The organism is Flavobacterium caeni (genome assembly GCF_900101895.1).
In the GTDB taxonomy this organism is placed as follows: domain Bacteria; phylum Bacteroidota; class Bacteroidia; order Flavobacteriales; family Flavobacteriaceae; genus Flavobacterium; species Flavobacterium caeni.
On the sequence record NZ_FMVF01000010.1, the window covers coordinates 65390 to 123060 of the forward strand.

At 49.9% G+C, this 57671-nt stretch carries 41 protein-coding genes and 2 pseudogenes (1 of these 43 cut by a window edge); 18 read left to right on the top strand and 25 right to left on the bottom strand.

The genetic code is table 11. The features are described 5' to 3' along the window. From BLP55_RS17020 to BLP55_RS11065, 6 genes and pseudogenes are all read right to left on the bottom strand, one after another. A pseudogene (locus BLP55_RS17020) lies at positions 1-1547 on the bottom strand (hypothetical protein); the annotation flags it as partial. Positions 1548-1786: 239 nt separating this feature from the next. Continuing rightward, positions 1787-2917 (bottom strand): hypothetical protein, encoded by a 1131-nt coding sequence (locus BLP55_RS11045; RefSeq protein WP_091143747.1) that lies wholly within the window; start codon positions 2915-2917, stop codon positions 1787-1789. Positions 2918-3092: 175 nt separating this feature from the next. Then, a complete protein-coding gene (locus BLP55_RS11050) occupies positions 3093-3839 on the bottom strand; it encodes a LytR/AlgR family response regulator transcription factor (RefSeq protein ID WP_091143750.1) in 747 nt (248 codons plus the stop codon). Positions 3840-3843: 4 nt separating this feature from the next. Continuing rightward, positions 3844-5640, bottom strand: a complete 1797-nt coding sequence (locus BLP55_RS11055) for a tetratricopeptide repeat-containing sensor histidine kinase (RefSeq protein WP_170826849.1) — start codon at positions 5638-5640, stop codon at positions 3844-3846. 310 nt (positions 5641-5950) lie between these two features. Continuing rightward, positions 5951-7870: a T9SS type A sorting domain-containing protein gene (locus tag BLP55_RS11060; protein WP_170826850.1), complete on the bottom strand. Its 1920-nt coding sequence runs from the start codon at positions 7868-7870 to the stop codon at positions 5951-5953. Positions 7871-8021: 151 nt separating this feature from the next. After that, positions 8022-8663, bottom strand: coding sequence for a 4'-phosphopantetheinyl transferase family protein (locus BLP55_RS11065; RefSeq protein WP_091143760.1), 642 nt, complete (start codon positions 8661-8663; stop codon positions 8022-8024). Positions 8664-8907: 244 nt separating this feature from the next. On the opposite strand from BLP55_RS11065, the gene ahcY reads away from it, so the two are divergent. From ahcY to BLP55_RS11085, 4 genes are all read left to right on the top strand, one after another. After that, positions 8908-10224, top strand: coding sequence for an adenosylhomocysteinase (gene ahcY, locus BLP55_RS11070; protein WP_091143765.1), 1317 nt, complete (start codon positions 8908-8910; stop codon positions 10222-10224). A gap of 93 nt (positions 10225-10317) precedes the next feature. Then, positions 10318-10722 carry a hypothetical protein gene (locus BLP55_RS11075; protein WP_091143767.1) on the top strand — a complete coding sequence of 135 codons (405 nt, stop codon included), beginning with the start codon at positions 10318-10320 and terminating at the stop codon, positions 10720-10722. A 480-nt stretch (positions 10723-11202) separates the two neighbouring features. Beyond that, a complete protein-coding gene (locus BLP55_RS11080; RefSeq protein ID WP_091143771.1) occupies positions 11203-13206 on the top strand; it encodes an endo-beta-N-acetylglucosaminidase in 2004 nt (667 codons plus the stop codon). Between the two features lie 78 nt (positions 13207-13284). Next, positions 13285-13809, top strand: coding sequence for a ferritin (locus tag BLP55_RS11085; RefSeq protein ID WP_091143774.1), 525 nt, complete (start codon positions 13285-13287; stop codon positions 13807-13809). A 682-nt stretch (positions 13810-14491) separates the two neighbouring features. Here BLP55_RS11085 and rpmA read toward each other — a convergent pair. Continuing rightward, complete coding sequence (rpmA, locus tag BLP55_RS11090; protein ID WP_091143777.1) at positions 14492-14752, bottom strand: 50S ribosomal protein L27; 261 nt, start codon at positions 14750-14752, stop codon at positions 14492-14494. 256 nt (positions 14753-15008) lie between these two features. Further along, a pseudogene (rplU, locus tag BLP55_RS17455) lies at positions 15009-15368 on the bottom strand (50S ribosomal protein L21); the annotation flags it as partial. A gap of 625 nt (positions 15369-15993) precedes the next feature. Between rplU and BLP55_RS11100 the strand changes: the two are divergent. Together BLP55_RS11100 and BLP55_RS11105 are read left to right on the top strand one after the other, a co-directional pair. After that, a complete protein-coding gene (locus tag BLP55_RS11100; protein WP_091143784.1) occupies positions 15994-17319 on the top strand; it encodes a M16 family metallopeptidase in 1326 nt (441 codons plus the stop codon). Positions 17320-17321: 2 nt separating this feature from the next. After that, entirely contained in the window at positions 17322-19361 is a 2040-nt protein-coding gene (locus tag BLP55_RS11105) for a M16 family metallopeptidase (RefSeq protein WP_244503457.1), read from the top strand. 50 nt (positions 19362-19411) lie between these two features. Here the strand turns inward: BLP55_RS11105 and BLP55_RS11110 are convergent, their stop codons facing one another. After that, complete coding sequence (locus tag BLP55_RS11110) at positions 19412-20278, bottom strand: DMT family transporter (RefSeq protein WP_091143787.1); 867 nt, start codon at positions 20276-20278, stop codon at positions 19412-19414. 109 nt (positions 20279-20387) lie between these two features. Here BLP55_RS11110 and BLP55_RS11115 point away from each other — a divergent pair, with 109 nt between their 5' ends. After that, positions 20388-20936, top strand: a complete 549-nt coding sequence (locus tag BLP55_RS11115) for a heavy-metal-associated domain-containing protein (RefSeq protein WP_091143790.1) — start codon at positions 20388-20390, stop codon at positions 20934-20936. Between the two features lie 416 nt (positions 20937-21352). Here the strand turns inward: BLP55_RS11115 and gldD are convergent, their stop codons facing one another. The 4 genes from gldD to mutY are packed head-to-tail and all read right to left on the bottom strand — an operon-like array spanning position 21353 to position 24723. Then, a complete protein-coding gene (gene gldD, locus BLP55_RS11120) occupies positions 21353-21925 on the bottom strand; it encodes a gliding motility lipoprotein GldD (RefSeq protein ID WP_091143794.1) in 573 nt (190 codons plus the stop codon). After that, positions 21922-23211: a gliding motility-associated protein GldE gene (locus BLP55_RS11125; protein ID WP_091143797.1), complete on the bottom strand. Its 1290-nt coding sequence runs from the start codon at positions 23209-23211 to the stop codon at positions 21922-21924. The genes gldD and BLP55_RS11125 overlap by 4 nt, the downstream gene beginning before the upstream one ends. Positions 23212-23234: 23 nt before the next feature. Next, complete coding sequence (locus BLP55_RS11130; protein WP_091143801.1) at positions 23235-23651, bottom strand: single-stranded DNA-binding protein; 417 nt, start codon at positions 23649-23651, stop codon at positions 23235-23237. Positions 23652-23697: 46 nt separating this feature from the next. After that, the gene (mutY, locus tag BLP55_RS11135; RefSeq protein WP_091143806.1) at positions 23698-24723 is read right to left on the bottom strand and encodes an A/G-specific adenine glycosylase; all 1026 of its coding nucleotides are present in this window, start codon (positions 24721-24723) and stop codon (positions 23698-23700) included. 127 nt (positions 24724-24850) lie between these two features. Here mutY and BLP55_RS11140 point away from each other — a divergent pair, with 127 nt between their 5' ends. Beyond that, positions 24851-25141 (top strand): HU family DNA-binding protein, encoded by a 291-nt coding sequence (locus BLP55_RS11140; RefSeq protein ID WP_091143810.1) that lies wholly within the window; start codon positions 24851-24853, stop codon positions 25139-25141. A 406-nt stretch (positions 25142-25547) separates the two neighbouring features. Continuing rightward, complete coding sequence (locus BLP55_RS11145; protein ID WP_091143814.1) at positions 25548-27095, top strand: Rne/Rng family ribonuclease; 1548 nt, start codon at positions 25548-25550, stop codon at positions 27093-27095. Positions 27096-27294: 199 nt separating this feature from the next. Here the strand turns inward: BLP55_RS11145 and pbpC are convergent, their stop codons facing one another. The 3 genes from pbpC to BLP55_RS11160 all read right to left on the bottom strand — a co-directional run bounded on the left by pbpC (position 27295) and on the right by BLP55_RS11160 (position 35757). Further along, positions 27295-29667 carry a penicillin-binding protein 1C gene (pbpC, locus tag BLP55_RS11150; protein WP_091143817.1) on the bottom strand — a complete coding sequence of 791 codons (2373 nt, stop codon included), beginning with the start codon at positions 29665-29667 and terminating at the stop codon, positions 27295-27297. Continuing rightward, positions 29664-35156 (bottom strand): alpha-2-macroglobulin family protein, encoded by a 5493-nt coding sequence (locus BLP55_RS11155; protein WP_091143820.1) that lies wholly within the window; start codon positions 35154-35156, stop codon positions 29664-29666. The genes pbpC and BLP55_RS11155 overlap by 4 nt, the downstream gene beginning before the upstream one ends. A gap of 157 nt (positions 35157-35313) precedes the next feature. Further along, positions 35314-35757 carry a nucleoside deaminase gene (locus BLP55_RS11160; RefSeq protein WP_091143923.1) on the bottom strand — a complete coding sequence of 148 codons (444 nt, stop codon included), beginning with the start codon at positions 35755-35757 and terminating at the stop codon, positions 35314-35316. A 38-nt stretch (positions 35758-35795) separates the two neighbouring features. Between BLP55_RS11160 and BLP55_RS11165 the strand changes: the two genes are divergently transcribed. Next, positions 35796-37565, top strand: coding sequence for a 1-deoxy-D-xylulose-5-phosphate synthase (locus BLP55_RS11165; protein WP_091143824.1), 1770 nt, complete (start codon positions 35796-35798; stop codon positions 37563-37565). Between the two features lie 36 nt (positions 37566-37601). Beyond that, a complete protein-coding gene (locus BLP55_RS11170) occupies positions 37602-38573 on the top strand; it encodes a DUF3078 domain-containing protein (RefSeq protein ID WP_091143827.1) in 972 nt (323 codons plus the stop codon). 65 nt (positions 38574-38638) lie between these two features. On the opposite strand, the gene BLP55_RS11175 is transcribed toward BLP55_RS11170, so the two are convergent. From BLP55_RS11175 to BLP55_RS11195, 5 genes are all read right to left on the bottom strand, one after another. Beyond that, a complete protein-coding gene (locus tag BLP55_RS11175) occupies positions 38639-41341 on the bottom strand; it encodes a M36 family metallopeptidase (protein WP_170826851.1) in 2703 nt (900 codons plus the stop codon). 75 nt (positions 41342-41416) lie between these two features. Further along, a complete protein-coding gene (gene dgt / locus BLP55_RS11180) occupies positions 41417-42760 on the bottom strand; it encodes a dGTP triphosphohydrolase (RefSeq protein ID WP_091143926.1) in 1344 nt (447 codons plus the stop codon). Between the two features lie 320 nt (positions 42761-43080). Further along, a complete protein-coding gene (locus tag BLP55_RS11185; RefSeq protein ID WP_091143834.1) occupies positions 43081-45540 on the bottom strand; it encodes a ribonucleoside-diphosphate reductase subunit alpha in 2460 nt (819 codons plus the stop codon). A gap of 241 nt (positions 45541-45781) precedes the next feature. Next, a complete protein-coding gene (locus BLP55_RS11190) occupies positions 45782-46771 on the bottom strand; it encodes a ribonucleotide-diphosphate reductase subunit beta (protein WP_091143838.1) in 990 nt (329 codons plus the stop codon). A 283-nt stretch (positions 46772-47054) separates the two neighbouring features. Beyond that, entirely contained in the window at positions 47055-47645 is a 591-nt protein-coding gene (locus tag BLP55_RS11195; RefSeq protein ID WP_091143841.1) for a DUF3109 family protein, read from the bottom strand. A 129-nt stretch (positions 47646-47774) separates the two neighbouring features. Between BLP55_RS11195 and BLP55_RS11200 the strand changes: the two genes are divergently transcribed. The 3 genes from BLP55_RS11200 to BLP55_RS11210 are packed head-to-tail and all read left to right on the top strand — an operon-like array spanning position 47775 to position 49203. Beyond that, positions 47775-48350 carry a MarC family protein gene (locus tag BLP55_RS11200; protein ID WP_091143845.1) on the top strand — a complete coding sequence of 192 codons (576 nt, stop codon included), beginning with the start codon at positions 47775-47777 and terminating at the stop codon, positions 48348-48350. A 42-nt stretch (positions 48351-48392) separates the two neighbouring features. Beyond that, the gene (locus tag BLP55_RS11205; protein WP_091143850.1) at positions 48393-48593 is read left to right on the top strand and encodes a hypothetical protein; all 201 of its coding nucleotides are present in this window, start codon (positions 48393-48395) and stop codon (positions 48591-48593) included. 1 nt (position 48594) lies between these two features. Then, positions 48595-49203, top strand: coding sequence for an FAD-dependent oxidoreductase (locus tag BLP55_RS11210; protein WP_091143854.1), 609 nt, complete (start codon positions 48595-48597; stop codon positions 49201-49203). Between the two features lie 3 nt (positions 49204-49206). Here BLP55_RS11210 and BLP55_RS11215 read toward each other — a convergent pair whose 3' ends face one another. Genes BLP55_RS11215 through BLP55_RS11225 form a run of 3 tightly spaced genes read right to left on the bottom strand, consistent with a single transcriptional unit; the run spans position 49207 to position 51796 of the window. Then, complete coding sequence (locus BLP55_RS11215; protein WP_091143857.1) at positions 49207-50781, bottom strand: S41 family peptidase; 1575 nt, start codon at positions 50779-50781, stop codon at positions 49207-49209. Beyond that, a complete protein-coding gene (locus BLP55_RS11220; RefSeq protein WP_091143930.1) occupies positions 50781-51206 on the bottom strand; it encodes a deoxycytidylate deaminase in 426 nt (141 codons plus the stop codon). The genes BLP55_RS11215 and BLP55_RS11220 overlap by 1 nt, the downstream gene beginning before the upstream one ends. A gap of 11 nt (positions 51207-51217) precedes the next feature. Beyond that, positions 51218-51796 (bottom strand): HupE/UreJ family protein, encoded by a 579-nt coding sequence (locus tag BLP55_RS11225; protein ID WP_091143860.1) that lies wholly within the window; start codon positions 51794-51796, stop codon positions 51218-51220. A gap of 167 nt (positions 51797-51963) precedes the next feature. On the opposite strand from BLP55_RS11225, the gene BLP55_RS11230 reads away from it, so the two are divergent. Then, positions 51964-52395: a tellurite resistance TerB family protein gene (locus BLP55_RS11230; protein ID WP_091143864.1), complete on the top strand. Its 432-nt coding sequence runs from the start codon at positions 51964-51966 to the stop codon at positions 52393-52395. Positions 52396-52557: 162 nt separating this feature from the next. Here BLP55_RS11230 and fbp read toward each other — a convergent pair whose 3' ends face one another. After that, positions 52558-53565: a class 1 fructose-bisphosphatase gene (fbp, locus tag BLP55_RS11235; protein ID WP_091143868.1), complete on the bottom strand. Its 1008-nt coding sequence runs from the start codon at positions 53563-53565 to the stop codon at positions 52558-52560. A gap of 286 nt (positions 53566-53851) precedes the next feature. On the opposite strand from fbp, the gene BLP55_RS11240 reads away from it, so the two are divergent. The 3 genes from BLP55_RS11240 to BLP55_RS11250 all read left to right on the top strand — a co-directional run. Then, positions 53852-54328 (top strand): GNAT family N-acetyltransferase, encoded by a 477-nt coding sequence (locus BLP55_RS11240; RefSeq protein WP_091143933.1) that lies wholly within the window; start codon positions 53852-53854, stop codon positions 54326-54328. A gap of 77 nt (positions 54329-54405) precedes the next feature. Further along, positions 54406-55674, top strand: a complete 1269-nt coding sequence (locus tag BLP55_RS11245) for an aspartate kinase (protein ID WP_091143871.1) — start codon at positions 54406-54408, stop codon at positions 55672-55674. Positions 55675-55881: 207 nt separating this feature from the next. Next, positions 55882-57671, top strand: the 5' portion of a protein-coding gene (locus BLP55_RS11250; protein ID WP_091143875.1) for a T9SS-dependent choice-of-anchor J family protein. The gene runs 7 nt beyond the window's last position; only the first 1790 of its 1797 coding nucleotides appear in the window; it begins with the start codon at positions 55882-55884; the stop codon falls past the right edge of the window.

Consider the following 57671-nt stretch of genomic DNA (forward strand, 5'->3'; position numbering starts at 1 on the left):
GCCCAGGTAAATGTTTCGCAAGCCGATTCGGTCACCGTCGATGTTGTGGGCTGGTTCACGGTCACGTTCAGGTTGGCCGTTGTGGCATGCTGACCTTGGTCGGGCGTGAAGGTATAGGTTCCCGATGTCGTATTGTCGATGACCGCTGGTGACCAAGTACCCGAGATCCCGTTGTTTGAAGCTGCCGCCAAAGCCGGAGCCGTATCGCCTGCACAAATCGGAGCGATCGCATCGAATACCGGAACGGCCAATGGCGCCATCGATTGGTTGCTGTATTTGAGAATGATCGCGTTCTGCAAATTGTTACCGCCGATGAAAATCGAACTAAAATCGGCCGAAGCGTAAAACTGCGTAATGTTGTTGCGGTTGGCTGCCGTATTCGGGTGGTCGATGTCGTGCAGGATGTAACCGTTGTTGCCAAAAGTCGTGTCGAGCGTACCGTTTGACAGGAACCGCGCCATGACCAGATACGGAAATTGGTTCGCTTGTCCGGCTGTGGTCGTAACGGCCATACCCGCCAATAAAATCTTCCCGTCAGGTTGGACCAGGATTTTCCTGAAATCGGCTTTGGTCGTCGCATCGATGTCGAGTGAAACCACGAGCGTGCCCGCTGTCCCGAAAGAATTGGCGTTGCCGCCCGTCGGGGTAAATTTCTTGATGCTGGCGTAAGGTACCGCATTCGAGCCAAAATTGGTTTGTCCGCCGAGCATGTAGGTGTTGTTGTCCTGGTCGAAGGCCAAATCGTATTTCCATCCGTAGAACGACTCGTAGCTGTGCTGCAGTCTGATCGGTTGGCCTGTTGGCGCCACGATGGCGGCCGTCGTCTTGCGGTTGGATACAAACGACGACGAACTTTCGTAATACGCCGAATAGCCATAAATCACGGCATTCCCGTCGGGCCGTACCTTAATCCCGCTCGAAAATTCTTCGGTGTAATACCCAATCGAGGTTTGGCTGATGTTGATGCCCAAGGAATGTGAATTGAAGTTGTAGCTGCTGTCGTGCGTGCCGTCGGTGTTGTAGCGTCTGATGTAATAGTTGTTGTAGCTGCCGTAGGCCGTGCTCGAGTTGCCGCCGATAAAGATTTTACCGTCGGGCGATTTTTCAGAATAAATGTTTCCTTTGATGTCGGTGCCCACATTGAGGAAAACCCAACCTTGTCCGCCAGTGCCTAAAGTGGCATCGACCGTGCCGTCAAAATTGTAGCGCCCCATTGCGTAGTTGTCGTAGGTGCCTTTAGAAATCAATGTAATCTGGTTGTTTTCGACCGTAAAACTTTGATAATTGGTATAGCTCTGGACGATGTTGATCGCGCCGTCCACACCAAAAGTCGCATCGGGCAATCCGTTGGCGGTGAGTCGGTGGAACTTGCCGTTGTGGATGTAGATGGTCGTGCCATCGGGCTGTACGCGACGGTCGAGCGTCACGCCGTTGTCGGTGTTGAGCAAGACATAACCGTTGGTCCCAAAAGTGGTGTCGGCCGCGCCGTCCTGCGCAAAAATCAACTGTGAAAAAAGCGCGCAAAGCGCCAGGGTAATTCTTTTCATTTTTATCAACTTGTATTTTTCCTACTCATGGAGCTTTTCAGATTCCGCTACGCTACAATTAAGAGCGATTTGTTTTGTAAATGCTTTCCGAATAATTAGCGTGCAAACTTACAATGTTTGTATCTACAAATGTTTGCTTTTGCGTTAAGTTATCAACAGGTTTTGTAAGCGTCTTCGTTCAAACGCAAATGCTGAAAAATGATCCCGAACTCCTAAAAGCCCGGGACCAACCAACTAAATTATTTCACGAGTTTCATCCAGAAGTAGTCGTTCCAGCCCTCGATCAAACGGGTCGGATCGGTATTCTTGCTGCGGTCTTGCTCAGGAATTTGAACGATGCGCTTGTCTTTGACGTCAAAGTGGTATTGACGCGGCTTGGCTTCGCCTTCTACCGTCACCTCGACTTTGTAGGCGCCATCGGCAAGGGTCGCAAACTTGAGCGTTTCGTTGGGTTTGTCGACGAGTTTGAACGCGCATTGGTTGTCGCCCCATTCGGCTTGTCGGACCTGCGCGGCGTTCGGCCCGTTGCCGTAATGTTTCGCATAAGGCTTGCCGTCTTTGAGCAAACTGACGCTCCACTTGACTTTTTTGGTCGTGTTTTTGGCGTTGGCCGGATCGGGTTTGAATTCCTCGTGCGTGAGGTAAAAGCCAAAGAGCAGGTTGCCCGTATCGGCGTAGTTCATGTAGGCAAAGTTGTTCCATGGCCCGCGCGCCACATACATTTCGTTGGTCCCGGAATAGGTGTCGTTATTGGTCAGTTTGGCCACCTCGAAATCGAACGAGTAATACGTTTTGTCGCCTGCTACAAAATCCAGACGGTAATTGCCCGCGCCCCATTGCTTGAGGTCGATGTTGGTGTCGCCCACCCATTCGCCGTTCACTTTGTAGCGTGACGTAGGCGCGTTGTATTTGATTTTTTTGCCTTCGTCGAATTGCTGTCCGCCATCGTACTCAAAATACGTGATGAACTGGTCGCCTTTAAAGACTTTGACCTTGAGGTATTCTTCCTGGTCATAAATAGGGTCTACCTTGGCACCGCCCGCCTTGGTATTGGGTACAAAGGTTGCGGTGTAGTTTTCCAGACGCGTGCCACCGGTCAAAAAAACCTGTGTGCCGTAAAGCAACGAGCTGAACGTGACCGCCGGCGTTTGGTTGTACTGTCCCCAGTTGAGTTTGGCGCCGCTGCCCAATCCGCCTACCATTTTGCCTTTGGTCGCTTTTCCTACGACGCCCGTGGCCTTGACAACGTCGTTGGCCGTGCTCGCCTGGTCGGCGGCTTTTGAAAGTTTCCTGAGCAATTGTGCATTCGCCGATCCTATGCAGCAGAGTGCCAATGACGCTGCCATGATCGCATTTTTCATTTTTTTCATTTTTCTTGTTTAGGTTAATTTTTGCACGCCGAGTTGGTGGCGAACGTGCGTTGATGTTTGATTCGGAAGCGAAAGTAGCGCAAAAGCAAACGCCCGTTTTGACCAATGAACATGCGTTGGCCGCCACGGTAAATTCGTCGGGGTTGGATGGAAATTCGTTTTCGGGAAAAAAGGCCTACAGGTTCTCGAGCAAAATCAGGAATTCTTCCTTTTTACGCACCGACAACGGAACCACGTGTGCATTCTTCATCACGATGCGGTTGCCGCCCTCGGCCTTGACAAAATGATCAAAATAGGCCATGTTGATCAAATGCGATTGGTGCGTCCTGAAGAATTGGAACGGCACGAGCATGGTCTCATATTCCTTGAGGTTGGTCGAGACCACGAGTTGCGGCGCATTGACAAAATGAAAGGTGGTGTAGTTTTTATCGGATTCGCAGTGCACAATGTCCTGGATGTTCACCGAATAAATCCGATCGGCGGTCTTGAGCACGAGTTTTTGCAGGTTCTTGGGCCGTTCGAGGTTGGCGAACAGGTTGTTGAGTTTGAGCTCGACAAGGTCGTTGCCTATCGAGTCCTGCGCTTTTTGCACGGCCTCGACCAATTCGTCGGCCTGGAGCGGTTTGAGCAAATAATCGATGGCCGAAAAGCGAAACGCGCGGATCGCAAAATCTTCATAACCCGTGATAAAAATCACCTTGAAATCAAACGGACGCATTTTTTGGAGCAAATCGAACCCGGTACCGTCGGGCATCTCGACGTCGAGAAAAACCAAATCGGGCGACAATTTGTCGATGAGCCCAATACCCGACGCTACCGAATCGGCCTCGCCCACAATGACCACATTGGCGCAATGCGCCCTGATGATCCCGATGTTTTTCTTTCGGATCGCTTCGATATCGTCTATGACAACGGCTCGCATGGTTTTAGTTTTCGTAAATGTATGGGATTTCGAAACGCACTTTGGCACCCACGACGCTGGTTCCGTCCATGACGTTGTCGGTTTGTACGACAAAGTCCTTGTTCTTGGTGTAGTTCACCAACCGTTCCTTGGTGATGGTCATGGCCAGCGATTTGTGGTTGGTTTGCTTCTGTTGGCCGTCGAAACCCTTGCCGTTGTCGAGCACTTCGAACAACAGTTTGTTTTGCTCGAGGTAGAATCGGATGTTGACCATGCCGCCTTGGGCCTTGTTGTTGAGCCCGTGCTTGATCGCGTTTTCGATAAACGGCTGGGTAAGCATGGGCGGTAAAAACAGCGATTCCTGTTCGATGGCCTCTTCTACGGCTATCGTGTAATCGAATTTGTTGTCGTAAAGCAATTGCTGGATGGCCATGTAGTTCTTGATCATCTGGACTTCGTCGAAAAGCGAAATGTAGTTCTCGTTCGAGTGTTCGAGAATCTGGCGCGTGAGCGTCGAGAATTTGCTCAGGTAATCGACGGCCGAATCGGGTTTGTTTGCATAAATCAACCCCTGGATGTTCTCGATCGAATTAAAAATAAAATGCGGATTCATTTGCGTAATCAGCAATTTTTGCTTGATGTGGTTGCGTTCGAGCGCCGCGATGGCCTGCTTTTGTTTGTTGTTGCGGTAATAGAACCATCCGCCCAAAACGAGCAACAGCAAAGCCCCCGAAAGTGCGATGAGCCACGCATTCTTACGCGACTGTTCTTTCTCGGCATTGGCTTTTTGCAACGCGTTTTGTTTTTGGAGCAGTTTGTTTTTACTGACGACCTCGTTGGTTTGGTATTGTACCGACAAATCTTCGAGCGCCTCCATCTTGTCGCGGTTCATGATCGAATCGGAATAGGTCACGTACAGCTCATGGTATTCATAAGCCTTTTTGTAATCCTTTTTGAGTTTGTACAACGCGCTGAAATCCATATAAAGGATCCGCAAATCGTCGAGCGTATTGGTCACCTTGGCCAGTTCGAGCGCCTCCTTGAGGTATTTCTCGGCCAGGTCGTATTGCCCCGTCTCGATATAAAGTTCGCCCACCAACGTCCTGGTCGTCAAATCGATGACCATCATGCCCGGCCCGAGTTGTTCGGTAAGTTCCAGCGTTTTCAGATAGTAGTCGAGCGCCATTTTGTTGTTGCCCATTTCGTTGTAACAACGTGCGATATTGCCGTAAAGGTGTGGCAACCGGAAGATGTCGATCGGGATTTCGGGGGCGGTGTGTTCGGCCTCCGAGAACAACTTGAGCGCCGTCGGGTATTCCTTTTTGTCGACGTAGATCTTGGCGAGCTCGCTGAGCGCATCACGCAGTTGCGGGATGTTGTTGATTTTCCTGAAAATGGCGATGGCCGTCTTGAACGACTCCTCACTTTTGGCGTGGTCTGGTTTTAACGAATAACAACGTCCTATTTGCAAATAGCTGCGCCCGATAAAAAGACTGTCCTTCATTTTGAGCGAGGTTTTGAGCGCATTCGACGCATCGGAAAAAGCCGCTACATAATCGGCGGTTTGGTTGTGGAACGCCGAGGCAAAAAGGAATGTTTCGGCCAGGTATTTGTCGAGTTTGTTTTGCTTGGTGAACGCGATGTTTTTCTTGATGAACAGTTCGGCGTTCTCGGCGTCGCTGAGCCGCATATAGCTCACCGCTTTTCGCCAATAGGCTATCGCAATACCTTTGGCGTACTTTCTTTTTTGCGAATAGGCGATCACCGAGTCCATGCTCTTGATGAAATACTCGGGATCATTTTGCGCGTTCGCCCTGCCCAAAATCTCACTTACATAACTGGAGTCTTTGGGATTCGAAGCTTGGCTAAAAATGGGTTCGCAAACAAATAGAAGAACCGCAACTAAAAAAAACGTTCGGAAAAATTTTAGGGGCATGTGGCATTGTGCATTATGCGTCAAAAATAGACAATAAAACGCAAAGTTTGGTTTGTTCGGATATCCAAAACACAAAATAGTTGGATTTTCGCCACAACCCCGATCAAAAGACACGGACAACCGAACAAGGCCACAAATGGGCAAAAAAAATCCCAAACTCGTTTTAGAATTTGGGATTGAGGATAGTGTGCGTTTGCTATTTGAGCATCAACTTCTTGGAATAAGATGCTTCTCCAATGCCAACATTGAGAATGTACACCCCTTTTGGAAAACCCGATAGGTCGATGGTCTTGCTGTTTGTTTGGTGCAATATCACCCTACCGGACAAATCGACCACTTTTAAATCGATGTCGTTTGTCTCGGCGTGGGTCGCTACATGAAACTGTCCGTTCGATGGATTCGGATACACCACAACCGCGCTGGCATCAGACGTGAAACTGCCCGTTTCCAAAAGCCCTGAATTCAAAAACACTTTCCAGTAACGGCTGCTTCCGGTGCCAAAAGCGATGGCTTGGTTCGAAAACTGTTCGAATTCTACGGTTTGGGCCGTGACCACCAAGTCGGGTTTGTTATCGTTGTTCATGTCGAGGACGCTCCAGGTTTGATCGCCTAAATTCCCGCCGGCCGAATCGGCCAGTGCGTCGTAGCCGTAGTCGATCGTAGAATAGGTATGACCTCCTTGCGGAATAGGCCAATTGGCCGATGTCGTGGCGAATCCGGTGCCGTTGTTCAAAAACACTTTCCAATAGCGGTTGCTTCCGGTGCCGAATGCAGTGGCTTGGTCCGAGAAACCGGCATAGGCCTTGCGCTCTGCGGTGACCACCAAGTCGGGTTTGTTGTCGCTGTTCATGTCGAGGACACTCCAGGTTTGGTCGCCGATGGTACCTTCGGCCGAAGCGGCCAGCGCATCGTACCCGTAGTTGATCGTCGAATAGGTGTGCCCGCCCTGCGGGATGGTCCAATTGGTCGAAGTGGCATTGAAACCGCTGCCGGTGTTCAAAAACACTTTCCAATAACGATTGCTTCCGGTGCCGAATGCAGTGGCCTGGTCCGAGAAACCGGCATATGCCTTACGCTCTGCGGTGACCACCAGATCGGGTTTGTTGTCGTTGTTCATATCGAGAACACTCCAGGTCTGGTCTCCAATCGTGCCTTCGGCCGAAGCCGCAAGGGCGTCGTAGCCGTAATTGATTGTCGAATAGGTGTGTCCGCCCTGCGGAATAGGCCAATTGGTCGATGTCGTGGCGAATCCGCTGCCGTTGTTCAAATAGACTTTCCAATAACGGTTGCTTCCGCTGCCGAAAGCGATGGCTTGGTCCGAAAACTGTTCGAATTCGACCTTTTGGGCCGTGACCACCAGGTCGGGTTTGCCGTCTCCGTTCATATCCGAAACGCTCCAGGTTTGGTCTCCTAAAGAGCTGCCTGCCGAATCGGCCAGCGCGTCGAAGCCGTAATTGATCGTCGAATAAGTATGTCCGCCCTGTGGGATCGTCCAGTTGGTGGGCGTGGTATTGAAACCGCTTCCGGTGTTCCAATACACCTTCCAGTAACGGTTGCTTCCGGTACCGAAAGCGATGGCTTGGTTCGAAAACTGTTCGAATTCTACCGTTTCGGCGGTTACCACCAAATCGGGTTTGTTGTCGTTGTTCAAGTCGATGACGCTCCAGGTTTGGTCGCCTACCTGCCCTTCTGGCATGCCATACAACGCATCATAGCCGTAATTGATGGTCGAATACGTGTGGCCACCTTGTGGAATGGGCCAATTGATGGAGGTAGCGCTGAATCCGTTTCCGCTGTTCAGGTATACTTTCCAATAGCGGTTGCTTCCGCTGCCGAAAGCGATGGCTTGGTTAGAAAACTGTTCGAATTCTACGGTTTGGGCGGTGACCACCAAATCTGGTCTGCCGTCGCCGTTCATGTCCATGACGCTCCAGGTTTGGTCGCCTAAAATCCCGCCAGCCGAATCGCCGAGCGCATCGAAGCCATAATTGATCGTCGAATAGGTATGGCCTCCTTGCGGGATTGGCCAAGTGGTTGGTGTACTGCCGAAACCTTGGGAAAACAAATGGCCTATCGAAAGACAGGTAATCAAAGACAAAGTAATTTTTAATTTCATGTGGATTATGTGAATTAATGTGCAAATCATCGGGTGTATTAAACCGGCCCAAAAGTAAGGGAAAATTGAAAAAGAATGCTAAAGAATGTACAAGCGTCCCATTGCAAAGGATATTCGTCGCTGTTGAGCGGAAAAACGTTGGGCAAGAATCTTATGGCTTGGTGTTTTCGACCACATAGACCAACGTAAAGTTTTCGATTTCCTCGAAGCAGACCGAAAAATCAGCGGTGGTTTGGTTGAAACTCAAAATCGCATTTGCCTTTTGGTCATTGATTTCAAACGGCAACAAAGCGATATGGTCCTTAAAACTGATCCCGATTTCGTTGCGGACTTTAAAAATGGCTTCCTTGGTGCCCCAAATCACGGTAAGCTTTTGGATGTAATCGTCGGATTCGCGATTGAGATAGGTTTCTTCGAGCGGCGCCGTGAATTTGTCGGCGATGATCTTGATTTTTTCGCGTTGTTTTTCCATGTCGATGCCAATGTTTTGGTCGCTCAGTACAATGGCCGAAAATTCGTGCGAATGGGTAATGGAAATGTGGCGGCCGTCGTGCAGGTGCGGCTTGCCGGTTTGGTCGTAGTACAAATCGAAATCCGAATAGCCGACGTGCTGCAAGAGTTTGCGCACGCTCAAAAAGCCGCGGCGGTGCAGTTCCGATTTCATGCCCTGGAGCCGCAATTGGTTTTTTTCGTTGAGTGTAACTTGCGACAGCAGGTCGGACTCGCGCTCGGTGATTTTCCAGATGTGGATTTGCGTATGTGGGTCGTGGTGTATCGTGCGGTATAATGGCATGGACGTGCGGTTTGCGGAGGCCCTAGCCCCGATTGAAGTGTAAATCCTTTTTTGCCTTTCTTTAAGGCAGAAAAGATTGCAACGAAAAGCGGGAAATAGCTCCTAAAAAACAATCAAATACATCCGTTTGGCTTTCAAAAAGTTAGACGAGCGAATGTTTCATAAATTTCGGCAAACCCGTTTGATTTCAAAACGAAATCCGTAAATTTGCGCCAAATTTTTGACTAAATACAAATATACGATAATGAGTACAACGACAATGCCTTTCGTGGCGTACAAAGTAAAAGACATTTCCCTGGCGGCTTGGGGAAGAAAAGAAATTGAGCTTGCTGAAGCTGAAATGCCAGGACTCATGGCGCTTCGCGCAGAATATGGCGCGTCGCAACCATTGAAAGGCGCACGCATCGCGGGTTGTTTGCACATGACGATCCAGACTGCGGTTTTGATCGAGACTTTGATTGCTTTGGGCGCCGAGGTGACTTGGTCTTCTTGCAACATTTTCTCTACGCAAGACCAGGCTGCTGCTGCGATTGCCGCGGCTGGGATTCAAGTGTATGCTTGGAAAGGTTTGGATGAGGAATCATTCGACTGGTGTATCGAGCAGACGTTGTTTTTTGGCGAAGACAGAAAACCACTCAACATGATCTTGGACGACGGCGGCGATTTGACGAACATGGTTTTTGACCGTTACCCGGAATTGGTTCCTGGCATCAAAGGATTGTCGGAAGAAACCACGACTGGTGTTCACCGTTTGTACGAAAGAATGAAAAACGGCACTTTGGTGATGCCCGCAATCAACGTCAACGATTCGGTAACCAAGTCGAAATTCGACAACAAATACGGTTGTAAGGAATCGGCGGTAGATGCGATTCGTCGTGCGACCGATGTGATGTTGGCTGGCAAGAGAGTTGTCGTTTGCGGATACGGCGACGTAGGTAAAGGAACTGCGGCTTCGTTCCGCGGCGCTGGTTCTATCGTAACCGTGACTGAAATCGACCCGATTTGTGCGTTGCAGGCTGCGATGGACGGATTCGAAGTGAAGAAACTGAATACAGTTGTTGGAAATGCCGACATTATCATCACGACGACCGGTAACAAAGACATCGTTTTGGGCTCACACTTCGAGCAAATGAAAGACAAAACCATCGTGTGCAACATCGGTCACTTCGACAACGAAATCGACATGGCTTGGCTCAACAAAAACCACGGCGCGTCTAAAATCGAGATCAAACCGCAAGTGGACAAATACACGATTGCAGGAAAAGACATCATCATCTTGGCAGAAGGCCGTTTGGTGAACTTGGGTTGTGCAACCGGACACCCGAGCTTTGTAATGTCAAACTCGTTCACGAACCAGACTTTGGCGCAGATCGAATTGTGGAACAACAGCGCAAACTACAAGAATGAAGTTTACATGTTGCCGAAACACCTGGACGAAAAAGTAGCGGCTTTGCACCTGGCAAAATTGGGTGTCGAACTCGAGACGTTGCGCCCAGAGCAGGCAGAGTACATTGGCGTAGAGGTTGAAGGACCGTTTAAGCCGGAGTATTACAGATACTAAAATTAAATTCTTTTGATATTAAAAACCCTTGCAATTGTGTAAGGGTTTTTTGTTTGGAATTAGTAATTTTAAGCAATCAAAAAAATCAATCACATGAAAACAATCCTCAAAAATGCAGCCTTTGTTTTGGTTGGCGCGCTCGCGCTAACCGCCTGTAAAAAAGAAACCGTAGAAACCACGACCACCGATGTAGTAGACGGCGACACCACCGTAGTCACGACCACCACCACCGAAACCAACGGTATTGCCATCGAAACCGATTCGGCCAAGGCGCGCTGGGAGAAAGCCAAAGCCGATTTGAAGGAAGCCGTAGCCAAAGGCGACAAAAAGGCGCAGGAGGCCGCGCAAAAAACAGCCGATGAAGCCGAAGCGGCGTGGAACAAACTCAAGACCAACGTCAATGAAGAGGCCGACGCGACCAAGGCCAAACTCGACGAGGCCAAACAAGACCTTAAGCAAGGCTACAACGAGGCGCTTGAGAAAGCCAAGGCGAAATAATTTAGTTATCGTGTACTTAGAGCCGCAAGTTTGCGGCTTTTTTAGTTTTTAAGTTCGCTTTCTTGGGGAAATTATAGTTTTTATGTAGGGCGGGTATCGGTAAAATTTGTAGGTTGTCCCTAGTACGGGCAGGGGGAGTACGGTTTACCCCTAAAAAATAAAAACGAGATTGGGTTACAGAAAATCTGTAGTTTTTGTTAAAGACATCGGGCGCTTTTTTAGCGGATGCATTTTAAAAAAGTACAGATTTTCTATACCGGGTGTATTGGAAAAAATGGTAGCTTGTAGCCAGTAAGGGAAGGGGGAGTAAGGTTTACCCCTAAAAAAATAAAACGGGATTGGATTACAGAAAATCTGCCTATTTTGTTAAAAATGACGCACTGCCGAAATCTATAAAAGCCAATCAAATTTGCACGTCGTTTGCGCAAAATCGGCACAATCCTTTTCTTATATTTACGCAAACTACTAACCACCACTATTTTGAAACTACCCGTACTTCTTTCGCTTTTGTTTTGCGGCAACCTTTGTGCGCAAATCATCAACACCGCGCCGTATATTTTGACCGTCGACGAGCTCAAAGCGTGGACACAAAACGGCCCGACGGCTTCGACCGATTTGATTTCGACGGTGCCGCTTGCCACGCGTTTCACCAATCCTGCAACCCAATTCAATCCTTCGCTGACCAACGACATGCAGATTGCGTATTTGCCCGACGGGATGAACAATTTTGCCAATTATCACGGCGAGCAAAGCCAGTTTAACCTCTACAATTTTACGCATTGGGCATACATCGACAAACTCGTTTGGTTTGGCGGGACTTCGTCGCAAAGCATCCAATTGCCGTCGTCGCCGTGGACCAACGCGGCGCACAAAAACGGCGTCAAGGTGTTCGGCAACGTATTTTTTGCCCCGACGGCCTTTGGCGGATCGACCGCGACGTTGCAGAACTTTCTCGAGCAGGACGCGGGCGGGAACTTTATCGCTGTACCCAAGATGGTCGAGATCATGCAGTACTACCATTTCGACGGCTGGTTCGTCAACCAGGAAACCGCCACCACGGCTACAGTTGCTGGACTCATGCACGATTTCATGCGCGATTTGACCACCGCCGTAGAAGCCGTGGGCAAAGAAGTAATGTGGTACGATGCGATGCGACTCAACGGCGCCGTAGGTTGGCAAAACCGACTCAATTTGAACAACAGTCCGTTCGTTCAGGACGACGCCGATGGCGACGGGACGTTCGAAACCCGCGTGGGCAGCAGCATTTTCATCAACTTTTTCTGGGCGAGCAATTCGTTCCCAACCATGTCAAGGACACGCGCACAAACCATCGGACGTTCGCAATATGAAGTATTTACCGGGGCAGATATCTGGCCCAACCGCAATCAGGGCGACTTTTTGACGGGCGGCAATACCTTTATGGGTTATCTTCATGAAAACGCCACCACGCCTTTTACATCGCTCGGCTTGTTTGCGCCGAATTGCATTTACAACCATTCGATGTATTCGAATTTCAACAACGACGTGAACGACCATGCCGCTTTTTACGCCGCCGAAAACAAGATGTTTGCAGGCGCCGACCAAAATCCGGCTATTGTTGATGCGACAGGATGGAAAGGGTTTTCGAATTGGATTCCCGAGGCTTCGGTGATCAGTGGATTTGTCCCGTTCGCAACCAACTTTAACACTGGCCACGGCCTCAAGAAGTTTGAAAACGGGCTGGTGGTCTCCGATGCGCCATGGCACGACATGAACCAGCAGGATATTTTGCCTACCTGGCAATGGGCTTTTTCGCAAAGCGACGTCCTTGAAGCTTCATGGGATTTTGAACAGGCAACAGACGGCGGAAGCTCGCTTAAGATTACTGGAAGTTTACCCCAAGGAAACGGAATCGATTTGATGCTGTACAAAACCTACATTCCCGTAACGGGAACTGGTGCCACCACGACTGGAAATCTACTCTACAAGACCAATGACGTGGCGAACAACGGTGCCGTAAAAGTAATTCTGACCTTTGCCGATGCGCCTACGCAAAAGTATGAAGTCCCTGGCGCCGATCTGGTCACGCTCAACGGCTGGACCTGGAAGGAATTGGATTTGGGCGGCTTTGCCAACCGCGATATTGCAACAATTGGGTTGCGGTTTAGCGCGGCAAACGACATCGTTAATTTTCAGGCGAACATTGGTAGCCTTTTGTTCGACCAGGCTTTTCTTGGGACAAAAGACGTAGAATCAGATGCTAATTTTGTTACGGTAACTTATCCGAATGACAAAATCATGTTCGGCATCTACTGGCCGAACACCGCATCCGTCGATTGCGAAGTATATGATTTGCAAGGCAAAAATGTTCGGTCTAAAACCATCGAACTGGGCCAAGCCACCGAACACCAATTTGACCGGACAGGGCTTCGATCAGGTGTATACATCGTGCAATTCAAAGACCAGAAAAATACCGTCGTCACCAAAAAGATAGTCCTAAAATAGCGCTAAATTTAGAACCGATACAAATTATTCCAGGCTTATTTTACCTAACTTTATGGGGCAATTTTAATATCCACCATCATGCTATCTAAAACCATCGAAGCCGCGCTGAACAAGCAAGTCAAAATAGAAGGCGAATCGTCGCAAATTTACTTGGCCATGGCCTGTTGGGCCGAAGCCAAAGGACTTGAAGGCGTCGCCCAATTCATGTACAAACAATCGGATGAAGAACGCATGCACATGCTGCGTCTTGTGAAATTCATCAACGAACGCGGCGGCAACGCGCATATCTCTGAACTCAAAGCGCCCAACGTATCGTTCAAGACGTTTAAGGAAATGTTCCAGGAATTGCATGACCATGAGATTTTTGTGTCGGCATCGATCAATGACCTGGTGCACATCACGCTGCAGGAAAAGGATTACGCCACACACAACTTCCTGCAATGGTACGTGACCGAACAGATCGAAGAAGAAGCCCAAGCGCGCGCGATCCTCGACAAGATCAACCTCATTGGCGACGACAAGGGCGGTTTGTATTTGTTCGACCGCGACATCCAGCAACTTCAGGTGCACAATGTGGTGTCGCCGGGGAATACCGGTGCTTAATCCTATCCTGATATTAATTAAAATGAGTGATCCCGTTCTTTGAACGGGATTTTTTTCTGCTCGTACCGGCCAGGACTTGGAATCTGCTGAGGCAAGCGCAAAGTCAGCGAGAAACCGCTTGGTAAAGCGCTTAGAAATGCCGCGTTAAATTTTAACGAAAACTACAGAATGTCTGTAACCCAATGTCGATTTTATTTTTTAGGGGTAAACCGTACTCCCCCTACCCGTACTAGGGACAACCTACGATTTTTTTCAATACAGCACCTATGGAAAATCTGCACTTTTAAAACAACGAACCCAAAAAAAACCGATTGAAAACATTCACAAAAATTACAGATTTTCTATACCAAAATATCACCGCAATTTCCTAGGGGTAAACCGTACTCCCCCTACCCGTACTAGGGACAACCTACGATTTTTTTCAATACAGCACCTATAGAAAATCTACACTTTTGAAACAACGAACCCAAAAAAACCGATTGAAAACATTCACAAAAATTACAGATTTTCTATACCAAAATATCACCGCAATTTCCTAGGGGTAAACCGTACTCCCCCTACCCGTACTAGGGACAACCTACAAAATTTTTCAATACCGTCCTTACAGAGAAACTGTAAAACCGCAAATCTTAAACAAAAAAAGCCCGCTTTCTCAAGCGGGCTTTCCTATAATTTCGTCCAATTACGCCTCGAAAGGAATGATTGAAACGTAAGACTTGTTGTCTTTTTTCTTCTGGAATTTTACAACTCCGTCCACTTTTGCGTGCAAAGTGTGGTCTTTAGAGATGTAAACATTCTCTCCAGCGTTGTGCTTAGAACCTCTTTGTCTAACAATGATGTTCCCTGCGATGGCAGCTTGGCCACCGTAAATCTTTACGCCAAGACGTTTCGATTCTGATTCGCGTCCGTTCTTCGAACTACCGACGCCTTTTTTGTGAGCCATGGTATGGTATCTTTAAGGATTATTTTTTCTCTGTAAATCTCGCGATGTTCTTTTCGATTGCGGCATCCACTTCTTCGTGTGTCAACACGTTTTTGCCCAATTCTTCTTTCACTTCTTTACCCAAAGCCACCAAAACTTCTCTGTTGTCTTTAGACTGTGAAAGGTTGTTTTTCTTGAGGTGGTAGTTCAACTCGTGGTCTTCACCAAAGTTTACGGTCGCTCTGTCACCGGTTGCAGCAGCGGCTTTTGGCGCAGCTTCTTCGGCAGGTGCAGCTTCTTTCTTGGCAGCCGCTTTTTTAGCACCACCAACAGCAATACCCGAAATCTGGATTTGCGTCAAATACTGTCTGTGACCGTTTTTCTTTTTGTAACCTTTTCTTCTTTTCTTTTTGAAAACGATTACTTTGTCTCCTTTTAAGTGTTGCAACACTTTGGCTTCTACCGAAGCACCTTCTACAGCCGGGGCGCCCAAAGTGATGTTCCCGTTGTCGTCGATCAGGAGGACTTTGTCGAAAGTCACTTTAGATCCCTCATCGCCCGAAAGACGGTGAACAAAAACTTTTGAGTCTTTGCTTACTTTAAATTGTTGCCCTGCTATCTCTACGATTGCGTACATAACAATAAATTATTTGTTGATAAAATGAGCGCAAATATACAACTAAATCACATACCCGCAACCCGTTGAGGAAAAAAGTCATAAAGTTTTTAAAGTCATAAAGTCCAAAAGCGAAAATTCGAGGCTAAAAAAAAGCTTTTCATCTTTTATTTGGGCGTGCCGGCGCCAGAAACTTCTCGTATAAACCCATGTTTATCAAAGCGCCGTCGGGCTATCCGCTACAATCTTTTGTTCCGCTACGCTACACAAAAAGGATTTCCGCTGCTATCCCTCACGCAGCCCCACGAAGAACATTCATCAGTCGCTTCGCAACAAATCCGTCGTTCGCTTTTAGATTTATGCCTGAAGCCCACCGAGCAAAAAACCGAATATCCACTAGACATTTACTTCGCCGCGCTCCATACAGTTCGCCTTTTAGGCTCGGGTCTCCTCTATATATCATTTCCTCTTAATCTCACCCGAGGCCAACGGCCGAACTGAGCGAAGCTAAATCTCACGCAAACACAATATCGCAATTGAATACCGCCTTTACGACCTTATGACTTTACGACTTATTTTCTACTTTTGCCGTAACAAAATACCCAATTCCCTACCAACGGAAAAAAGAAAACACCGGTTAACCCTTATGAAAAAAACAATTATGGCTATGGGTGCAGCACTCTCGCTCGGTTCGGCCGCCACGGCGCAAAAGGTAAATTTCGAAGAATACGACCTCGACAACGGGCTGCACGTCATCCTCCACCACGACCCTTCGGCCCCAACGGTCATCACATCGGTCATGTACCATGTAGGCGCCAAGGACGAAAACCCAGAACGAACAGGATTCGCGCACTTTTTCGAGCATTTGCTGTTCGAAGGCACGCAAAACATCAAACGCGGCGAATGGATGAAAATCGTCACCGGCAACGGCGGCGTCAACAACGCCAATACGTCCGACGACCGCACCTACTATTACGAAGTGTTCCCATCAAACAGCCTCGAACTAGGGCTTTGGATGGAATCCGAGCGGCTCATGCATCCGGTCATCAACCAAATTGGCGTCGATACACAAAACGAAGTCGTCAAAGAAGAAAAACGCCTGCGCGTAGACAACCAGCCTTATGGCAATTTCATCGCACAGGTCAAGAAAAACATGTTCAAGGTGCATCCGTACCGCTGGGCCACCATCGGCTCGATGGAACATTTGGACGCCGCCACACTCGAAGAATTCCAGGCGTTCAACAAAAAATTCTACATCCCTAACAATGCGGTGCTCGTCGTGGCCGGCGATTTCGACGGTGCACAGGCCCGAAAGTGGATCAAACAATATTTCGGCCCTATCAAAAAAGGCCCGGCCATCCAACGCGAAACCTTTACCGAAGCGCCCATCACGCAAACGCTCAAAGCCGAATATGAGGACCCGAACATCCAAATCCCGGCCATCGTGGCGGCCTACCGCACGCCGTCGATGAAAACGCGCGACGCCCGTGTGCTCGACATGATTTCATCGGTGTTGAGCGACGGCAAAAGCTCGCGTTTGTACAAAAAAATTGTGGACGATAAAAAAATGGCGCTGCAAATCGGCGCGTTCAACGTCAGCCAGGAAGACTACGGGCTTTATGTGTTGTACGGATTACCGCTCGGCCAAAACACCACCCAAAGCCTGCTCCAAGAAATGGACGACGAAATCGTCAAACTCCAAACCGAACTGATCTCGGAACGAGATTTCGAAAAATTGCAAAACAAATTCGAGAACCAGTACGTCAACAGCAACGCCAGCATCGAAGGCATTGCCGAAAACCTGGCCAGTTATTATTTGCTTTACGGCGATGTAAAACTGATCAACTCAGAAATCGACATTTACCGTTCGGTCACGCGCGAAGAAATCCGCGAAGTAGCCAAAAAGTACCTGAACCCGAACCAACGTCTCATCCTGGACTACATCCCTTCTAAAGACAAAGCCCAAAACTAATCATGAAAAAAACGCTCATCTTATTGCTCGGCTTGTCCTTTACCGTCATCATGCAAGCACAAAACAGACTACAGCCCAAGCCAGGACCGTCGCCGTCCATCAAAATCAACAAACCGCAAACCTTCACGTTGCCCAACGGGCTCAAGGTACTCGTGGTAGAAAACCACAAGCTGCCGCGCGTGTCGTTCAACCTGTTCATCGACAACGCGCCTTATGCCGAGGGCAACAAAAAAGGCGTTTCTTCGCTCACGGGTCGTTTGCTCGGCAATGGTTCCACCAACATTCCAAAAGACGCTTTCAACGAGGAAGTAGACTTTTTGGGTGCCGAAATCGACTTTTCGTCATCGGGTGCCCGCGCGAGCAGCCTGTCCAAATACGCCGACCGCATCCTCGAGATGTTGGCCGATGCCGCGCTGCATCCTAATTTCACGCAGGAAGAATTCGACAAGGAAAAAGCCAAGTTGCTCGAAGGGCTCAAAAACGACGAAAAGAGCGTGCCCGCCACCGCGCGTCGGGTCGAAGACGTGTTGGCCTACGGCAAGAACCATCCATTTGGCGAGTACCTGAGCGAACAAACTATCGGCAACGTCCAGCTCGACGACGTCAAGGCCAATTACCAGGAATACTTTGTCCCGAACAATGCTTATCTGGTGGTCATTGGCGACGTAGAGACCGGGGCCGTGAAGGCAAAAATAGAAGACCTGTTCGCCAGTTGGACCAACGCCGCTGCGCCCAATTTTACGTACCCCGACCCAAAGAACGTACAATATCTTCAGATCAATTTTGTCGACATGCCCAATGCCGTCCAATCAGAAATTGCACTCGTGAACACGGTGAACCTCAAGATGGACCACCCCGATTTCTTTCCGGCCATCGTGGCCAACCAAATCCTCGGCGGTGATTTTAACGGCTACCTCAACATGAACCTGCGCGAAGCCCACGGCTGGACCTACGGCGCGCATTCGAGCATGGGATTTGGCAAGTATGTCGAAAAATTCGTCGCGACGTCGTCGGTGCGCAACGCGGTGACCGACAGCGCCGTGGTTGAACTGGTCAACGAAATCAAGCGCATCCGCAGCGAAAAAGTATCCGAAGAAAACCTCAAAAACATCAAGGCGGGTTATATAGGCCGTTTTGTAATGCAAATCGAAAAGCCGCAAACCATCGCGCGGTATGCGCTCAACATCGAAACGCAAAAACTCCCCGTCGATTTTTACGAGAACTACATCAAAAACATCAACGCGGTAACTGCCGACGATGTGTTGCGCGTGGCCAACAAATATTTTTTGGTCGACAACATGCGCATCATTGTCACGGGCAAAGGATCTGAAGTGTTGCCCGCGCTCGAGAAACTCAAGATTCCGATCCTGTATTTCGACAAATACGGCAACCCTACGCAAAAGATCGTTGCCAAACAGCCGGTTCCGGCAGGCACGACGGCCCAAACCGTCATCGGGAACTACCTCAAGGCCATTGGCGGCGAAAAAGTGTTGGGCGGCATCAAATCGGTTGTGACCGTTTCGTCTGGAACCGTTCAGGGCATGCCAGTAGAACTTACGTCCAAAACCACCAAGGGCAAATCGATGCGCGAGGTCAAGGCCATGGGTATGTCGATGATGAAACAAGTGGTCAACGACAAAGGCGCCTACAGTGTCGTGCAAGGACAACGCAAGGAAATCACGGGCGATGACTGGACCGAAATGAAACAAGAGGCGCTGCCGTTTGTCGAACTCGGCCTGGCCAAGAAAACCGGACTCGTGCTCGACGGCATCGAACCCATCAACGACACCGACGCCTATGTTATCAAGGACGGCACATCGGCCTACTATTTCGACACCAAAACCGGGCTCAAGGTCGCCGAGTCCAAAGAAGTGACCATCGAAGGGCAAAAAACAACCCAAACCGTGTTGCTGGGCGACTACCGCGAAGTCAAGGGTGTCAAGATCCCGCACCACACCAAGCTCAATCTGGGCATAGAAGTCGAACTGACGACCACCGATGTCACGTTCAACGAAAAAGTATCGGACACCGATTTCCAATAAAAAATAACAATAAAAAATAAAAAATTTAGGCTGTCTCGAAAAGACAGCCTTTATTTTTTTCCCGACAGCCATACGCCCACAAGTACCACGCAGGCGCCCACAAACTGCATGGGCGAAAGGAATTCCTTGTCGAGCAATCCCCAGAAAAAAGCGACTATGGGAATCAAATAGGCAACCGATGTGGCAAAAACCGTCGACGAAAGATGGATCAACCGAAAGAACAACAAATTGGCCACGCCCGTGCCGAACACGCCCAACAGCAACACAAACAACGAGGCTTGCTGCACAACGGGCAAATGGACCACGCCAAAAAATCCGTTGGCGGTCAAGATGGCGAGCGATGGCAACAACAAAACGGCCGAATTCCCCGTGGCTATCGTCAACGAATCCATATCGGACAAGTACTTTTTGATGATGTTGACGTTGAGCCCATAGCACACCGTCGCGATAAAAATCAGGACGACGTGTCCGAAATGCGTGGTGGTTTGCATGTCCTGGCCCGTAAACACCAGCATCAAACTGCCGATGAACCCGATCGTCACGCCCATCACCTGCAGGCGTTGGAACGAAAGCCCAAAGAACACACCGCCCAAAATCAGCGCATTGAGGGGCGTGAGCGCGTTGAGCACTCCCGCAATCGAACTGCCGATTCGGGTCTCGGCAATCGCAAACAAATAAGCCGGTATAAAGATGCCGAGCATGGCCGTCATCGCCAGAAACTTCCATTTGCCCGCCGGAATCTTGGGCAACGACCGAAATCCAACGATCAGCATGAACAGCGACGCGCACACGATGCGAAGCGAGCCCAACTGGTAGGGATCAAGCCCGAGCAGCCCTTTTTTGATCAGGATGAACGAACTGCCCCAGATCAGCGCCATGCCAATCAAGAGCAGCCATTTGAGTCGTTGTGTTGCCATGCCGTAGGTTTAACGCTTCAAAATTGTAATAATTTTGTGAAACGTCGCTCAATTATTTTTATATTTTTGTCGCATCACCTAACAAAAACGACAAACAAAAACATAGCTTATGAAATTTTCAAAATCTTTATGGATGATGGCGGTGGCCGGAATCTGCATGGTTTCTTGCAAACAAACCGAAGCCGCACCTGCCGAAGCGGGCGCCCAAGTAGCCGCCAACGAATCAAACGCGCCGGCCAAGATGGAAACCGCGAGCTTTAGCATCGACGGTATGACCTGCTCGATGGGCTGCGCCAAAACGATCGAGAGCAAACTCGCCAAAATGGACGGTGTCGAAAAAGCCACCGTCGATTTCGACAAAAAAACCGCTACGGTAGAATTCGATGCCAACAAGCAAACGCCAGAGACCTTGGTCAATACGGTCGAAGCGGCGGCAGACGGCAAAACCTACAAAGTGCACGACGTAAAATCTTCGGGCGACAAGGCGATGTTGTTCCAAGACCAGGAAAAAGAAAAAGCCAAAAAGAAGTCAGCAAAGACTGGCCCTAGCGCCGACACCAAAGAGGGCAAATCATGTGCATCCGATGCCAAGGAAGGCAAGTCGGGATGTTGTTCGGCGAAAAAGAAACACTGTTCGGCCGACGAGAAGAAGGCGTAATTCTTTTTAAGTCGTAAAGTCTTAAGGTCATAAAGTCTTAAAAGCAAAAAGCCTGAGAGAGAAATCTTTCGGGTTTTTTTTATGTTTTCTCGTCAAAATTGCCACTCGCCAATCGCCGTTTGAGCGTAAAGTCTTAAGGTCATAAAGTCTTAAAAGCAAAAAGCCTGAGAGAGAAATCTTTCGGGCTTTTTTTATGTTTTCTCGTCAAAATTGCCACTCGCCAATCGCCGTTTGAGCGTAAAGTCTTAAGGTCATAAAGTCTTAAAAGCAAAAAGCCTGAGAGAGAAATCTTTCGGGCTTTTTTATTGTTCGTACACAAATTCGAATCAGAAATATCTCAACCTTTTGACGCTATGGCCTACGCACGCCATCGCGCCTGCTGGCTCCTTCGCTAAAATAGCCCACAGGGCTATTTTTTAACGCTCGGCCCTCCACTTCAAACTCTCCATCAACCGCTGCATGTCGTTCTTAACATAACTGGCCGCGGGCATGATCGAATCGAAATTGGGCTTGGCGTAAAAATACACCGAACAGTCTATGAAATGCCGCGTGCTGTCGGTTACATAAAACTGCGCATTGGTGGCCGCGTTGCCGTTCACTTGGTAAAACATCCCGAATACCCTTTCGTCGTGGTTCAAAAAGGGCTGCTCGGTAATGTCGTCGGCCTTGATCACATGTTCGTACGTAAGTTTTTGGGCGTCGCGCAAAAGCACATTGAGGTTGTTTTGAACGGGTTTGTAGGTGATGTACACCGTGGCCTTCATCTTGGGATAGTTGATCTCGAAATCGCAACCCGATTTTTGCTGGATCACCGCATTGGCATTCATGTCGAACGCAAACGGACACTGGTTTTCGAACCGCGCGTACTGCGCTTCGGGATAATCGAGCCTGAGCTGGCTTGACGGCTTGGGCAGCACCTCGTCTTTACAGCCCGAAACGAGCAGCGAAACGATACCGATCAGGCCATATGTAATCGTATTTTTTGTCATTCGTGGGTCACCTTGATTTGTTTGACGCGCTTTTTGTCGACGGTCTCGATCGTAAAACGGTAACGGTCAAAATTTATTTTCTGCCCTTTCTTAGGAAAATTGCCGAGGATCTCGAGTATGAAGCCCGCCAACGTCTCGGCCTCGCCTTTATGCTCCTCGAACAAGGATTCATCGGCATCGGTGATGCGGTAAAAATCCTTGAGGTTGATCTTGCCTTCAAACAGGAACGTCTTGTCGTCTATTTGCGAATAATTGATGTTCTCGTCGTCGAATTCGTCGCTGATGTCGCCCACGATCTCTTCGATTACGTCTTCGAGCGAAACCAGCCCCGAGGTGCCGCCGTACTCATCCACCACAATGGCCAAATGGCTTTTCATCGCTTGAAAATCCTTCAACAGGTTGTCGAGTTTTTTGTTCTCGGGCACAAAGAACGGCGCGCGCAGCAAACTTTGCCAGTCGAATTCCTTTTTTTGGATGTGCGGGATCAAATCCTTGACAAACAACACGCCCTCGATCTGGTCGATGCTGTCGCGGTACACCGGGATGCGCGAAAAACCTTTTTCGGTGATTTGCGGCAGCACTTCGGCAAATGACGCTCCGATGTCGAGCGCAAAAATATCGATACGCGGGCTCATGACCTGCTTGGTATCGGTATTGCCGAACGAGACGATCCCTTCGAGGATTTTTTGTTCGTTTTGCGACGTGCCTTCAGATGACGTCAACTCCAACGCCTGCGAGAGCTGGTCTACCGAGAAATTCGATTTTTGCTTGCCGAGTTTCTTGTGCAAAAAGTTGATCATCCTGCGCAACGGGATACTCACCGGCGTGAGCAGTTTGTCGAGCAACGCCAACGGCGCGGCAATGAAACACGCGAATTTGACGTTGTTGCGACTGGCGTAAATCTTGGGCAACACCTCGCCAAAAAGCAAAATCACCAACGTCACGACCGCCACATCGGTCACAAACTTGAGCACGGGCGATGCGATCGACGCAAACAGGTCCCGTCCAATGACCGAATACAAAACCACCACGCCCATATTGGTGAAGTTGTTGGTCACGACCATGGTCGCCAAAAGCTTCTTCGGCCGGTCGAGCAAACCTGTTATCAGGGTCGATTTCTTGGGGTGTTTTTGCGCGCACTGGTTCAAATCGTCGGGCGACAGCGAAAAAAAAGCGACTTCGGCAGCCGACACCATCGCCGAACAGGCGAGCAGGACAAATATGGCCGCAAAGCCAACCAACAAATGAAGGTCTATCGACGCGAGTAAACTGGGCTCAGGGTCCAAATGGGTACGAATTGGTTATACATTCAGAACGGCAGGTCGTTTTCGGCCGCTGGGTTCTGCGCTTCAAAATTAGGCGTTTTGTCGGTGCCTTTGTCCATCTCTTTTTTGACCGACAGGAAGGTGAACTCGGTCACCTGGATTTCGGTCGTGTACTTGGTGGATCCGTCGTCGGCTTGCCATTGGCGCGACTTGATACGGCCCTCTACGTAAATCTTGTCGCCCTTGGACAAATATTTTTCGCAGATTTCGGCTGCTTTATTACGAACAACGAGGTTGTGCCATTCGGTAGACGTGATCTTTTCGTTCGTGGTCTTGTTGATGTAGGTCTCGTTGGTGGCCAGCGGAAAACGGCCGATGCAATTGCCGCCGTCGAAATAGTGCATTTTTACTTCATCTCCCAAATGCCCGATCAGCAATACTTTGTTTAAGGTCCCGCTCATTTTTTGTATGGATTGTATTTATTCCAAATATACTAATTTTTAAAAATCAGCGCCAATGCCTTTCGATAAAATTATGGATCACGATGGGCACCGGCAATGCGCGCGCCGCGTCCTGGCTTATTGCGTCGGGCAAAGTCGCGCTCGACCGCACTTCCCAAAAAGCCAGATTCAGGTTTTGGTGCGTGAGTTTGTGGTTGACCCTTTGGCCCAACGAAACAGCCGTAACCTGCGGGAATTGTTGCGCGGCGGCCAGGGCGATTGCCTCCTCGTTTACCTCGACTGGTGTTTCTACCAGCGGAAACTCGTACAAATTGCGCCAGATGCCTTTCCCAGTGCGCTGTTGCATCACCGTGTTTTTGTGCGCGTCGGTCAAAACCAGGTAGTTCAAAAAACGCGTCGTCACCTTGGTTTTCTTGGATTTGACGGGAAGCAAATCGACTTTATTCTGTTGCAAGGCCAAACATCCGACATTCATCGAGCAAACCCCGCAATCCGGATTTTTGGGTACGCATTGCAATGCGCCGAATTCCATCAGCGCCTGATTAAAGGTCGCCGGATCGTCTTTGGGCATGAGTTCGAACGCGAGCGCGGCAAATTCTTTTTTGGCCGAGCTGCCCGATATGTCGGTTGCGATGCCAAAAAACCGCGACAGCACGCGAAACACATTGCCGTCTACCACAGGAACCGCTTCGTTGAATGAAAACGACGCGATGGCCGCCGCGGTGTATTCGCCGACGCCTTTGAGTTGGAGCAAATCGGCGTAGTTGTCGGGGAAATTTCCACCCATTTCAAACGCGACAATCTTTGCGGTTTTGTGCAGGTTGCGGGCGCGCGAATAGTAACCGAGTCCTTGCCATAATTTGAGCACTTTTTCTTCGGAGGCATTGGCCAAATCAGACACGGTCGGAAACGCCTCGGTGAACGCAAAAAAGTAGGGCATTCCTTGCGCGACTCGCGTTTGTTGCAACATGATTTCAGAAAGCCATATCGCATAGGGATCTTGGGTGTCCCGCCAAGGCAGCGCACGTTTGTACTGTAAATACCACACGATAAGGGTTTTGGTGAAATTCATGTTAAAAATTTGCCCCGCAAAATTAAATGTTTATGTGATTAAAATTTAATGTTTTAGCTTGAATATTCCGATTTTTAATTCCTATATTTGCAACCTCAAATTTTTACATTAATTAATACGCAACAAAATGACGAAAGCAGATATCGTAGCGAAAATTTCAGAAAAGTTGGGTCTTGAAAAAGGCGATGTACAAGCAACTGTGGAATCTTTCATGGACGAAGTAAAAACTTCACTCGAAACAGGTGACAACGTTTACCTTAGAGGTTTCGGAAGTTTCATCATCAAAACCAGAGCCGAGAAAACAGGAAGAAACATTTCGAAAAATACGACTATTAAAATCCCTGCTCACAACATTCCTGCCTTCAAACCTGCCAAAGTTTTTGTAGAAGGCGTGAAAACCAACAACGAAGCAAAATAATCTTTATTAACTAATTCTAAACCCTTTAGTATGCCAAGTGGTAAAAAAAGAAAAAGACATAAGGTAGCTACGCACAAAAGAAAAAAACGTGCGAGAGCTAACCGCCACAAGAAGAAAAAGTAGTTCTAAACTACTTTTTTTCTTTTTAAACGTTCATTGAAATTTGAGTTGAAACGCAAAGTAAACTCCAAAGTCCAAGCACCAAATTCCAACTACCGGCGTTTGGAATTTGGAATTTGGAATTTGGAATTTCAATTCTACCGGGTACAAAATACCTGTTATTGTTTAATCCATCCGCCCTCCGGTCTAAAGCCAGAACTGGCGTGGTTTCAACGACTGGCTTTCGCCTGCTCGTTTGACTTTCGACTTTCGACTTTCGACTAAAGTCCGGATAAAAATTTACGATGTGAATAAAGAATTAATCATCAGATCAAGTTCTGAAGCCGTAGATTTTGCCTTATTAAAAGATGGAAAACTAATAGAATTACACAAGGAAGAAGAGCACAAAAGCGAGTTTTCGGTAGGCGACATTTTTATCGCCAAGATCCGCAAGCCCGTGGCCGGACTCAACGCCGCGTTTGTCAATGTAGGCTTCGAAAAAGACGCCTTTTTGCACTACCACGACTTGGGCCCCAACTTGTCTTCCCAACTGAAATTCTTAAAACTTGTAAGCGCAGGTAAGATTAAAGATTTCACCCTCAAAAACTTTCAGTTCGAAAAAGAGATCGACAAAAACGGCATCATCGCCGATGTCCTCAGCGCGAACCAATCTGTATTGGTTCAAGTGGTCAAGGAACCGATTTCGACCAAAGGCCCACGCATTTCCTCGGAGTTGTCGCTGGCCGGCCGGTTCATCGTCCTGGTTCCGTTTTCCGACCGTGTTTCGGTTTCCCAAAAAATCGAATCGCGCGAAGAGAAAGACCGTCTCAAGAAACTGACGCAAGCCATTCGGCCCAAAGGCTTCGGCATCATCGTTCGCACGGTGGCCGAAGGCAAATCGACGGCCGAATTAGAAAAAGATTTGCAGAACCTCTTAAGCAGGTGGACTGCAATGTGCAAAAAAATACCGACTGCCCATCATCCGTCAAAGGTATTGGGAGAGCTCAACAGGGCTTCCTCTATCCTGCGCGATGTGTTCAACGATTCCTTTACCGGAATCCACATAGACGATGAGGAGTTGTTTTACCAAACCAAGGACTATCTGTTGGAGATAGCGCCATCCAAGCAATCGATTGTTAAGTTTTATCAGTCGCGCGACACCCCGATCTTTGAAAGGTACCACATCGAGAGACAAATCAAAACCTCGTTCGGGAAAACCGTTTCCATGAGCCGCGGCGCCTATTTGATCATCGAACATACCGAAGCCTTGCACGTCATCGACGTCAACTCGGGCAACCGTTCGAACAAGGCGACCAATCAGGAAGACACGGCCCTCGAAGTCAACATGATTGCCGCAGCCGAAATCGCCAGACAATTGCGTTTGCGCGACATGGGCGGGATCATCGTCATCGATTTCATCGACATGTCCAACCCCGACAACAGAAAGGTGCTGTTCGACAAACTCCGCGAGGAGATGAGCGACGACAAGGCCAAACACAAGATCCTGCCGCCGAGCAAATTTGGGCTCGTGCAAATTACCAGACAACGGGTTCGCCCCGAAGTCAACATCAAGACCAGGGAAGAAGATCCGAACAATGGGAACGGCGAAATCGAAGCGCCTATCCAAATCGTCGACAAGATCAACCAAGACCTGGAACGCTTGTTAAAAACCCACAAAAAAGTGGTGCTCAACGCGCACCCGTTTGTGGCTGCTTACCTCAGCAAAGGGTTTCCATCGCCGCGCTCGAAGTGGTTTTTCGAGCACCGCAAATGGGTGAAAATCATTCCACGTGACGCTTACACGTATTTAGAATACCACTTTTATGACGACAAAGGAAACGTCATCAAGGATTAAAAAAAGACCGCCTTTCGCAAGATTGGCGGTTTTTTTATTTTTGGTTTGGGCGTTCCGTCGCCAGATGTCTTGGGCTTCGATGGAGCATGTTGTCGCGCCGTCGGGTCTTCCGCTTTTATCTTTTGCGCCGCCCTATGCCGGGCGCCGCAAAAGGATAACCGCTTCAACCCCTAACGCGGGCTTCCACCACAATCCACGATTACTCCCTTACGATCTCGATGCGTCGTCTGATCTCGTTACCGTCTTGGTCTACCACCGTCACCACGTGAAACCCCGAAACGGGCGCGATCGGCAAATCGTGAAAGGTTTGCGTCGTGCCTTTGTACACGCCATCCACATACCAATACAACAATTGCTCCCTGTTCGGATGCGCCACCTTGAGCACCACCGGCTGCACCTTGCTCGCAAAATCCTTGGTCAAATAAATCTTGGTTCCGGCCTTCGGATAAATGAAATCCATGGCCCCGCCCACCCCCGAACAATCCGCACGGTAAGGCGGCAACGGCACATATTCGATGTGTTGCGACCGGTAATACCACTCCATGACCGGCGGCAGCACAAACCAGCTTTGCGTGACCATATCCGCCACGGGCTGACAATCGGCGTTCACACGGTACCGTCGCCTGGCATCCAAATGCACGGTTTTGTGAAACGGGCAAACGGCCGTCGTCTTGCCTTTGGGTGGCACAAGCTGCTTGACGGTCGGGCAATCGGGCTTGGCCAAATAACCGCTTTGCGCGCACACCTCGACCTCTTCCAAATCGTTGAGCGGTGCCGCAACACCTTTTTTGCGCGGCAACAACCTAAACGCGTCGAACAAAACCGGCGCGGCGCTCGACACGCCCGTCAGCTCGGGCCGTCCTTCGCCCGTGGCGTTGCCCACCCAAACACCCACCACATAGCGCGCGTTGGTCCCAATGGCCCAGGCGTCGCGGTTGCCAAAGCTGGTACCCGTTTTCCAGGCAATCTGGAGCGCGCTGTCGTAAAATTTCCAGGCCTCGTCGCCTTCGGGTCGATTGACTTCCTTCATGGCCTCATAGGTCAAATAAATCGATCCTGCGCCCAAAATCGTTTTGTCGAAACTCGGCTTACCAAAATTTGTCTTGAAACCATCGGTGTAATTGAGTTCGGCAAATTCGCCCGTTCGGTACCGGGCTTGGTGCGCGTTGAAATACTCCACCGTGGACGACAGCCCCGCATAGGTTCGGCACAAATCCCACAAATTGCTTTCGGCGCCGCCCAAAATAAGCGACAATCCGTAGTGGTCGGGCGTTTTGGAAATGTCGTGCAACTTGAATTTTTGCAGCGTCTCATAGAACTTGGGCACGCCAAAATCCTGCAACATCAACACCGACGGGATGTTGAGCGACCGCGCGAGCGCTCTATGCGCCGGTACCGCGCCATCGAAAGTCAAATTAAAGTTCTCGGGCTTGTACCCCGAAATCTGCGTCGGTACGTCGGCGACAAGCGTATTGGGCAGCAGCTGGCCTTCGTCGAGCATGGCCGCATACAGCAACGGTTTGAGAATACTCCCGGTGCTGCGCGGCGCCGTAATGATGTCTACGTCTTTCTGGTGGTCGGCATCGGTGGGCGCGTTCCCCACATAGCCAATGATATCGCGGTTGTGGTTGTCGATGACCAGTACGGCCAGGTTGTGCACTTCGTTCTGTTTGAACTGGTTGTAGTAGTACCGCGCCAATTGGTTCAAACGCTGCTGCAATGCCAGATCGATGGTGGTCTTCACGCGATGTCCTTCGCGCGTTTTGGCGACACGGGCCAGCAAATGCGGCGCGGTTTGCGGCAAATCGAACGGCTTTTGCGGCAAGGGTTCGGCCACCGACAATTCGAAAGTGGTACGGTCGATAATCCTTTGCGCATACAATTTCCCCAACAACCGATTGCGTTTCTCGCGCAACCTGGCCTGGTTTTTCCCGGGGAAAATCAACCCCGGTGCGTTGGGCAATACGGCCAGCGTCGCGCTCTCGGCCCATGACAACTGGTGCGACTGTACGCCAAAATACCTCCAGGACGCCATTTCCAACCCCACTACATTGCCGCCAAAGGGCGCATGCGCGGCATACAATCCGAGGATTTCGTCTTTCGAATGACGCAACTCGAGTCGCGTGGCCAACACCACCTCGATCAATTTCTCGAAATAGGTGCGCGACCTGTTGTGCCGCGACAAACGAACCACCTGTTGGGTCAACGTGCTGCCGCCGCGCACCACGCGTCCGGCCGCGCTGTTCTCGCGAACAGCCTTGGTCATGGCCACGGGGTTAAAACCCGGATGACGGTAAAAATGGCGGTCTTCGAACAACACCAGACACGTCTTGAATTTTTGCGGAACCGAATCCTGCGCCGGAAAGCGCCATTGTCCGTCACGTGCAATCTTTGCGCCCAGCAATTCGCCTTCGCGGCTTTCGATTACGGTGGCATACGGCTGTTCGAACAGCGTGCGCGGCAAACAAAAATAGTAGCCAACAAAGATCAAAAACACGATTGCGCTCTTGATTCTGTTGTTGTTGATCCAATCCAAAATACGCTTCAAAAACGCTATTATCTTGGCTTTCATTTCACGACTTCTATCCACTGCCCTTTGGTACGCGCGAGGTACGAATGGTCATACATGGCCTCGCATTGCAAGCCCGGCAGGTAATACGCACCCAAATACGAAGCGTTGAGCAGTACCTTGAACGTCTTGGCTTCGTTGGCCTTGAGCGCAAAATAGAAATTCGTCCTGTCGTCGCGGATGTCAATATAATCGGCCACATTGTTCGTCGCATCGCCATACTCGGTAAAACGCGTGTTGACGATTTCGAACCCTGAAGGCAGGATTTGCGACAACGCCACATTTTCGACGCGTTCGTTGCGTTGGTTCTTGACGGTCACTTCGGCGAAGAATTCGGTGCCTTGTGCTATCTTAGAAACGTTGAGCACGTCGCCTTTGCGGCTCTTGAACACCACGCCCGCCGACAGGTTGCTTTGGTACGGTTGTTCCTTGCCCACTGGCAAAATCCCCGAATTCAGCACCCGTACATACACCGTATTGTTTTTGTTGTTCTTAATCATGAGCGTGTTGTTCCCTGCCTGAACGGCCAAATTGCGGTCGATAAACGTCTTGCCCGTTTTGACCTGCGTGGCCTTTCCGTCCTTCGAATAAGTCACATCTACGCCTTTGCTACCGTTGAATTGGGCGAATTTAGACATCGCATACAGCCCGTAAGCCGTCGTTTGCGTACTCATCCATTGGTCTGCCGACAAGTTCTTGGCCAATCGCAGCGCCGTTTGGAACGCGCGTTGCTTTTGCCCGAGCAGCACCAGGGTTTCGAGTGTCATGGCACGGTTGCGGTCGGCCGATCCGTAGTAGAAATAAGATCCATTCGCGTCCTCGTCGATGCTGGTCTTGCCGAGCAACAATTCCCCCGACGATTTCTGGCCCGCAAGCGCATACGCCGCCGCCAGCCTTAATTTACTTTCGTTTGAAATTCCCGAGGTTTCGCGCAAGCGGTTCATCGACGACAAATCGGGCGACCCGGCCAGCGCCAGCGTGTACAAACGATAGGCCTGCGCGAGGTCGTTGCCGTACTGCGGATAAAAACGCCACGTCTTGGCTTCTTTTTGTTGGTAGGCGAGCCATTTTGATTTGCAGCCCACGGGCAACACATAGCCTTTCTTCTCGGCTTCGACCAAGAAATGGCCCACATAGGACGAGCCCCAATCGTCGGCATACGATCCGCCCGGCCAATACACGAATCCACCATTGGCCAACTGGAATCCGCCCAAACGGTTGATGCCTGCCGTTACATTCTTCTGGATCTGCGATTGCCTGTCGGCCGTGATGTCGGCCACTTCCGACAAAAACAACTGCGGGAATACCGACGAAGTGGTTTGTTCGACGCAGCCGTGCGGATAGCTGATCAAATATTGCAGCCTTCGGTTGAGATCGATGGTCGGGATCGACGACACCTCAAGCTTGGCGCTGTTGCTGCCCGTCACACCAAAAGTTGCCCATGACAAGGTTTTGGAACTGTTCGGCTCGAGCAGCACATCCTTGAACGCATGGGTAACTGGGTTCGGATTGGTCATGTCGATTTCGACTTCATAGGTTGATTTTTGTCCGCCCGACGTGGCCACGACCTGTACTTTTCCGATGCCCGTACCGCTTCCGACGGCCAGTTTGAAATAGGCCATCTGTTCATCGGGTTGCGAAAAAGTAAGGTTTTGCATAGCGTTGCCGACGACACGCAGTCCGTTGTTGGCTTTCACCTGCACCTGTACATTGCGGATGTTTTTCTCCATCGCAAACACCGTCACGGGAATCGTCACTTGTTCCGACGGCGAAATCTTGCGTGGTAACGAGGCCAGCACCATAAGCGGACTTTTGACCGGCGTCGCCTTTTCGACGTTGCCGTACGCGCTGGTGTTGGCATCGGCGGCCACCACCATCGTACGCACCGACCCCACGTATTTGGGCAGTTGCACCTGATGGGTTTTCGTTTGTCCTTTTGCGAGCACAAATGGCCCGAGGTACATCACGACAGGCTTGAACCTATTGGCCTTCTTGGCTTTGCCGCCGCCCAAATCCTGGTCGCCTCCTATGGCAAAAATCTGGTTGACCTTGCCGCCATAGGCCCCGATGACGTGATCGTATATATCCCAGGTCTTGACCCCCAAGGCCTCGCGCGTGTAAAAACTGTCCCACGCATTCGGGGTTTTGAACCGCGTGAGATCGAGCAATCCTTCATCGACAATGGCCACGGTATAGGTCATGCGTTTGCCCGATTTCTCGGCCACTCTAATTTGGAACGGCTGCTCGGGCTTGAGTACATTGGGCATGGTGAGTTGCGGTTCGAGCTTGGTGTTTTTGTCGACGACTTCAATTGGGACGATGCCGTACATACGGATCGGCGAATCGTTCTTGGTGGTCGCGTGCGGTTGCAGCAAACTGATGTTGAAATAGACGTTGGGCGCCATATCGGGCGTGATCGGCACCTCAATTTTTGTTTCGCCTTTGAGCGTTTTGACCCAAAGCGCTTTGACCACCTTGGCCCCGTTTTCGATCGAAACCAATGCGCGGCCGCCTTCGCTCGATGGGAACGAAACCTGCGCCTTCTCGCCCACGGCATAATTTTTCTTATCGGTCGAGAACACCAGCATGTTGGCCGACGAAGCATCGGTATGCCGCGTCTTACCCGACCAATATGGCCAGTCGATCACAACGGTTTGCGCGGCCGCATGGCCACCCGTCGGGTCATACACGCGAACCATGTACCGGCCCCATTCTTCATCGGTGGCCGAAAACTGCACGGCCGCACGCCCAGACGCATCGGTGTTGACGGTAAAACTCTTGAATGCCGTCGCCGAATGGGCCGCGTTGTAATTCGACAGGTTGTCGCCATCGGCGTCCCACCACCAGCGCCACTCGACTTTGAACACCTTGACTTCTATACCGCGCACCGGTTTTGGCCTGCCGCTTTCATCGACCGAGACGATGTCGAAACGGTTCATTTTTCGCGTTTCAAGCATGCCGTACTTGTTGGGTTCGGGCGTCTTAATGCCAACGTAGGTGGTGTAGGGCGAATAGGTGGTTGCCATGACATCGGTGCTGAAATCGCCGCCTTCTTCATACACCTTGGTGACAAACGCCGCCTTGAGCATGCCCGGCGCCTGGTCCTGCAACTGCGGATTGATCGTTGCCGATGCGCGGCCGCTTTCGTCGATACGGCCTGAAAAAATGTTGATTTCCTCGGTCCCGAACTGGCGCACCAAATCGTCGAATACATATTTCGGATAATTCTTGAACGCGGTCGATTGTTGCGAAAACTTGGCGGTCATGTCGGCCTTGAGGTTCTTGGCGATGGCACCGTGCAACCAGGTCACCTCCAAATTCGCCGTACTCGGGCTGCCCGAAGTGAGCACGGCCTTGTTGAACGTGTTCTTGATGCGCAAACGGTTGGGTTTGATGGTCTCTATCTTGATGTTTTTGTAGAATTTCGCCCCGCCAAGACTTACCATGGCCTCCCAACTGCCCGTTGGCGCGTCGGGATGGGTTGGTACCACAAACGAATAATGGTTCCAATCGTTCGACTTGACGACCTTTTGGTACACCGTCTTGCCGCTCGGGTCGTTGAGCCGCAACTTGATCGGATGCGCCTTGGGCAGCTTGTTGGCCGCGTCGTTCAAGATAAACGACAAATACAGGTCATCGCCCGGTCGCCATACGCCGCGCTCACCATAAATATAGCCTTTAAGTCCCTTTTGCAAGGTCTCGCCCGAAACGTCAAAGTTCGAAACCGAAAGCGACATACCGTCGTCGAGTTTTAGGTAGGTCGTGTGTTTGCCCTGCGTCACGATCGCGAAATAGGCAAACTTGTCGAGCTTGAAATAGGCCGTGCCCGACACATCGGTTTTGGATGTGGCCAGTTTTTGTTGCTGGAAACTGTACAAGTCGATTGTCGCGCCGCCCACCGGATCGGTCGTGAGCAAGTTGTTGACCGCAAAAAAATACGATTTGTTCTCGCCGCGCTTGGCGATGACGCCCAAATCCGAAGCGAGCACGTTGGTCGCGGTTTTGGTGTTGTAAAAATAGGAATTCGTGCACGGGTCTTGGCTTTCGCGCCACTCGTAATCGTCGTAGTAGTAATCGTAATAGTCGCCGCTGTAATTGACGTCGTTCTCGTCTGTTTCCTCTGGTTCCTCGGGCGTTTCGTCGGGCTCGGTGCTTTCGCATCGGTACAGCGAATACTTTTTGCGGAATTCAAACTCGACGCGGTAGATGGCACCGGGTTCGGGGGTGATGATTTTTGACAAATCAAGCGCAAACGTGTTCCATTTGTCGAGCTTCACCAGCGGATTGCCTTGCAAATTGATGACGCGCTTGGCCACCGGTTGCGCTACCTGACGCAAATTGCGCGCGCCGTCGATCTCGTTCTCCTGTAAAAACTGGAGTATGTTGTTCTTGTAGATTTTGTAGACTTTCACGTCGACAGCCCTGAGGTTGACCGCCTCGAAATTGAGTTTGAGGTTGCTCGAGCTGGGCAATAAAGTTCCGTTGCGCACCAGCCGTACATTGGGTTTGAGCTGTTCGAATAACACCTTGGTCGCAAAACTTTTTTTCATTTTGAAACCATCCTCGCTTTGGATCCCTTCGAACACTTCGAGCAACAAATCGCCTTTGAGCGGTTGGTCGAAAAACACCTTGAGCACGTTGCCTTGCGTGGCAAATTTGAGCCCTTCGGCCGATTCCACCGCAACGAGTCCGTTGAAGTTCTGGTCGCGTTGCAATGGATCTGAAAAGTTGATCAAAAGCGTCTGGTTGCTCGCATCGGGCACATCGACATCGATTACCTTGAAGTTTTCCTTGCCTGCGATCGGAAATTTGATGGTGCCTTTTTGATCGATACCAAAATCGGCGCCGTCGTAAATGATTTCGATTTCGGAATCCTGCACCTCGCGCTTGATGCTGTCGACCACAAACCTGAATTCGGTTTTGGAACTGAGCGTCTTGTCGAATTTGATCTTGAGGTTTTGGTCATTTTGCCTTGCCGACACCAGTTTTTGCGCCGTTTCGAAATCGAGTTCATCGGCCGATTTGAGCGTACAGTTCAAATGCTGGAAGTCCTTGCTGTACGACTGCACCGCGTTGGTGGTCACCGTAAAATCCTGCTTGATCGTCTTGACCGTAAATTGGAATGCGCGCAGGTTCTCGGGTACCTTGACCAGTTCGTCCAGGTGAAAAGTGACCTGGTATTCGGTATTCTGATCGAGTTTTTTGTCGGGGATGAACGCGACGGTGCTTCCCGTGAGCGCCACCACTTTCCCGCTGACCGATGGCGAAATGCTGAACAGTCCGTTGTCGAGCGGCTGGTTGGGCTTCCACTCTTTCTTTGAAAACGCCAACACCACGCGAATGTCGGATTTTGCGGGTACCACGCCGCCGGTAAAACCCGAGATGTACTTCTTGAACAGCGAAAAATCAGAATTGAATTCGGCTGCCGATTTCCTGCAGCCCTGAAAGGTCAACAATGCCAAAAACACGAGAATCAATCCTTTTGTTTTCATAGATCAAGAAATTTAAATGGTTAGAACGTCACGCAACACGTCTTGCGATTTCTGCGATAACTGCAAAACCGATTTTAATATTGTATTAAATGTACGGTATTTTTCCCGAATCGTTTATAAAGAAAATTCGGCACAAAAAATAAGGTTGCCCAGACTGCTATTTACGGCGATTCGCAAAAAAACGCACCATCAAATCGGCGGCTTCTTGCGCCATCACGCCCGACACCACCGCGGTTTTGGGATGAAGTTTGGTGCCCATCGACAGGTAACCGCGTTGCTCGTCGCGCGCGCCAAAAACAATTTTGGAAATCTGGCTCCAGTACAATGCGCCCGCGCACATCTGGCAGGGTTCGAGCGTCACATACAGCGTACATTCTTTGAGGTATTTGCCACCCAAGAAGTGGGCCGCCGCGGTAATCGATTGCATTTCGGCATGCGCCGTCACGTCGTTGAGCATTTCGGTCAGGTTGTGGCTGCGCGCGATGACCTGGTTGTTGACGACAATGACCGCCCCAACGGGAATCTCGCCTTTTTCGAACGCAGTCTCGGCTTCCTGCAGCGCCTTTTTCATGAAGTATTCGTCGGTGAAAACCTGTTCCATACGCCAAAAATACGATTTCAACTCCGTACATTTGTGCTATGCCCGAAAAATTGCTCGACCGCATCCAAAACCCGCAAGACCTCAGGCTGCTGCCCGAGGATCGGTTGCCGCAGCTTGCGCAGGAATTGCGCGACTTTATCATCGATGTGGTGTCGGTCAAAGAGGGTCATTTGGGCGCGAGTTTAGGGGTAGTCGAACTGACCCTGGCGTTGCACTACGTTTTTGACACGCCCAACGATTTGCTCGTGTGGGACGTGGGACACCAAGCCTACGGGCACAAAATTCTGACCGGGCGCAAGGACGTTTTTCACACCAACCGACAACTCGGCGGGATTTCGGGATTCCCAAAGCGCAGCGAAAGCCCGTACGACACTTTTGGCGTGGGCCATTCGTCTACAGCGATTTCGGCGGCTTTGGGCATGGCCATCGCATCCAAGTTGAAAGGCGATGATCAAAAACACCATATTGCCGTGGTGGGCGATGCGTCGATTGCGTCGGGGATGGCGTTCGAGGGATTGAACCATGCGGGCGTTACCGATGCGAATTTGCTCGTGATCCTGAACGACAACGCCATTGGTATCGACCCGAGTGTGGGCGCGTTGAAAAACTACCTCACGGCGGTCAAGCAAGGCAAAAATCCCAAGCAAAACAACATGATCAAGTCGTTGAACTTTGATTATTCGGGACCTGTAGACGGTCACGACCTGTTTGCCGTTATCGCCGAATTGCGACGTCTCCAAAAAGTAAAAGGCCCCAAATTTTTACACCTGATTACCACCAAGGGCAAGGGGCTGCAGCAAGCCGAAGAAAATCAGGTGAAATACCATGCCCCTGGAAAATTCGACAAAATTACAGGCGAACTCGTACCCAAATCCGAGGAAAATCTACCGCCGCGTTTCCAGGACGTTTTTGGGCTCACATTACTCGATTTGGCGCACCACAACGATAAAATCATCGGCATCACGCCGGCCATGCCCTCGGGCAGCTCATTAAAATTCATGATGGACGCCATGCCCGATCGCGCATTGGACGTAGGCATCGCCGAGCAACACGCAGTTACGTTGGCCGCGGGCATGGCCACGCAGGGCATGGTGGTTTTTTGCAACATCTATTCGACGTTTTTACAGCGCGCCTACGACCAAGTTATCCACGATGTGGCATTACAGGACTTGCCCGTTGTTTTTTGCCTTGACCGCGCCGGATTGGTGGGTGAAGATGGGGCTACGCACCATGGGGTGTTCGACTTGGCGTACCTGCGTTGCATCCCCAACATGATCATTTATGCGCCGTTGGACGAAATCGGTTTGCGCAACATCATGTACACCGCGCAATTGGGATTGGAACATCCCATCGCGATCCGTTATCCAAGGGGGCGCGGCGTGACGATCGATTGGCAGCGTCCGTACGAAAAAATCGAAATCGGGAAAGCGCGATGCCTCAAGCCGGGAACCAAGGTCGCGGTGCTTTCTACCGGTGCGGTGGGGAACAACGTGGTCGCGGCTTTGTCCGAATTGCAAAATCCCGATACGGTTGCGCACTATGATTTTGGATTCGTGAAGCCGCTCGACCAGTCGCTTTTGCGCGAAATATTCGAACGATTCGAGATGGTTTTTACGCTAGAAGATGGCGTCATCAAAGGTGGATTTGGCAGCGCCGTCGCCGAATTCGCAACCGAAAACCGCCATACCACACCGCTAAAAATGTTGGGGGTTGCCGATTCGTTTACCGAACACGGCACGGTCGAGCAGTTGCAGCAACATCACCATTTTGACGTCAAAAGTTTGGTAAAAATCTTTTCATCCTATTGATTTTTTTGGAAATTTGCAGGCTTTAATCCGATACCGATGAGATTGCAGCGCTTATTCCCTTTTTTCTTCTTTTTATTTTTCGTTCCTAGCCTGGCCCAAACCAAGGACACTTTGCTTGTGGTGCGCGACACGGTCAAAATGAAGGTCGTCGAAGTATCGCACTGGACCAACAAAAACACTGTGGGGTTCGACCTCAATCAAATTGCTTTCGTCAACTGGAGCGCGGGCGGTGTGAGTTCGGTTTCGGGTTTGCTCAAAGGCATCTTTTCGCGCAAATACGACAACAACAACGTCAAATGGAGCAACGAACTCATCATGCGTTACGGGATGAACAAGCAGGACGGCGTCGAATTCAGGAAAACCGACGACGCGTTCCAGTTTGTGTCGACTTTTGGCTACCGTCGCGATACGATTTCGAACTGGTACCACTCGGCCAAATTCAACTTCAACACGCAGTTTACCGACGGCTACGAATACCCGAACACCGATTTGGCGATTTCGGGCGCATTTTCGCCAGCCTATACCTTTTTTGGTATTGGTGCCGAGTATTCGAACAAAGAAAAACTCATCAACGTGTATTTGTCGCCCATGACCGTCAAGAACACCATAGTTGCCAACCAACGGCTCGCCAACCAAGGGGCGTTTGGGGTCAAACCGGCGCAATACGACGCCAATGGCAACATGACGCGTGAAGGCGAGAACATGAAAACCGAGTTCGGTATGCTCATCACGTGCCATTTCAAACGCGAGATCTTCAAGAACATCAATCTTGAGAACCGTCTGGCGCTTTATTCGGATTACATCAACAAATTCGGCAACATCGATGTCGATTGGCAGCTGCAATTGGACATGATTGTCAACCAATACGTCAAAGCCAATATCGGCACGCATTTGCTTTACGACGACGACATCAAGGCCAAGGAAGAAGTAGCGGGCGTACAGGTGACCAAAGGGCCGCGCATACAACTTAAACAAATGCTTGGCATTGGCGTAGAATACAGTTTTTAGCGCAAAACTATTGGCATAAAAAAAGCCCGACAATTGTCGGGCTTTTCTATATTATATCAGACTGATTATTTCAAGATAATCTTATCCGAATAGTTGAAATCGGCTGTGTTCACTTTCAGGACATAAACGCCTTTGGCCAAGTGACCCAGGTTGATCGACTTCTCTACATTGAAATTGCTTTCGGTTTGCGAGAACACCACGCGGCCGTTCAAGTCTACCACCTGCATGTCGACCGAACCGTTAAACTGCGCGATGCGTACATTGAAGATGGCGTCTGATGGATTAGGATATACCTTAACCAACGTGTCCTTGGTGAAGCTTTTCGAAGAAAGCGGGAATGCCGTAAAGTCTTCGGTTTGGTCGTTTGAGTTGGTTGGCGAACCACCGGTAGCGTTGAGGCCCATACCGCGTCTGCGGAATACCTCTGCCATCATGTTGTAGTTGGCGCCACCCGTAGCTGCTTGGTCGGTTGCAAAAATGATATCGCGGAAACCGATCATGTTGCCCGTGTTACAAGCTGGTGCCATTTTCATCGCATCTACCATGAGTTGCATGACCATGTTGTTACCGCCTGTTCCGGTATAGATGTTCGGATCGAAACCATATTCATCCACAAATGCCCAAGTCAAATCCCAAAGCACCGATGCCCAGAATTCACCTACCACATAACGATAGGTAGTGTCGGCCGGGTCGGCCGGTACTGGCCAGTTTGAGTCGGCAAACGTACGTGGGTTGACGGTCATGTCGGTCGAATATGGGAATTCGCGCAAACCTGCTCCGAAAATCGGATCTTCGTTCCATACAAACGTACCGATGGTTTTGGCGTCAGGACCTGTATCGCCGGTTTTCATCTGAAGCAACAAGCCAATCCAATCAGACCAACCTTCGCCCATGCTCTCGGCATTGCTCATACAGCCTGCAGCGCCCGCACCGATCAAACGGTTCGAGATACCGTGACCGATTTCGTGACCGATGATCACGTTGTCGAAATCGCCGTCTGCGAACAAATACAAATCGGCAGGCGTTTCGAGTTTTACGTTGACGGTTTCGGTGGCCATGGCGGCAACCATTTCTTCGCCGATTTCTCTGGTTACAAAAATAGCGGGGATCGTGATGCCCAGGATGCCGGTAGAGCTCATCGACAAACGAACCGGGTTGTTTGGTACGGTGTCGTATACGATAACCGCCAAAGCACCCGCATCCTGTGCGTTTTTCACTTTGTTAGAGAAGTTACAGTTACCGCGACGGATCAAAGCGATTTTTCCGCTGATGTCGAACGCGTTGCTTGGTGGGATACAGGCGTTGTGCACCGTGATGGGGTCGCCCGGGGTTGTAGTTCCGTTGTTGGCGTCGTTGGTGTAAAGTACCAGGTCAGAAACGATGCCGTTTGGCGCGGTTGGTACCGGGATACGGTCGGTGCCTTCAAATACGTTGGTAGTCGCTACACGCGGACCTGCGATAGAAGCCGGTGTATTGATGGTCAGGTATTCTGTTGGTGGCGCACCGGCGTTCCACAAAAACATTTGCACGCGCGGACGGACACCTTCTGCAGTTGGCGTGAAGTTGGCGTTGTTGAGCGTGGCTTCGGTTTGTGAATAACCGTCTTGCGCATCGGCCAAGATGTAGTCACCTGTGCCGGTTTGTGTTCCGCCCAAGCCGTAGTTTTGTGCTTGGAAGTTTTTCGCCGCCTCGTTGAAGCCGTATTGGTACCAGATGTCGTGGATGACGTTCACCGTGTAAAACAAGTTGGTCACTGCGGCCGAAGTATACTCGGTTGGTTGTTGGTGTTCGCCCACGTAAGGGAAGTCGAACGTCAAGGTTGCCCCTCCGTTTGGTGAAAAGTTGTTCAACGCATTGTTGGCGGTTGGATCCTCACGCGCATAGGTATTGTTACCTCTGGTATTTTGATACATCTGCGCCGGGGTTGTCCCACCGATAGAGTTGCTGGCGTTGTGCCATCCGTTTGGAGACGATGCCGTGAATTCAGGGTTAGACACCAATTGGAAAGAACCGTGGTTCGGGCTCTCGATGTTGTACGGGAGTACGCGATACGTACCGCCTTGCGCTTCCATCATTGTCTCGCCGCCGGTAAAGGCTTTGTTGGTAAAGTTGAACGACTTGCTCACGGCTTTGTGGTCGTGGTGCTTGCCGCCAAAATTACAGCTCAACAATTGGTTTTCTTTCTTGATGATCTGGCCGTTGGTGGCATCTACGCTGGTAGTCCAGTAATTATTGGTTCCCGGCTGGTAGAAATCGTACTGCCAGGCCAATTTCAGGTGATCCCTGTCAACTGGAAAGTAAACGAGTCTGGCCAAGATGTGGTCCTCTTGCAAACCATCTGCCAGCGTCAGGTTTTTGTTGCTTTCAGAAGCCGTGATCGAGAAATTGGCTCCCGAAACACCCAAATCGCTGTAGGCACGCGCCAACGCCTCGGTCACCGACAAAGACGGCTGCGCTACGTTTACTTTAGACGCGATGTTGTTCAAGAAAGCGCTTTCTACACGAAAGATCTCGCCGTCTTTAATGGCAACGCTCGCCTCGATTTGATGCAAATCAGTTCCCTGGTATCTTTGAACGACACGGTAGCTGGTAACTTTTGAGCCATTACCATACACTTCAGACCTGATGTTCAAGTCCGAAACGTCTTGGCTGGTCAATCCGTATTTCGCCAAATTCTGCTCGAAATACGCTTGGATTTTCTGCTTCCCCGTCTGGGCGAAACCCGCTACAGACAACAGAAAAACACCCAATAGTGTAATTTTTTTCATAAGGATTAAAGTTTTTTGATTGACAAACATAGTGAATTTTTTGTTAAACCATACAAATCCCACAAACATTAACGGTTAGCCCAAATGCCCCAGAATATTGCGGTAATAAATGAGCGCATTGCCGTCGGTGAGCAGCGAAACGAAATGGCAAATGTGCAGCAAACGCTCGTACAGATTTTCCTTTTCGAGATGGTGCCGTTCGGGCAAAACCTTTAGAAGCAAATTGTCGTAATTGGTTGCGCAGCCGTCGAATTTATTGTTGTAGGCCGTCGTGAATTTATCGAGCAACGTATTGATGATTTGGTAGCCTTTGAGTTCCTTGTCGATCACCTCGCGGCTTTGGTAAATGTTCTTGACACTGAGTTTGATGATGTCGTCCATTTGTGCCTTGTACTTGCTTTTGTCGGTGAGCGCGTACGGGAATTTACCTTGCAGGATCAGCTCTTCGTTTTCGACAAAAACGCGCACCGCATCGGCAATCAAACTCCCGATGGCCAGCGCGCGCAGATAACTGATGCGGTCCTCCTTGGTTTCGAGCGTTTTGTATTTGGCCGTGTCGATGCTGTCCTTGACGAGTTTGATCAGGTATTCGAGCGCATAATCCTCGGACACGAGCCCAAGGTTGATACCGTCTTCAAAATCGATGATCGTATAACAAATGTCGTCGGCGGCTTCGACCAAGTAGGCCAACGGATGGCGTTGAAAACCAACATCCTCGCCCGTTCTGGTTTGGATCAGGCCCAGTTCGTTGGCGACTTCCTCAAAGAACTTTTTGTCCGATTGAAAAAAGCCGTACTTCTTGTCGCAAATGTCAGACGTGGGTTTCTTAGGAAGGCTTTCCTTGGGGTATTTCATGAACGCGCCCAGCGTGGCGTAAGAAATCCGGAGCCCGCCTTCGTTGCCCGGACGCGAACTCGTGAGCACCGAAAAACCGTTGGCGTTCCCTTCGAAATCGATCAAATCCTGCCATTGCTTGTCGGTGAGGTGTTCGCGGTATTTTTTGCCGTTGCCGATCTTGAAATATTCGCCAATGGCCTTCTCGCCCGAATGTCCGAACGGCGGATTCCCGATGTCGTGTGCGAGCGATGCCGCGGCCACGATTGCACCAAAATCGTTCATGTGGTAGCCGTGGATTTCGGCCAAATACGGATACTTCTCGATGATTTTCTTGCCCACCAAACGCCCAAGCGAACGCCCGACGACCGACACTTCGAGGCTGTGCGTAAGCCTGGTATGGACAAAATCGGTTTTTGAAAGCGGGATGACCTGCGTCTTGTCCTGCAAACTCCTGAAAGCCGACGAAAAAATAATACGGTCGTAATCGACTTCAAAGCCGAGTCGCGTGTCGTCCTGTTCTTTGCGCAGGCGTTTGCCTTTGTCGCCTTGTCTTTTGAGTGATAAGAGTTGTTCCCAGTGCATCATATTGTTCAATATTCTTTATTCGTCATTCGTCATTCATCATTCATCATTCATCATTCGAAATTCGCACGATTTTCTTGTTTGAATGTTGAATATCGAATTTTGAATGTCGAACTTCGAAGTTGACGGCCCTAGCCCGGATGGCAGCGGCATCCTTTTTTGCGCTTCTTTAGCGCAGAAAAGATTGCCTCACAAAGTTAATATTCGATTTCTGTGTTCGGCCCGTTCGCTACGCTCGGGTGCAGCGTACAGCCGGAATAGCTCCTTAAAAAAAACAGCCGCCCTATACAGACGGCCGTTCCCAGATTCTTGATCCTTTATTAAGAACCGCACATTTCGCAGTCGTCGCCCTGTGAAGAACGCGCGGCTTCGATCATGGCCTTGTATTCCTCGGCGCTGATTGGTTCGCTGTCGGTCACCGGTGCGGCTGGAATGGTCACTTCGGCGGTTGCTTCGGCCGCCACTTCGACCACTTCGGCGGCTACGGCCACGGGTACCGGCTCGGCTTTTTTGTCGTTGTTAAGCGTAAACTTGATCGCATCGACGGCGGCCTTGGTTCTCAAGTAGTACATGCCCGTCTTGAGGCCCGACTGCCAGGCGTAGAAATGCATCGACGTCAATTTCGCATAATTCACGTCTTGCATGAACAGGTTGAGCGATTGCGATTGGTCGATGAAATAACCGCGGTGACGCGACATATCGATGATGTCTTTCATCGACATCTCCCAGACGGTTTTGTACAATTCCTTCAAATCCTGCGGGATGCGTTCGATGTTTTGTACCGATCCGTTGTGGCGCATGATTTCTTGCTTCAATTCTTCGTTCCACAATCCGCGCTTGACGAGGTCCTCGAGCAGGTGTTTGTTGACGACGATGAATTCGCCCGACAACACACGACGTGTATAAATGTTGGACGTATACGGTTCGAACGCTTCGTTGTTGCCGAGGATTTGCGAGGTGGACGCGGTAGGCATCGGCGCCACCAAAAGCGAGTTGCGCACGCCGTGCTCCATCACTTCTTTGCGCAAAGACGCCCAATCCCAACGGCCCGACAAATCGGCATCTTTCAAGCCCCACAGGTTGTATTGGAATTCGCCTTGCGAAATCGGCGAGCCCTGGAACGTCGAATACGGACCTTCTTCCTTGGCCAATTCCATCGACGCGGTCACGGCAGCAAAATACAAGGTCTCGAAGATTTCCTGGTTGAGCTGCTTGGCCTCGTCGCTGGTAAACGGCATGCGGAGCAAAATGAACGCATCGGCCAGGCCTTGTACGCCCAAACCTACCGGACGGTGGCGCATGTTCGAGTTCTCGGCCTGCGGCACCGGATAGTAGTTGCGGTCGATGACTTTATTGAGGTTTTTGGTCACGCGTTTGGTCACGTTGTACAGCAATTCGTGGTTGAACTGGCCGTTTTCGATGAACATCGGCAACGAGATCGACGCGAGGTTACACACCGCGATTTCATCGGCCGACGTGTATTCTAGAATTTCTGTACACAAATTCGACGAACGGATCGTACCCAGGTTTTTCTGGTTCGATTTGCGGTTGGCGGCGTCCTTGTAAAGCATGTAAGGCGTACCGGTCTCGATTTGCGACTCGAGGATTTTTTCCCACAATTCGCGCGCCTTGATGGTCTTTCTGCCCTTGCCTGCAGCCTCGTATGATTCGTACAACGCTTCGAACTCCTCGCCGTACACATCGTACAACCCCGGACATTCGTTCGGGCACATGAGCGTCCAGGTCGTGTCTTCCTGTACGCGTTTCATGAACAAATCGGAGGTCCACATGGCCAGGAACAAGTCACGCGCGCGCATTTCTTCCTTACCGTGGTTTTTCTTCAAATCGAGGAACTCGAAAATGTCGGCATGCCATGTTTCGATGTAAATCGCAAAGCTGCCTTTTCTCTTGCCGCCGCCCTGGTCTACATAACGTGCGGTGTCGTTAAAGACGCGCAACATCGGGACGATGCCGTTCGAGGTACCGTTTGTCCCGCGGATGTACGAGCCCGTCGCGCGTACGTTGTGGATCGACAAACCGATGCCGCCCGCCGATTGCGAAATCTTGGCGGTTTGCTTGAGCGTGTCGTAAATGCCGTCGATCGAATCGTCTTGCATTTGCAACAAAAAGCACGAAGACATTTGCGGCTTTGGCGTTCCGGCGTTGAACAACGTCGGGGTGGCGTGCGTAAAATATTTTTTCGACATCAAGTCATAGGTCTCGATGACGGCTTTCAAATCATTCAAATGGATGCCCACGGCCACGCGCATGAGCATGTGCTGCGGACGCTCGACGATTTTCCCGTTGATCTTGAGCAAATAAGAGCGCTCGAGCGTTTTGAACCCGAAATAATCGTAGTTGAAATCGCGGTTGTAGATCACGTGCGAGTCGAGAAATTCGGCATTTTCTTCAATTACCTTAAACACTTCATCCGACAACAACGGCGATTCCTTGCCGGTGCGCGGGTTCACGTAATGGTACATGTCGTGCATGGTTTCGGAGAACGACTTCTTGGTGTTCTTGTGCAGGTTAGAAATCGCGATACGCGCTGCCAGGAGCGCATAATCCGGGTGGGTTACCGTCATGGCCGCGGCGGTTTCGGCCGCGAGATTGTCGAGTTCAGAAGTGGTTACGCCGTCATACAATCCTTCGATGACGCGCATGGCCACTTTCACCGCATCGACCAAATCATTGAGGCCGTAGCACAATTTTTTGATGCGGTCGGTAATCTTGTCGAACATGACGGGCTCTTTGTGGCCGTCTCTTTTTATTACATACATGGGCAAGTGTTTTGTGAAAATGGGAAATCCCTTTCCGATTTTCGGGTTAATTGTATTGAATTTGAAAATGTTTTTATTTGGACCCGAGCCGCAGGCGAACCGAACGGCGCGAAGCTCGTTAAATTTGAAAATGAACGTACGAAACAGCCTTTTGGCTAATCTGTTTTAAAATCCGAGATGATGAACATGCTTTTCCTTTAGTCAAACATTTCCAAATTATCGAATTTTCAAATTTTCAAATTTAAAAATCGGCGTCGAAACTGATCTTCTGCGCATCGTCGTTGCCTTGTTGTGCGCTGTTCATGACACCCGCTTTTTGGTAATCGGCCACGCGTTTCTCGAAGAAATTCGTCTTGCCTTGCAGCGAAATCATGTCCATGAAATCGAACGGATTGGCCGAATTGTACACGCGCTCGCATCCCAATTCAACGAGCAAACGATCGGTTACGAACTCGAGATACTGCGTCATCAAATTGGCGTTCATCCCAATCAAACTTACCGGCAAAGATTCGGTGATGAATTCGCGTTCGATGTTGAGCGCGTCGACGATAATCTCCTTGATGCGTTCTTTCGGGACTTTGTTGACCAAGTGGTGGTTGTGCAAATGCACGGCAAAGTCGCAGTGCACGCCTTCGTCACGCGAAATCAGCTCGTTCGAGAACGTCAATCCCGGCATGAGCCCGCGTTTTTTGAGCCAATAGATCGAACAGAACGCGCCCGAGAAGAAAATTCCCTCGACGGCCGCAAACGCAATCAATCTTTCGGCAAACGAATCGGATTCGATCCATTTGAGCGCCCATTCGGCTTTTTTCTTGATGGCCGGAAACACGTCGAGCGCATTAAAAAGCTGGTCTTTTTCGGCCTCGTCCTTGACATAGGTGTCGATCAAAAGCGAATAGGTTTCGCTATGGATGTTCTCCATCATGATCTGAAAGCCGTAAAAGAATTTGGCCTCCGGATACTGCACTTCGTTGACGAAATTCTCGGCCAGGTTCTCGTTGACGATACCGTCCGAAGCCGCGAAAAAAGCCAAAATATGTTTAATGAAATACTTTTCGTCGGCGTTGAGCTTGTTGTTCCAATCCGACAAGTCCTGGTGGAGGTCGATTTCTTCGGCCGTCCAAAAACTGGCCTCCATTTTTTTGTACCATTCCCAAATGTCGTGGTGCTTGATCGGGAAAATGACGAATCGGTTCTTGTTTTCTTGTAAGATAGGTTCTATCGCAGACATAATGGTGGTGTGTTTGGGGGAAATTTTAACACTTTTTTGGCTATTCTTTCCGTTTACAAAGATTGGGATTTGAATTTGGAATTAAAAGCCAAACTTATCCACAATCGGTTGTAGTTTTTAACAACGAAACAACGCTACAAGTTATTTTTAAAATAAGTTAATTTATTGAAAATTAACACTTTAAAAAAGCAACGATTTTAAAAATGTCCGTAAAACTGCGGCTTGAGGAAGATATTTGCGCCCGCTGGTTTTGGTCGATTTCCAACAAACAGTGGTTGAAAAATCAGCGTCGGTTTTTGCCCTTTGGCTGGGCTTTGAGTTCGTCGGCCACTTTCTCGAGTTCGGCATACCAATCGGCGCCAAATCTGCGGATCAACGCTTCCTTCACAAAGCGGTAAACGGGCACTTCGAGTTCCTTTCCGAGCGTACAGGCATCGTCGCAAATGTCCCAGCGGTCATAGTTGACGGCGGCAAACGACGAAAAATCCTTGACCCGAACCGGGTACAAATGACACGATACCGGTTTCTTCCAATCGACGAGCCCCTGGTTGTAGGCCTGCTCGATACCGCAAAGCGCCGTTTTGCCGTCAAAGATGACGTACGCGCAATCCTTGTTGTCGATTAATGGCGTTTCTAAGGTGCCGTCTGAACCGGTCACCCATGGGCCTTGTGCTTCTATGGCAGCGATACCTTCGGGGCGAAGAAACGGTTTTACTTTGGTGTAAATATCTTCAAGAATCTTTGTTTCGGCTTCATTCAAGGGCGCTCCCGCATCGCCGTCTACACAGCAGGCGCCGTGACAAGCCGAGAGGTTGCACACAAAATCCTTTTCGAGGATGTCTTCGGAAACGATGGTTTTGCCGATTTGAAACATGCGGCAAAGATAACACAATACCGTCACACGGATCCAACCGACGCGTTAAAAAAGAACCGAGAAAATTAACGCGATTTTGGCTTAAAATGGTCTTTCAAAGGACTACTTTTGCACCCTCAAACTCAAGCTATGTTACTCGACATCAAAGAAATCATCACCGTCAGTATGGTATTGTTTGCCGTCATCGACATTGTAGGCACGATTCCCATCATCGTTGACTTGCGCAACCGCCACGGGCATATCGAATCAGAGAAAGCCTCGGCGGTGGCCGGCATCATCATGATCGTGTTTTTGTTCATCGGCGAGGAATTCCTCAAGCTGATTGGTATCGACGTACACTCGTTTGCAGTCGCCGGTTCGTTCGTACTGTTCTTTTTGGCGCTCGAGATGATTCTGGGCATCCGAATCTACAAAGAAGACCAAGCCAGTTCGGCATCGATCGTACCGCTTGCGTTTCCGCTGATCGCGGGCGCCGGAACCATGACCACTTTGCTGTCGTTGCGGTCGCAATACGACGCGGCCAACATCGTGATTGCCATTGTGTTGAACATCATTTTGGTGTATGTGGTATTGCGTTCATCGGCCAAAATCGAGCGCATGCTGGGCAAGAACGGCCTTGGCGTGGTCAGGAAAACCTTTGGCGTGGTGCTGCTCGCGATCGCTGTTAAATTATTTGCGGCTAATGTTAAAGGGCTGTTCGCTTAATCAAAATTTTACTACTTTTCGACACTCAAAGCCTAATTCATAATGAAAATATTTACCACCATATTGGTTGTCATCGCGCTCGCGCTGATTATTTTCAATATCTTTCTTTTGGATTTTGATCATTTGTTCGAAGGCGATTCGATGATTGCACTGATTGGCATCGCGGCATCTTTTTGCGCCATTTTCATCCTGCTTATTTTCAGGATGTCGAAAATGATCGAGGAAAAAACCAAAAACAACTAGTATGTTCGACGTACTGATCATTGGCGGGGGCGTCTCGGGGATGTCCTGCGCGCTCGTCTTGGGATCGGCCCACAAAAAACCGTACGCTGTCGACAAAAAAATCGGCATCTTCACGCACCAAAAAACCACCAATCTTCAAGAAGCCTTATTCAACAACGCCTACGGGATCGCGCCCGGAAAGCTCGGCACCGAATTGATGGCCGAAAGCATCAACCAATTGGCCAACCAATATCCGCACGTTGCGCAATTCGCCAATGAAAAAGTGATGAAGATTGAAGGCGCCTATCCAAATTTTACCGTCGTCACGAACAAAGCAAGCTACCAAACCCAAACCGTCGTAGTCGCCGTGGGATGGATCAATACGTTTGCCATAGAAGGATTGGAATCGTTTGTCGAACCGCACAAAAAATCGATCCCCGAAAAAAACCGCATCCAATTGCGCAACACAGACCACAAAGTCGCCGAAGGCATTTATGTGGCCGGCACATTATCGGGCAAACGCAGCCAACTGGCCATTGCTGCGGGAAGCGGCGCCGAAGTGGCCACCGACATCCTTACGTTGTGGAACGACGGCAACCAAAGCCAAAGCCACGATTCGATCAAAAAATAAGCGCTATTTATCGGCCAGCACGGCCTTGATCATCGGATCTTCCTTGAGTACGATTTCGTAATATTTTTGGTCGTCGAACAATTGCTGCGCAAATTCGGCGGCCAAATAACGTTTGACCAGCGGTTTGTTTTTGCCGAGTTTGATGTCGAGACCGTTCTCGGAAACGTATTTTTGGAAGTTATTGAAATACAAATCGGTCTTGTCCATTTTGTCGAGGAACTGCGCAAACGACAAGCCCGCAAACGCCTTGCGGTTTTTGTCGAGTTGTTCGAACACAAAATGACCCACCGCACCCGATTGCATCAAATACACCGTCTCTTCGTGCCCGTGCTCTACTTCCAGCGGCACAAAAATATCGGGTACGATACCACCGCCGCCATATACGATTTTGCCCGATTTGGTCTTGAACTTGAGCGTGTCGGCAATCTTGATGCTGTCTTTGGCGTACAATTCGCCGTGTTCGAACCGCTTCATGAAATCGTTGAAATAGTCGCCGCTGCCTTTCGAATAGTCTTTCTGGATCGAACGACCCGACGGCGTGTAATACCGCGCCACGGTGAGCCGCACGGCCGATCCGTCTTCGAAATCCATCTCGCGTTGCACGAGTCCTTTCCCGAACGATCGACGGCCCACAATGACACCGCGGTCGTTGTCCTGTACGGCGCCGGCCAAAATTTCGCTGGCCGAAGCGCTGTTTTCGTTGATGAGCACATAAACTTTGCCGTCCTCGAAATCGCCGCGGTCGGTGGCAAAAGTCTTGTCGACGCGGCCTTTCTTGTTCTTGGTAAAAACGATGAGTTCTTTGTCCTTGAGCAGTTCGTCGGCAATCTCGGCCGCCTTTTCCATGTAACCGCCGCCGTTGTCGCGTACGTCGATGACGAGCGTGCCGATGTGTTGGTTGCGCAGCTTGGTGAGCGCGTGCTGGAATTCGTCGTAGGTGGTTTCGGCAAAACGGTTGATCTTGATGTAGCCCGTCGTGGGGTTCAGCACCACGGCCGCATCGACCGAATTGAGCGGAATAATATCGCGTTTGACCTTGACCTTGAACGTTTTTTTGGTCGATTTTCTGTACACCGTGAGCTGCAACTCCGACCCGACCGCGCCGCGCAACTTGGCGAACAGCGTATCGGACGGCAATTTCCTGCCGAACAATTTGTCTTTGCCCGCAAACAGGATGCGGTCGCCGGCCTTGATGCCTGCGCGTTCAGACGGCCCATCATCCAGCGGTTTGATCACGGCCACCGAATCGTTGTACATGTAAAAATTGACCCCGATCCCTACAAAATCGCCGCGCATGCTTTCGACCTCGGCGGTTTGCTCGCTGGGCGGAATGTACACCGAATGGGGATCGAGTTGTTCGAGTATGTTGCTCACGGTGAGCTCTACGATCGAATCGGCATCGACATCATCGACATATTCGCTGTTGATGAAATCGAGCAAGCGGTTGAGTTTGCTCTTGTAATTGTTTTTCGAAAACGACGGCTTGGCCACCGGGAAATTCAGAAATCCGCCGAGCGCAATGCCCAACGCGAGCGCGAGCGACGCGACGAGGATCACGATGGTATTTTTCGATTTCATCAGTCGAGTGTTTCGATTTGTTCGACCTCTACGCCGGCCCTTTTGAGAAAATCGACGCCCGACGTATCGCGGTAACCCATTTGGTACACTACGCGTGTGATGCCCGACTGGTGGATAAGCTTACTACACTCGCGGCACGGCGAAAGCGTAATGTACAGTGTCGCGCCCTGGCAGGATTGCGTAGATTGCGCGACCTTGAGGATGGCGTTGGCCTCGGCATGGAGCACATACCACTTGGTGTAGCCTTCTTCGTCTTCGCAAAAATTCTCGAAACCCGTGGGCGTACCGTTGTAGCCATCGGAGATGATCATTTTGTCGCGTACGATGATGGCGCCTACTTTTTTGCGCTGGCAGTAAGACAATTGGCCCCATTCGCGCGCAATCCGGAGATAGGCCTTGTCGTATTTGTTCAATTTTTTGTCCATTTGAATTCCGGTCATCTTTCCAATAACATCGGCACGACCACGCCGATCACAAATGCCGAGGTCACCAACGCAAAGTCGCGTTTGGAAAACCGCGCAAAGTGATGCAAGATAAACGAAATCAGCAACACGACCAAAACCACGATCAATTGTGCGATTTCGATGCCGAGCGCAAATTCTAAAAGCGGCCAGATTTTGTCGGTGGCATCGCCGGGCAGGATCGACTTGAAGAAGTTCGAAAAGCCCAGCCCGTGGATGATTCCAAAAAACAAAGTGATGAATCCAACTACATTGATGCTGTCTTTGCCACCCGCTTTTCCGGCCTGGAACAAATTGTAGATGGCGGTGATCAAAATGGTGACGGGAATCAAAAATTCGACGGTATCGGCTTTGATCATCAAAATCCCGAACACCGACAGCACCAGCGCCAAAGTATGCCCGATGGTAAAAATGGTCACGAGCAACAGCACGCGTTTCCAGTCCTTGAACGCATACGGCACGGTAAGCGCCATAAGGAACAGCACATGGTCGTAGCCTTCTAAATCGAGTACATGGTGTAACCCGATTTTAAGATATATCCAAAATTCTGACATTCCATAAGTATTTAGTAGATTGAGGGGATTGTAAATTTACAACATATTGTGAAACGACAGAAGCTCCGTAATATTTTGGAAACCACAAAAAACGTGGTAAAAAAGTGATTTTTTGCTGTTCTAAAATCGGCGAATGCAATATATTTGTACCTCAAAAACCAACAATTATGTCATTTTCAGATTTATTCGACAGCGAGTTCAAATCCCGTAACAAAGGTCATTTTTCGGCCATCGTTCGTGTGGCCTTGGCCGACGGTGTCGTACACCCCGAAGAGAAGACGTTTCTCGATAAACTTGCCGGCAAACTCGAAATCACCAAGGACAAATATGAGGAAATCCTCGAAAATCCGTTGAAATACCCGATCAACCCGCCGTATTTGTACTCGCAGCGTCTCGAGCGTTTGTACGATTTGGGCCGCATGGTACACATAGACCACCAATTGGGCGACAAACAGGACTTTTTGTTGCGCAAATTTGCGTTGGCGCTGGGCTTCACGCCGGGCAACGTGAACCACATTGTGAACAAAGCCATGTCGTTGATCGATAAAAAAGTAGACGCCGATGTGTTCCTGTATGAAATGGAACATATGAATAAATAAATTCCAAGCACCAAATTCCAAGTACCAAGCACCAAATCGCAAACGAGGCATTTGGATTTTGGAATTTGGAATTTGGAATTTGGAGTTTGGAATTTGGAATTTCAAAAGAAAAGCCGGACTTCAGTAGAAGTCCGGCTTTTCTTTTGAAATATTTGGTTGGGTTTATCGTGCTTTGTCCATGAACTGTTCGGCCTTTTCGACCATGTTTTTGCTACCGCAGAAAAACGGGACGCGTTGGTGCAGTTCGGTGGGTTGGATTTCCATGATGCGCCCGAAACCGTCCGAGGCCTTGCCGCCTGCTTGTTCGGTGATGAACGCCATGGGGTTACATTCGTAAAGCAACCGCAGCTTGCCTTTGGGCGCTTTGGTGCTGGTGGGATAAATATAGATGCCGCCCTTGATCATGTTGCGGTGGATGTCCGACACAAGCGAACCGATGTAGCGCGAGGTGTACGGCCTGTCGCCTTCCTCTAACTGACAGTATTTGATGTAATCCTTGACGCCTTGCGGAAAATGGATGTAGTTGCCTTCGTTGATCGAATAAATGTTGCCGTCTTCCTTGAACTGCATGTTCGGATGCGACAGGTAAAACGTCCCGATGGCCGGGTTGAGCGTAAACCCGTTGACACCGTGTCCCGTGGTGTACACGAGCATGGTAGACGTGCCGTAAATCACATAGCCCGCCGCTACCTGCGCCGTGCCGGGTTGCAGAAAATCTTCGAGCGTAACCGGGGTTCCTACAGGTGTCACGCGACGGAACACCGAAAAAATGGTGCCCACCGATACGTTTACATCGATGTTCGACGAGCCGTCGAGCGGATCCATCAACACGACGTATTTGTTGTTGTGACCGCCGTGTAATCCTTCGACGGTGATAAAATCGTCGTTTTCCTCCGAGGCGATACCGCACACGATTTCGCGGTTGATGAGCGTTTGGATGAACACTTCGTTGGCGTAAACGTCCAGCTTTTGCTGGTCTTCGCCTTGGATGTTTTGTTCGCCCACCGCTCCGACGATGTCTACGAGTCCGGCTTTGGCGACTTTGTAATTGACAACCTTGGCCGCCAAACGGATCGAATTGATGATCTTGGACAGCTCGCCCGTAGAGTAGTTGTGGTCTTTTTGTTTCTCGATGATGAACTCGCCGAGCGTTTTGTTGCGTTCTTCCATTACGAAATCGTTGTAGTTATGGCGCAAAGATAGTTTGAAAATTCAAATTACAAGCACCAAATTCCAAATTCCAAACGGTCGCATTGGAATTTGGAATTTGGGATTTGGAATTTGTAGATTATATTTGTGGTTTGTAACCAACCCTAGCCCCGATTACCTCACCGAATATTTATTTGACAGAGGTGTTCGGTGAATGCCAAAGGCATTTGCAGTGGAAATCCTTTTTGAACGAGCGTCAGCGAAGTTCAAAAAGATTGTAACGAAAAGCGGGATAATGCTCCCAAAAATGAACATCAGAAAAGGCCAAAAAGCCGACATGCCCGCCGTTTTGGAACTCATCACCGAACTCGCGGTGTTCGAAAAGGAACCCGATGCCGTGGTGGTGACCGTGGCCGATTTGCAGCGCGACGGTTTTGGCGAAAATCCATTGTTTCATACCTTCGTGGCCGAACAAGATGGCCAAATCGTTGGCATGGCGCTGTATTATTACCGCTATTCGACGTGGAAAGGCAAAACCATTCATTTGGAGGATTTGATTGTCACCGAACCAATGCGCGGCTCTGGATTGGGTTTTGCGTTGTATGCCGAAATCATCAAACAAGGCAAGACAGATGGCGTGCGCAGGATTGAGTGGAATGTTTTGGATTGGAACACGCCTGCCATCGAATTTTACGAAAAATCGGGTGCGCGCATTTTACCCGACTGGCGCGTGGCGCATATGGACGAAAACGGAATCGATGCATTTATTGTGAACAATAAATAAATTCCAAATCCCAAATTCCAAATCCCAATTAGGACCTTTTGGAATTTGGAATTTGGGATTTGGAATTTTAATAAGTTATGAGAATCTTCAAATTTGGCGGCGCCTCGGTCAAAGACGCAGCAGGTGTCAGGAATGTGTACGACGTATTGCAAAAAACCGGCTTCGACGACGTGTTGCTCGTGGTATCGGCCATGGGCAAAACCACCAACGCGCTCGAAGTGGTGATCAAGGACTATTTCGACAAATCGGCGGCGCTGCAATCGTCGGTGCAGGAAGTACGCAAGTACCACAACGCGATTTTGCTCGACTTGTTCGACGACGACAAGCACGCGGTTTTTGCGGCGGTCAACCAGCTTTTTGCCGAACTCGAGTTCTTTTTGGCGCAGAACAAATCGCCCAATTACAATTTTGTGTACGACCAGGTGGTGAGCATGGGCGAACTCATTTCGACCACAATACTCGCGCATTACATGAACTACCGCGGGGTCAAGACCCATTGGATCGATGTGCGGCAGTTTGTCAAAACCGACAACACTTACCGCGACGCCAATGTCGATTGGGAACTCACGCAAAAAAACATTTCGAAAAACGTCAAGAAAAAAGTGCTCAACATTACGCAGGGCTTTTTGGGCTCGGACGAAAACAACTTCACCACCACGCTGGGCCGCGAAGGATCGGATTATACAGCGGCGATTTTTGCCTACTGCCTGGGCGCCGAAAGCGTGACGATCTGGAAAGACGTGCCGGGCGTGATGAATGCCGATCCGCGGTATTTCGAGAACGCGCGTTTGCTCAACCAGATTTCGTACCGCGAAGCCATCGAGCTCGCGTTTTATGGCGCAACGGTCATCCACCCGAAAACGCTGCAGCCTTTGCAACGCAAGGAGATTCCGTTGTATGTCAAATCATTTTTGAATCCGGAATTGCCTGGAACGGCCGTGTCGAAAGGTGCTGATTTGGAGCCGCATTTGCCGTGTTTCATCGTCAAGAAAGAGCAGTTGCTGATTTCGCTTTCTTCGATCGACTTTTCGTTCATCATGGAGGAAAACATCAGCGAGATTTTCGGGTTGTTGCACCAGTACAAAATGAAGGTGCATTTGATCCAGAATTCGGCGATCAGTTTTTCGGTATGCGTAGACGATAAATTCGGAAACTTTCCACAACTCAAGACCACGCTTTCTAAAAAATTCAAAGTGTCGTACAATGAAAATGTGTCGTTGTACACGATCCGTCATTTTGATGAAAAAGCAGCCAAAATGGTCGAAAAAGACAAGGCAGTTTTGCTCAAACAAGTGAGCCGCGAAACGATGCAAATCGTGACCAAAGACCCAGAAAATATTTTATGACGAATTTTCGTATATCTTTCTGATAGTCAAAAAAATAGCGCCCATCGCGCCAAACCAAAACCGCAATACCTCATGTCTTGCGTTTTTTTTTAAATTTTTTTCGCATTTTGTCCAAATTCTGCAACGTATTTTCACGATTTAACATTCTTTTTTATTATAATTGCATCCTTATAAAACAATCTATTCAACTATTAACAACAACATTCTATGAGAAAAATTACGCTAATCGTTGCATTGCTCCTTGGGGCCGTGCAAGCAGAAGCACAAGTTCTCGTTACTGAGAACTTCGACACCGCGTTGACCTGGACTGTCAACCACGTGTCGGGATCGTCTGCCAATCCTGGGTGGACGCGTGTGACCAACGGAACCAACCCGAATTGCACACCCACGCAGGGCACCGGGATGGCCAAGTTTGACGCCTACAACATTCCTGCAGGCAACAACTACCACATCCAGTCGAATGCGGTGAATTTTACCGGTGCCAACTACCGTGTAAAATTCAGCATGTACCGTGACGGGGGCTACCCTGACAACACCGACCGTATTCGCGTGTACTACAACACCACGACCAACCCTGGTGGAACTTTGCTTGGGACCGTGAACCGCTCTACCGCGCTTGCGCCAGCTGTTCCGGCCAACGGATGGTACAATTACTCGTTCAACCTGCCTGCGAATTTGACCGCTACAGGTTACATTTCGTTCATGGCTACGTCGAACTACGGCAACAGCATTTACATCGACAACGTCATGATCAGCCAGATTGCCGAGGACGATGCCGAGCTCAGCAATTTGTCGATCGACGTGATCGCTGCACAGGGCAACCTCCCAATCGCCGGTGCATTCAAGAACATGGGGTTGAACACACTTTCGTCGGTTGATTTGAACTGGCAAGTGGGCGGCGGCGAAATCCACACGCAAACCTTGACCGACTTGAATCTTGCCCCGAACGCTTCGTACAACTTCACGCACCAGGACGCCTGGGCATCGGTGCCGGGACAATACACCATCTCGGTTTGGGTAAGCAACCCGAACGGCAACACCGACAGCGACGATACGAACAACTACCTCAACCGTACGGTTTCTATCGCCAGCGGTTCGGCCACGAGATTCCCATTGTATGAGAAGTTCTCGAGCTCGACTTGCCCGCCATGCGCGCAGTTCAACGGGTCGTACTTTAACCCATTCTCTGAAGTTCAGCATGACAATTTCGCGCTCATCAACTACCAAGTGAACTGGCCTGGTACGGGCGACCCCTACTATACGGCCGAAGTGGGTAGCCGCGTGAGCTATTATGGCGTCAATGCTGCGCCTACTTTGTTTGTCGATTCGCAGGACGGCACCAACTTCAGCACGCAACAATTGAACAACGACCTCACCAATGCGGCGGCAAGACCGGCTTTCTTTGGATTGACCGCAGGACACACCATCACCGGAAACAACATCTCGGTAGACGTAAGTGTTATGCCTTATTTGACCGGAACATACACCGTACATGCGGTGGTTGTCGAGAAAGAAACTTACGACAACGCGGCATCAAACGGTGAGACTGAATTCCACAACGTGATGATGAAAATGTTGCCAAACCCATCGGGAACCGTCGTGGATTTCGTACTGGATGTGCCACATAACTTTGAACTCAATGCCGCATTGACCGGATTGAACATCGAAGAAATGGGTGATTTGGCGGTGGTTGTGTTCATCCAAAACAACGAAACCAAGGCAATCATGCAGGCAGCTTATTCAGACGACCTGCTCGCTGCTACCCAATTCGAGTCGGTTGCGACGATCAAGATGCTTCCGAACCCAACCACGGGTATCGTACGCGTAAGCAGCACCAAGCCGGTTGATGTAATCATCTCTGACGTGACCGGAAAAGTAGTGTTGTCGCAAAACGCGGTGACCAACAACACGCCAATCGATTTGTCGGCATTCCAGACCGGCATCTACATGGCCAAAATGATCAGCGGCAACGCACAACAAACACAAAAAATTATCTT

Bases quoted from the DNA above. Each gene is read 5' to 3' on its own strand.
- BLP55_RS11045 (WP_091143747.1), bottom strand. From the start codon at position 2,917: ATGAAAAAAATGAAAAATGCGATCATGGCAGCGTCATTGGCACTCTGC.
- BLP55_RS11050 (WP_091143750.1), bottom strand. From the start codon at position 3,839: ATGCGAGCCGTTGTCATAGACGATATCGAAGCGATCCGAAAGAAAAAC.
- BLP55_RS11060 (WP_170826850.1), bottom strand. From the start codon at position 7,870: ATGAAATTAAAAATTACTTTGTCTTTGATTACCTGTCTTTCGATAGGC.
- BLP55_RS11065 (WP_091143760.1), bottom strand. From the start codon at position 8,663: ATGCCATTATACCGCACGATACACCACGACCCACATACGCAAATCCAC.
- ahcY (WP_091143765.1), top strand. From the start codon at position 8,908: ATGAGTACAACGACAATGCCTTTCGTGGCGTACAAAGTAAAAGACATT.
- BLP55_RS11075 (WP_091143767.1), top strand. From the start codon at position 10,318: ATGAAAACAATCCTCAAAAATGCAGCCTTTGTTTTGGTTGGCGCGCTC.
- BLP55_RS11085 (WP_091143774.1), top strand. From the start codon at position 13,285: ATGCTATCTAAAACCATCGAAGCCGCGCTGAACAAGCAAGTCAAAATA.
- rpmA (WP_091143777.1), bottom strand. From the start codon at position 14,752: ATGGCTCACAAAAAAGGCGTCGGTAGTTCGAAGAACGGACGCGAATCA.
- BLP55_RS11100 (WP_091143784.1), top strand. From the start codon at position 15,994: ATGAAAAAAACAATTATGGCTATGGGTGCAGCACTCTCGCTCGGTTCG.
- BLP55_RS11105 (WP_244503457.1), top strand. From the start codon at position 17,322: ATGAAAAAAACGCTCATCTTATTGCTCGGCTTGTCCTTTACCGTCATC.
- BLP55_RS11110 (WP_091143787.1), bottom strand. From the start codon at position 20,278: ATGGCAACACAACGACTCAAATGGCTGCTCTTGATTGGCATGGCGCTG.
- BLP55_RS11115 (WP_091143790.1), top strand. From the start codon at position 20,388: ATGAAATTTTCAAAATCTTTATGGATGATGGCGGTGGCCGGAATCTGC.
- gldD (WP_091143794.1), bottom strand. From the start codon at position 21,925: ATGACAAAAAATACGATTACATATGGCCTGATCGGTATCGTTTCGCTG.
- BLP55_RS11130 (WP_091143801.1), bottom strand. From the start codon at position 23,651: ATGAGCGGGACCTTAAACAAAGTATTGCTGATCGGGCATTTGGGAGAT.
- mutY (WP_091143806.1), bottom strand. From the start codon at position 24,723: ATGAATTTCACCAAAACCCTTATCGTGTGGTATTTACAGTACAAACGT.
- BLP55_RS11140 (WP_091143810.1), top strand. From the start codon at position 24,851: ATGACGAAAGCAGATATCGTAGCGAAAATTTCAGAAAAGTTGGGTCTT.
- pbpC (WP_091143817.1), bottom strand. From the start codon at position 29,667: ATGAAAGCCAAGATAATAGCGTTTTTGAAGCGTATTTTGGATTGGATC.
- BLP55_RS11155 (WP_091143820.1), bottom strand. From the start codon at position 35,156: ATGAAAACAAAAGGATTGATTCTCGTGTTTTTGGCATTGTTGACCTTT.
- BLP55_RS11160 (WP_091143923.1), bottom strand. From the start codon at position 35,757: ATGGAACAGGTTTTCACCGACGAATACTTCATGAAAAAGGCGCTGCAG.
- BLP55_RS11165 (WP_091143824.1), top strand. From the start codon at position 35,796: ATGCCCGAAAAATTGCTCGACCGCATCCAAAACCCGCAAGACCTCAGG.
- BLP55_RS11170 (WP_091143827.1), top strand. From the start codon at position 37,602: ATGAGATTGCAGCGCTTATTCCCTTTTTTCTTCTTTTTATTTTTCGTT.
- BLP55_RS11175 (WP_170826851.1), bottom strand. From the start codon at position 41,341: ATGAAAAAAATTACACTATTGGGTGTTTTTCTGTTGTCTGTAGCGGGT.
- dgt (WP_091143926.1), bottom strand. From the start codon at position 42,760: ATGCACTGGGAACAACTCTTATCACTCAAAAGACAAGGCGACAAAGGC.
- BLP55_RS11185 (WP_091143834.1), bottom strand. From the start codon at position 45,540: ATGTATGTAATAAAAAGAGACGGCCACAAAGAGCCCGTCATGTTCGAC.
- BLP55_RS11190 (WP_091143838.1), bottom strand. From the start codon at position 46,771: ATGTCTGCGATAGAACCTATCTTACAAGAAAACAAGAACCGATTCGTC.
- BLP55_RS11195 (WP_091143841.1), bottom strand. From the start codon at position 47,645: ATGTTTCAAATCGGCAAAACCATCGTTTCCGAAGACATCCTCGAAAAG.
- BLP55_RS11200 (WP_091143845.1), top strand. From the start codon at position 47,775: ATGTTACTCGACATCAAAGAAATCATCACCGTCAGTATGGTATTGTTT.
- BLP55_RS11205 (WP_091143850.1), top strand. From the start codon at position 48,393: ATGAAAATATTTACCACCATATTGGTTGTCATCGCGCTCGCGCTGATT.
- BLP55_RS11210 (WP_091143854.1), top strand. From the start codon at position 48,595: ATGTTCGACGTACTGATCATTGGCGGGGGCGTCTCGGGGATGTCCTGC.
- BLP55_RS11215 (WP_091143857.1), bottom strand. From the start codon at position 50,781: ATGAAATCGAAAAATACCATCGTGATCCTCGTCGCGTCGCTCGCGCTC.
- BLP55_RS11220 (WP_091143930.1), bottom strand. From the start codon at position 51,206: ATGGACAAAAAATTGAACAAATACGACAAGGCCTATCTCCGGATTGCG.
- BLP55_RS11225 (WP_091143860.1), bottom strand. From the start codon at position 51,796: ATGTCAGAATTTTGGATATATCTTAAAATCGGGTTACACCATGTACTC.
- BLP55_RS11230 (WP_091143864.1), top strand. From the start codon at position 51,964: ATGTCATTTTCAGATTTATTCGACAGCGAGTTCAAATCCCGTAACAAA.
- fbp (WP_091143868.1), bottom strand. From the start codon at position 53,565: ATGGAAGAACGCAACAAAACGCTCGGCGAGTTCATCATCGAGAAACAA.
- BLP55_RS11240 (WP_091143933.1), top strand. From the start codon at position 53,852: ATGAACATCAGAAAAGGCCAAAAAGCCGACATGCCCGCCGTTTTGGAA.
- BLP55_RS11245 (WP_091143871.1), top strand. From the start codon at position 54,406: ATGAGAATCTTCAAATTTGGCGGCGCCTCGGTCAAAGACGCAGCAGGT.